Here is a 56,175-nt window from a genome sequence, read left to right on the forward strand (position 1 = left end):
CGAACGCCTCCCGGACGGTGCGCAGACCCGCGCGCTCGCCCGCGGCCAGCAGCGCCGACCCCGGCAGGCCGAGCAGCGGCAGCGCCCGGTCGTAGGCGACGACGGCGTCGACGACGGCCTGCGCCTGGCCCTCGTGGTGCACGGCGGTGTTGTAGAGCGCGCCGTGCGGCTTGACGTAGCGCACCGACGTGCCCGCCACCCTCGCCATCGCCTCGAGCGCGCCCAGCTGGTAGAGCACGTCGGCGGTGAGGTCGTCGGGGGCGACGTCGACGAAGCGACGCCCGAAGCCCGCGAGGTCGCGGTAGCCCACCTGGGCGCCGACGACGACGTCGTTCCGGGCCGCGGTCGCGCAGGTGCGACGCAGCGTCAGCGGGTCGCCGGCGTGGAAGCCGCACGCCACGTTGGCGCTGGAGACGATCCGCAGCATCGCGTCGTCGTCGCCCAGCTCCCAGCGGCCGAACGACTCGCCGACGTCGCTGTTCAGGTCCACCCGGCGGCTCACAGCGCCGCCAGCGGCTCGATCGAGCTGTACGCGAGGTACAGCGTGAGGAGCCAGGCGAGGACGCCCGCGGTGAGCAGCCAGACCGGGTACCGGTAGCCGTGCAGCAGGTCGCGCCGGCGCCACGCGATGTACAGCAGGATGCCGAACCCGAGCGGCAGGATGATGCCGTTGAAGGCGCCCGCGAACACGAGCAGCGTCTGGGGCGCCTGCTCGATCACGACGAACACCACCGTGGTCGCGACGATGAACCCGACCGTGAGCAGGTTGCGCACGCGCGGCGCGGTGCGCGACGTCGTCAGGAACGACACCGACGTGTACGACGCGCCGATCACCGAGGTGAGCGCGGCGGCCCACAGGATCAGGCCGAAGACGCGCAGGCCCGCCTCGCCCGCCGCGGCCTGGAAGGCGCTGGCGGCGACGTTGCCCTCGTCGAGGCCCGCACCCCCGGCAATGACGCCGAGGATCGCGAGGAACAGCAGGACGCGCATGATGCCCGTGACCACGATGCCGACCAGCGAGCCCCGGGTGATGTCGCGGACGTTCTCGGGGCCGCTCGTGCCGGAGTCGAGCAGGCGGTGCGCGCCCGCGTAGGTGATGTAGCCACCGACGGTGCCACCGATGATCGTGGTGACGGCGAGGACGTCGAACTCGCGCGGGGCGACGACGTTGACGAGCGCCTCGCCCACGGGCGGGCCGGACGTGACCGCGACGATCGCCGTCGCGACGATCATCACCACGCCGAGCACCAGGACGACGCGGTCCAGCGCGATGCCGGCGCGCTTGCTCAGGAAGATCCCGATCGCCACCAGTGCCGACAGCGCGCCGCCGATGCGCGGCTCGAGGCCGAGCAGGGCGTCCAGGCCCAGGCCGCTGCCCGCGACGTTGCCGATGTTGAACACGAACCCGCCGACGAGGACGAGCGCGGTCAGCACCCATCCGGCGCCCGGCAGCGCGTCGTTCGCGAGCTCGTGCGCGCGGCGACCGGCGACGCCGATCACGCGCCAGACGTTCATCTGCACCGCGACGTCCACGACGATCGACAGCACGATCGCGCACGCGAAGGCCGCGCCGAGCTGGAGGGTGAAGGTGGCGGTCTGGGTGATGAAGCCGGGGCCGATGGCGCTGGTGGCCATCAGGAAGATCGCGCCGATCAGCGCGGACCGCTTGCTGGCGGCGGCGACGGCGTCGGAGACCGCGGGCGTGCCCGGGTCGTCCCTGCCGGGTGCGGACGGGGTGCTCATGGGTCTCCTGCGGGTGGTCGGTCGGACGGGACGAGGCCAGTCCAGCGGTGACGTGTGTCACCGTCATGACGTCAACGTAAGGATTGTTGAACAATCCCGCAATACCCCACCGCCGCACTACAGTCCTCGCCATGACCTCTCGGACCGGCCTGGACGCCGCCCTCGCCACGCTCGAGGACGCCCGCCGGCGCCACCGGGCGGTGATGAGCACCTCGGGCGACCGGGCCGCCCGCGCCGTGCGTGACCAGGTCGTCGAGGGAAGGCTCCGCTCGGGCACCCGGCTGCCCGAGGAGCGGCTCGCCGCGGCCATCGGCGTCTCGCGCAACACCCTCCGCGAGGCGCTCAGCCAGCTCGTCGCCGAGCGCATCCTCGTGCGCGAGCCCCACCGCGGCGTCGTGGTCGCCACCCCGTCGGTCGAGGACGTGCGCGACGTCTACCGCGTCCGCCGCATCGTCGAGCCGGCCGCCCTGCGCGAGCCCCCGGCACCGGGCACGGACGTGACCGCACTCGCCCTGGCCGTCGACGAGGGGCGGACGGCCGACGCCGCGGGCGACGTCGACGGCGTGGCCAGCGCGAACCAGCACTTCCACCGCGCCGTCGTGGCGCTCGCGGGCAGCGCCCGGCTCGACGCGCAGATGGACCAGCTGCTGGCCGAGATGCGCCTGTTCTTCCACCAGATGTCCCGGCCCGACCAGTTCCACCGCCCCTACCTGGAGCAGAACTCCGACATCGCCGAGCTCGTGCTGGCCGGCGACCGGGCCGCCGCGGCCGACCTCCTCGAGGGCTACCTGGCCGGCGCCGAGGAGGAGCTGGTCGAGGCCCTGGGCCCGTGACGGCCTGCCCGTGGGCTCGGTCACACCTGACGGCCACGAAGGCTACTGGCTAGTAGCCTCCCTCCCACGCCCGCCGCGGAGCCTCGCGCCGACGGCCCGCGGGTTCGACGCCGAGACGCACCGGAGGACGCAGATGGACCAGATCAGGAAGGCCATCCTGGCCGGGGACACCGCACCGGAGGAGTTCGGGCACCTGCCCGTGCCGGAGTCGTACCGCGGCATCACCGTGCACAAGGACGAGGTCGACCTCTTCGAGGGCCAGGCCACCCGCGACAAGGACCCCCGCAAGAGCCTGCACCTCGACGACGTCCCGGTGCCCGAGCTCGCGCCGGGCGAGGCCCTGGTCGCCGTGATGGCGAGCGCGATCAACTACAACACCGTCTGGACCTCGATCTTCGAGCCCGTGTCGACGTTCTCGTTCCTCGAGCGCTACGGCCGCCTGTCCGACATCACCAAGCGTCACGACCTGCCGTACCACGTGGTGGGCTCCGACCTGGCCGGCGTCGTGCTGCGCGTCGGGTCGGGCGTCAACAAGTGGAAGCCCGGCCAGGAGGTCGTGGCGCACTGCCTCTCGGTGGAGCTCGAGAGCCCCGACGGCCACGACGACACGATGATGGACCCCGAGCAGCGCATCTGGGGCTTCGAGACCAACTTCGGCGGACTGGCCGAGCTGGCGGTCGTCAAGGCCAACCAGCTGATGCCCAAGCCCGACCACCTGACGTGGGAGGAGGCGGCCAGCCCCGGCCTGGTCAACTCGACGGCCTACCGCCAGCTGGTCTCGCGCAACGGCGCCGACATGAAGCAGGGCGACACCGTCCTGATCTGGGGCGCCTCCGGCGGCCTGGGGTCCTACGCCACGCAGTTCGCCCTCAACGGCGGCGCGACCCCGGTCTGCGTCGTCTCCTCGCCCGAGAAGGCCGAGATCGTCCGCTCGATGGGCGCCGAGCTGGTCATCGACCGCTCCGCCGAGGGCTACTCGTTCTGGAAGGACGAGCACACCCAGGACCCGCGGGAGTGGAAGCGTCTCGGGGCCAAGATCCGCGAGCTCACCGGCGGCGACGACCCCGACATCGTCTTCGAGCACCCCGGCCGCGAGACGTTCGGCGCCAGCGTCTTCGTCGCGCGCAAGGGCGGCACGATCGTCACCTGCGCGTCGACGTCCGGCTACATGCACGAGTACGACAACCGCTACCTGTGGATGAACCTCAAGAAGATCCTCAGCTCGCACTTCGCCAACTACCGCGAGGCCTGGGAGGCCAACCGCCTGGTCGACATGGGCAAGATCCACCCGACGGTCTCGCGGGTCTACCCCCTCGACCAGACCGGTCAGGCGGCGCTCGACGTCCACCACAACCTGCACCAGGGCAAGGTCGGCGTGCTGTGCCTGTCGCCCGAGGAGGGCCTCGGCGTGCGCGACCCCGAGAAGCGCGCCCTGCACGAGGACGCGATCAACCGCTTCCGCGGCGTCTGAGGCCTGGCGTGCGCGCCCGGAGAGCCCCGCGACGGGCCGTCGAGGGTCGCCGGGCGCACACGCCGACCCGCTAGTCTGGGAACACCCACCGACCCCTCCGCGATCTCGAGGCTGATGCATGTCTGACCACCACCAGGGACTCTCGATCTTCGACTCGACCGAGCAGATCCCGGTCAAGGGCGGCAGCTCGCAGGCGCCTGGATTCCCCGTGGTCCGGCGCGGCGGCTACGACCCCGCCGCCGTCGACGCGTTCAGGCGCAGCGCCGAGTCCGACGTGCAGCAGGCCCGGGCCGAGGCGCACCGCGTCCACACCCGCGTGCAGGAGCTCGAGCGCCAGGTCGCCAAGCTCCGCCAGGACCTCACCGAGCGCGACCAGCCCAGCTACGCCGGCCTCGGTGGGCGGGCCGCGGAGCTGCTGGGCCTGGCCGAGCAGCAGGCCGACGAGGTCGTCTCCCGCGCCCAGGACCAGGCCGAGGAGGAGCGCCGTCTGGCCGAGACCGACGCCGCGACGCTCCGCGCCAACGCCGCCAAGGAGGCCGACGACGTCCGGTCGGTGCAGCTGCGCGAGGTCGAGGACCAGCGCGACCGTCTCCTCGCCGACGCCGAGCGCGAGCGCGCCCTGGCTGTCGCCGAGGCCGAGGACGTGCGTGCCCGCGCCGCCCGCGAGGCCGAGCAGGTGACGCTCGCCGCCGCGTCCGAGGCCACCAGCACCCGCACCTCGGCCGTCCGCGAGGCCGAGAAGATCCGTGCCGCCGCCGACCGCGAGGTCACCGAGGCCCGCCGCGTCCTGGCACTGGAGAAGGAGCGGCTCACCCGTGAGGCGGCCGACGCCCACGCCGCCGCCGCCGACCAGACCGCCAAGATCGTCGCCGACGCCGAGTCGCGCGCCGGCGCGGCCGAGAGCCGGGCCGCCGAGGCCATCGCCGAGGCCACCAAGCACCGCGACCAGAGCCGCGCGGAGTCCGAGCGCGTCGTGTCGCGCGCCCGCCGCGAGGCCGAGCAGATCATCGCCAGCGCCCGCAGCCAGGCCGAGCAGTCGGTCGCGCAGCGCCGCGCCGACGCCGAGCGCCAGGTCGCCAAGGCCAAGGCCGAGCTCGACCATCTCCAGGCGCGGCGTGACGGCATCGTCGGCCAGCTGGCCCAGCTGCGCGACATCGTCGCCTCCTTCGCCGGGGCCGACCTGCAGCCCACGACGCCGGCCGACGAGACCCCGTCGAGCGCGCTGTCCGAGCCCACGCCGAGCGGCCCCGTCGCCCGCGAGGACGTCGACGTCACGGCTGAGCAGCCGCTGCCCGGCACCGGCGGTGACGACGCGACGAGCGAGCCGTCCGACGCCTCGGACATCGAGGTCACCGAGCAGATCGAGCTGCCCGGCACCGGGAGCACCGCCGCCGACCAGACCACCGAGCTGCAGCCGGTGGGCGAGGACCGCGCCCGTCGCGGCGCCAAGCGTCCGGCCGGCAAGCCCGCCAAGCGCGCCCCGCTCGGGGGCGGCAACGCCACCGCCGCCGACCTCGCCGGCGACGACTCCCCCACCACGAAGTAGGCGGGCGGTGACCCGCGCCCCCGGCGCGGGCACCGACCGCGACACCCTCCACGCCGACTGCTCGAGCTGCCTCGGCCTGTGCTGCGTGGCCCTGCCGTTCGCCCGGTCGGTGGACTTCGCGATCGACAAGGCGTCCGGTGAGCCCTGCCGCAACCTCGACGAGCACCTCGGCTGCGGCATCCACGACCGGCTGCGCGAGTCGGGGTTCCGCGGCTGCACCGTCTACGACTGCCTGGGTGCCGGCCAGAAGGTGACCCAGGTGGTGCTGGCGGGCCAGGACTGGCGGTCCTCCCCCGACACGGCGTCCCGGATGTTCGCGGTGTTCGGCGTCGTCCGGCAGCTGCACGAGCTGCTCTGGCTGCTGGCCGACGCACGCGGCCGCGACCTCCCGGCCGACCTGCACGCAGACCTGCGCCACGCCGACGACGCGATCGAGGCGCTCACCCGCGCCGACGCGGACGTCGTGCTCGCCGCCGACCTCGACGCCTGGCACCGCGACGTGGACGTGCTCCTCGCCCGCACCAGCCGGTCCGTCCGCGGTGACGACGGCGCCGACCACCGCCGGGCCGACCTCCTGGGGGCGAGGCTGCGGGGTGCCGACCTGCGTGACGCCGACCTGCGGGGCGCGCTGCTCATCGCCGCCGACCTGCGCGGCGCCGACCTGCGGCGGGCCGACCTCGTCGGCGCCGACCTCCGCGACACCGACCTGCGGGCCGCCGACCTCACCGACGCCCTGTTCCTCACCCAGCCGCAGCTGATCGCCGCCCGCGGCGACGCCTCCACCCGGCTGCCGGGGTGGCTGAGCACCCCGTCCCACTGGCCCACCTGACCCCGCACCCCGTGGTCGAGATACGGCTTGCGCACCACCGACGGCGCTCCGGTGGTGCAGAAGCCGTATCTCGGCGACTCGGGGCGGGTCAGTCGCGGGGCTCGAAGGCCGCGACGGTGCGATCGGCGTAGGCCGAGGAGTCCGCCTTCTCCATGGGGCCGTCCCAGGTGGTGGGGAGCGGGGTCGCGACGCCCGGCACCAGTCGCTGGACGACCTCGTCGAGCACGCGCTCGCTGTCGCCCACCCACAGGTGCTTGGCGCCGTCGACGGCCACCACCTCGGCCTGCGGCACCCGCGCGAACCGCTCGCGGGCCTCGGCGGGACGCAGGTAGTCGTCGAGCTCGGGCACCAGCGCGGTGAGGGGCTTGCCCGACCCGGCCCAGGCGTCGAGGTCGGCGTCGGTGCTGTAGCGCAGCGGCGGCGACAGCAGCACCGCACCGTGGACGACGGGGTCGAGACCGTACCGCAGGGCGAGGTCCGTCCCGAACGACCAGCCGACGAGCCACGGGTCGGGCAGGTCCTCGAAGTCGGCGTGCTCGATGGCGGCGGCCACGTCGAAGCGCTCGTCGCCGGCCTCGTCGAACGTGCCCTGGCTCGTGCCCTGGACGCTGGACGTGCCCCGCGTGTTGAAGCGCAGGACGGCGAGCCCGGCGAGCGCGGGCAGGCGGTAGGAGGCCTTGCGGAACAGGTGGCTGTCCATCATCCCGCCGTGGGTGGGCAGCGGGTGCAGGCAGATCATCGTGGCGACCGGGTCGCGGTCCAGCGGCACGGCGATCTCGCCGACGAGGTCGAGCCCGTCGGCCGTGTGCAGCGTCAACGGCTCCCGCCGGGCGGGCAGGATCGAGTTTCCGCGGATGACCTGGGCGTCCGTCACGGAGCCAGCGTAGAGGCGCTCACCCGAGGCGTTGCCAGCAGGCGCGGTGCCAGTGCCGGCGCTCGTCGAGGGCCGAGTCGCTGAGCAGGGCCTTCTCGACCGGCCACACCACGACGTGCGGCGTGGACGGGCCGATGGCCTGGCTGCACCCGGGGCAGCGGTACTGCTTGGACGACGCCGCGCCGGTGACGCTGCGCACGACCCACTCGGCCCCCGAGCGCCGCTCCACCTGCTGGTGGCCGCCGAGCCAGCTGCCGGAGCCGGCCTCGGCCGCACGCTCCGCGCGGTGCTGCTGGCGCGCCTGTCGTCGTCCCGCCCGGCTCGCCATGGGTCCAGCGTAGGTCGTGCCTCAGGCCGGCGTGTGGTCGCGGAAGCCGCGGCCGGTCTTGCGTCCGAGGTACCCGGCGGTGACGAGGTGCTCGAGCAGCGGCGCGGGCGCCCAGCCCGGCTCGCGGAACTCCGAGAACAGCGTGCGCTGGATCGCCAGCGACACGTCGTTGCCCACCACGTCGAGCAGCTCGAACGGCCCCATCGGCAGGCGGCACCCCTGCTTCATGGCGACGTCGATGTCGTCGGCCGTCGCGTAGTGCGCCTCGAGCATGCGCACCGCGTCGTTCAGGTACGGGAACAGCAGGGCGTTGACGATGAACCCGGCACGGTCGCCGCACGACACCGCCACCTTGCCGATGGCCGCGCAGAGCGCCTGCGTGGTCTCGGTGACGTCGGGCGTGGTGGCGACCGTCGAGACGACCTCGACCAGCTTCATCACCGGGGCGGGGTTGAAGAAGTGCATGCCGACCACGTCGCCCGGACGGGTGGTGGCGGCGGCGCACTCGATGACCGGCAGCGAGGACGTGGTGGTCGCGAGGATCGCGCCCTGCTTGCAGATCCGGTCCAGGTCGCCGAACAGGTCGAGCTTGACCTGCAGGTCCTCGGCGACCGCCTCGACGACGAGGTCGACGTCGGCCAGGTCCTCGCGGCTCGTCGACCCCGACAGCCGGGCCAGGACGGCGTCGCGACCGGTCTCGTCCAGGCGTCCCTTGGAGACGGCGCGGTCCAGGCTCGCGGTGATGCGGGCGCGCACGGCGTCGAGCTTGTCCTGCGAGCGGCCCACGTAGACGACGTCGTGACCGGCCTTGGCGAACACCTCGACGATGCCCGAGGCCATCGTGCCGGTGCCGACCACGCCGACGGTGCGGACGCCGCGGCGCAGCTGCGGCGCGTCGTCGGCCGAGGGCGTCTCGTCGTCGCCGACGACGGTGGGCGAGCCGGCCTCGTCGTAGGTGTAGAAGCCGCGGCCGCTCTTGCGACCGAGCAGGCCCGCGGTGACCATCTGCTTGAGCACCGGCGCCGGCGCGTGCAGGCGGTCGCGGCCCTGGCGGTACATCGTCTCCAGGATCTCGAACGCGGTGTCCAGGCCGATCAGGTCGAGCAGCGCGAGCGGGCCCATCGGGTAGCCGCAGCCGAAGCGCATGGCGGCGTCGATGTCCTCGCGGGAGGCGTAGCGGCTCTCGTACATGGACGCGGCGTGGTTGAGGTAGCCGAAGAGCAGGGAGTTGGCGATGAAGCCGGCCTTGTCGCCGGCCACCACGGGGTTCTTGCCCAGGTCACGGGCGAACGCGACGACGTCGTCGACGACGTCCGGCGCGCTGACGACGGTGCGCACCACCTCGGCGAACTGCTGCACGGGGGCGGGGTTGAAGAAGTGCAGGCCCACCACGCGCGACGGGTGCGCGGTGGCGGCCGAGATCTCGGTGACCGAGAGCGAGGAGGTGTTGGTGGCGAGGACGGCGTCGGCGGCCACCAGTGCGTCCAGCTCGGCGAAGAGGCCGCGCTTGAGGTCGAGGCTCTCCCCGACGGCCTCGACGACCAGCCCCGCGGGCGCGACGGCGGCGAGGTCGGTGGTGAAGGTGATCCGGCCGAGCAGCTCCTTCTGGGCCACCTCGTCGAGCTTGCCGCCGGCCACCGCGCGGGCCACGGAGTGCTCGACGGACTCGCGGCCGCGCTCGAGCGACGCGTCGTCGCGCTCGACGGCCACCACGTCGACGCCGTGCCGCGCCACGACCTCGGCGATGCCGGCACCCATGGTGCCCAGCCCGACCACTCCGACCGTCGTGAACTCTCGCGCCATGGACCGTGCCCTTCGTCGGTGCTGCAGGTGGTGACCCCCGCCGGTTACCGACGGGTAGCCACCCGGTGTCGGCAGTGTGCCACGTCGACCCGCCGACCGGCCGTGAGTCCGGTCACGTCACCGCGCGCTCACTATGCTGAGGCCATGAGCTCTCGTCACTCCGCGCCTCGGGGCCGCGGCCGCATCGTCGCCGTCGGCGCCGTGGTCGTGGTCGTGGTCCTCGTCGTCGTGGGCGCCGTCCTGCTGAACCGCGGGGGTGACGACACACCGGCCTCGTCCGGTGGCGGGTCCACCGCCACGCCGAGCACGAGCGCCCCCACCACGGCCACCCCGACGCCGTCGGCCGCGACGACCGTGCCCGACGAGCCCGACGTGACGCAGCCCACCGAGACCGCCGGACCGGGCGACGACGGCGCCAGCACCGGCACCGAGGACCCCGCCCTGGCCAAGATGGCCGGCACGTGGAAGACCGAGGACAACTTCTGGGTGCTGCGCCTCACCGCGCAGGGCACCTTCGAGGAGGACTTCGACGGCGTCGAGAACACCCGCTCGGGCGACTACGTCCTCAAGGGCACGAAGTTCACCCTCAAGGGCGGCGACGGCAACGACAACAGCGGCGTGCTGCGCGGCTCGGACAAGCTGGTCTTCGACGACCAGGTGCTCGTCAAGCAGTAGGCCCCTCGGCCGTCCGGCGCGCCCGTGAGAGGGTTGCGGCGTGCGTCTCGTCATCGCCCGCTGCCAGGTCGACTACGCCGGCCGGCTCACCGCCCACCTGCCCCTGGCGACGCGTCTGGTGCTGGTCAAGTCCGACGGATCGGTGTCGATCCACAGCGACGACCGCGCCTACAAGCCGCTGAACTGGATGAGCCCGCCGGCCACGCTGCGTGAGGGCGTCGGCGACGACGGCCGCACCGTGTGGACCGTGTCGGCGCACAAGACCGACGACACGCTGCGGATCACCATCGAGGAGATCCTGCACGACTCCCAGCACGACCTCGGCGTCGATCCCGGGCTGCAGAAGGACGGCGTCGAGAAGCACCTGCAGGCCCTGCTGGCCGACCACCCGGTCGCCCTGGGTGCCGGCATGAGCCTGGTGCGGCGTGAGTTCATGACCGCCATCGGCCCCGTCGACCTGCTCTGCAAGGACGCGGGCGGCGCGTCCGTCGCCGTCGAGATCAAGCGCCGCGGCGACATCGACGGCGTCGAGCAGCTCACCCGGTACCTCGAGCTGATGAACCGCGACCCCCTGCTCGCCCCGGTCCGCGGCATCTTCGCCGCGCAGGAGATCAAGCCCCAGGCCCGCACCCTCGCCAAGGACCGCGGCATCGACTGCGTCACCGTCGACTACGACGCCCTCCGCGGCGTCGACGACCCCTCCCTCCGCCTGTTCTAGGACCAGCAGACAGGCAAACAGCCCCAGCCACGGAGCCGATCCGTGGGTTCGGCGGTGCCCGTCCGCCCCGCGGCACCGCCCGCAGGTGCACGACCTCCGCGCGGACGGGTGCTGACGAACCGACGGATCGGCGCCGTCGCGCGAGCACCTCGGACCACCGCCCGCTGCCGCGCAGCGTCACCACCGGTCTGAACCGACGGACGGGTGGTGCGGAAACGACGGACGGGTGGTGCGGAAACGACGGATGGCGGAAGGATGGGGCCGTGCCCACCCTCCACGCCGTGCGCGGCGACATCACGACCCTCGACGTTGACGTCGTCGTGAACGCGGCCAACAGCGGCCTGCTGGGAGGCGGGGGCGTCGACGGCGCGATCCACCGGGCGGGCGGACCGGCGATCCTGGCCGAGTGCCGCGAGCTGCGCGCCACCACCTGGCCCGACGGCCTGCCCACCGGCGAGGCCGTGGCCACCACCGCCGGCGACCTCCCCGCCCGCTGGGTGGTGCACACCGTCGGACCGGTGTGGAGCCGCTCGAGCGACCTCTCGGGCCGCCTGCGCTCCTGCTACACGCGCAGCCTGGAGGTCGCCGACGGGCTCGGCGCCGCGTCGGTCGCCTTCCCGTTGATCTCCGCGGGCGTCTACGGCTGGCCGCTCGACGACGCCGTCGAGCAGGCCGTGACGGCGATCGAGGCCTCGGGATCGGCCGCCGACGTCACCCTGGTGGCGTTCTCGGACCCGATCCTCGACCTGATGACGGCCCGGCTGGCGTGAGCGACGCCGCGCGCCGGGCGCTCGCCGACGACCTCCGCGACGTGTGGGCGCCGCGGGCCGGCACCGGGCCCGTCACCGTGCTCGACGTCGGCGACGGGTCCGACGGCCTGCTGCTGGCCGGCGACGGTCACCAGGTGACGGTGCTCGCCCGCTCCCCCGACGACGTCCGGGGCCGCGTCGACCAGGCCCGCCTCGGCCACCGCTGCACCGTGGTCACCGAGCTCGCGCCGTCCGTCGCCTGGATCGACGTCGCCGTCGCCCACGACACCCCGCTGACCCACGACGCGGTCGCCGACCTGGCGTCGCGGGTGCGCCCCGGGGGGTTCGTGTCGCTCGCGGGCCGCGATCGCCCGACGGCGGACGACGCGGAGCGGTGGCTCGCCGACGCCGGCCTGCGCGTCGTCGTCCGCCGCGACGACCGGCTGTGGCACGTGCTCGCCGTGACCGGCCGCTGATCCCGCGGAGGCTCAGCCCAGGGCGGCGACGTGGGAGGCGACCTCGTCGGCGCAGCCCCACGACAGCGTGACGCCCGCGCCGCCGTGGCCGTAGCAGTGGACGACGGGGCTGGCGCCGTCGCGCACCTGGGTCTCGAGGCGCACCGACGGCCGCGACGGGCGCCACCCGACGCGGTGCCCCAGCACGGGTGTGTCGGCGATCTGGGGGACGATCCGGGCGGCCCGGGCGAGGATGTCGCGGGCGGTCTGGGGATCGGGGTCGGCACGCCAGTCGTCGGGCTCCTGCGTGCCGCCGACGACGACGTCCTCGCTGCGGGGCACGACGTAGGTGAGCGCGGATCCGGACGCGGCGGCGAGCCAGACGTCCTCGACGCCGCACGGCGCCACGCGCACGACCTGGCCGCGCACCGGGTGCACCGAGGCGTCGGACGCCAGCAGGCGGTTGCCCATCCCCGAGGCGTTGACGACGACGTCGCCGCCTGCGGGCAGGGCCGGGAGCGCCGTGCGCGACAGCGTGCCGCCCGCAGCCTCGAGCCGCTCGACCAGCCATGGCAGGTAGTGCCGCATCTCGACCACGGGGGCGGTGAACGTCCATGCCCCTGACCAGCCCTGGGGCGCGGAGTCGTCGCGCGTCAGGTCGGGGACGGCGCCGGCCCACCACGGCTCCGCCGGGCGACCGTCGAACAGCTCGTGGGAGCGCCGCATCCGCACGAACGGCAGCTCACCGGCCAGCTCGCCGAGCACCTCGTACGTGCGCGCGGACCACGTCGCGACGCGATCCTGCGGCTGCGCCAGGTAGGGGTACCACCAGGCCGCCGCGACGGCCGACACCGTCTCCAGCGGCAGGTCGCGCGCCATGACGTGGACGTCGTGGCCGTCCTCGCACAGGCGCACCGCGCAGGTGAGGCCGACGACGCCCGCGCCGACGACCAGCACCCGCACGGTGGAGCCTCAGGCCCCGGCGACGGCGGGCGCGGTCGGGTCCGTGCTCTCGCCGGCGTCCTCGCGGGCCACCCAGTCCTCGATCGCCTCGAGGTCGTGCTGCGAGCGGGTGACGATGTCGAGCAGGTCGCCCATCTTGGAGACCTCCTCGACCTGCTCCTTGATGAACCACTGCATGAACTGGTCGGACGCGAAGTCGGACTCGTCGCGGGCGATCTTGGTGAGGGCGAAGATCTGCTCGGTGACGCGCTTCTCCTGGTCGAGCGCGAGCTTGACCGGGGCGACGACGTCGGCGAACTCGTTGACGGGCGCCTCGACGCCGGGGATGCGCGCGGGGGCGTCGACGTCGAGCAGGTACTGCACCATCATCATCGCGTGGTCGCGCTCCTCGAGGGCCTGGGCGAAGAACGTGGCGGCCATGCGGGGCATGGTGAGGTCGTCGTAGTAGATCGCGATCGCCAGGTACTGCTGGTGCGCGGCGAACTCGTTGCCGATCTGCTCGTTCAGCTGGGCGACGAACTTCGGGCTGGCCATCGGGTGCTCCTTCGAGGTGGTGAGGTGAGGGATGCCTTACCTGTGCGGTACGGTACCGGCGTGGGTCACAAGGCGGGCAAGCTCCCCAAGAAGAAGTGCTGCGTCGACAAGCCACGCTGCAAGCGCTGCCCGATCCGGATGCTCGCCGAGGGCACGATGCCCGACGGCTACACGGTCAAGAAGCGCAGGCTCGTCAAGGTGAAGAAGGGCGACAAGCGCTCGCAGGTCACGAAGGCGGCCTGAGCCCGCACGGAGGCGTCCCGGTGTGCAGTTGTGACACCGAACCTAGTGCCGCGCGGCCGTTGCTTCCACGAAGGAACGGCTGCCCAAAGCAAGCCGTGCCTGGCCTGGGGTGCCGTCAGTCCAGCTCGTGGGCGGCGCGGATGACGTCGACGATCCGTCCCATGATCTCGGTGAGCCCGAAGTCCTTGGGCGTGAAGACGCCCGCGACCCCCTGCTCGACGAGCCGACGGGCGTCGGAGTCCGGGACGATCCCGCCGACGATCAGCGGCACGTCGTCCAGGCCCGCCTCGCGCATGCCCGCGATGACCTCGGGCACCAGCTCCATGTGCGACCCCGACAGGATCGACAGGCCGACGCAGTGCACGTCCTCGGCCACGGCGGCCGCGACGATCTCGGCCGGGGTGAGCCGGATGCCCTGGTAGACCACCTCGAACCCGGCGTCCCGGGCGCGGACGGCCACCTGCTCGGCGCCGTTGGAGTGCCCGTCGAGGCCGGGCTTGCCGACGAGCAGCCGCAGCCGCGAGCCGATCTGCTCGCCCGTCTGCCGGACGCGGGCACGCACGGCGGTGAGCTCGGCCCCGGCCTCGGCGGTGCCGACGCCGCCCGACACCCCGGTGGGGGCCCGGAACTCGCCGAACACCTCGCGCAGGGTGCCGGCCCACTCCCCCGTCGTCGCGCCCGCGCGCGCGGCCTCCAGGGTGGCGGACATCAGGTTGGTGTCGGTCTTGGCCTCCGAGCGCAGACGGTCCAGGGCGGCCTCGACGGCGCCCTCGTCCCGCTGGGCACGCCAGGCCTCCAGCGCGGCCACGGCGCTCGCCTCGGCCTCGGGGTCGGCGGCCTGGATCGCGGTGTCGGGGTCGGCGGTCAGGGGCGACGGCTCGGTCTCGGTGTACTTGTTCACACCGACGACGGTGATCTCGCCGGACTCGATCCGGGCCCGACGCTCCGAGTGCGACGCCACCAGCGCCGACTTCATGTACCCGGACTCCACGGCGGCGATCGCCCCACCCAGCGCCTGGACGCGGTCGATCTCGGCGGTAGCGCCCTCGACGAGCTCGGCGACCTTGGCCTCGATCACGTGCGAGCCGTCGAAGATGTCGTCGTGCTCGAGCAGGTCGGACTCGAAGGCCAGCACCTGCTGCAGCCGCAGCGACCACTGCTGGTCGAACGGTCGCGGCAGCCCGAGGGCCTCGTTCCAGGCCGGCAGCTGGACGGCGCGGGCGCGGGCGTCCTTGCTCAGCGTCACGCCCAGCATCTCCAGGACGATGCGCTGCACGTTGTTCTCGGGCTGCGCCTCGGTGAGCCCGAGCGAGTTGACCTGCACGCCGTAGCGCAGCCGACGCATCTTGGGGTCCTCGACGCCGTAGCGCTCGTGGGTGATCTGGTCCCACAGGCGCGAGAACGCGCGCATCTTGCACGTCTCCTCGATGAAGCGGACGCCGGAGTTGACGAAGAACGAGATCCGTCCGACGACCCTGCCGAAGTCGGCCTCGTCGACCTGGCCGGAGTCGCGCACGGCGTCCAGGACCGCGATCGCGGTGCACAGGGCGTAGGCGAGCTCCTGGACGGGCGTCGCGCCGGCCTCCTGCAGGTGGTAGCTGCAGATGTTGAGCGGGTTCCACCTCGGGATGGTCGCGACGGTGTACGCGATCATGTCGGTGGTCAGCCGCAGGGAGTGCTCGGGCGGGAAGACGTACGTCCCGCGCGACAGGTACTCCTTGATGATGTCGTTCTGCGTGGTGCCGGTGAGCTGCGCGCAGACCGCCGAGACGTCCTCGCCCGCGGCCTCGGCCTGCTCCTCGGCGGCCACCTGGTAGAGCGCGAGCAGCCACATCGCGGTGGCGTTGATCGTCATCGAGGTGTTCATGCCCGTCAACGGGATGCCCTCGAACAGGCGGCGCATCTCGCCCAGGTCCGGGACGGGCACGCCGACCTTGCCGACCTCGCCGCGGCTCAGGACGTGGTCGGGGTCGTACCCGGTCTGCGTCGGCAGGTCGAAGGCGACCGACAGACCGGTCTGCCCCTTGGCCAGGTTGCGGCGGTACAGCGCGTTGGACCCCGCCGCGGAGCTGTGCCCCGCGTAGGTGCGCATCACCCAGGGGCGGTCGCGGTCGGGCACGGGCGTCGGCTCGGACATGGCGACAGGTTAGACCTAAGTGACCGGTGGGTAACGTACGCGTGAGGCGCGTCACTCCCACCGCCGGCGCACGCCCGTCCTGACAGCACACGGTGGCCCGGTGCACACTGGGCCCATGGTGAGCTTCGGATCGGCCAGTCTCGGCTGGTGGTTCCTCCCCTTCGTCATCTTCGGCGTCCTGGGGGTCCTGATGCTCCTCACCCGCTGGACCTTCTCCCCCGCCAAGCGTGCGCCGGCCCAGCCGCCGCGCTTCGGGCTGCTCGAGACCCTCGCGGAGTACCCCACCGCCGAGAAGGCCGAGGTGACGGCCCACCGGCTGCGCGTCCAGGGGATCAAGGCCTCCACCGGGCACCACGGTGGCAAGCACTACCTGCTCGTGTGGCGCAACCAGTCCGAGCTGGGCAAGGTCGCGCTCGCGCGCATCGACGGGCCCGGCAAGGCCTGAGCGTCCCGTCGCCCTAGGGTGGCTGCATGGTCAACCTGACGCGCATCTACACCCGCACCGGTGACGACGGCACGACGTCGCTCGGCGACATGAGCCGCACCTCCAAGCAGGACACGCGCCTGCTCGCGTACGCCGACGTCGACGAGGCCAACTCGCACCTCGGCCACGCGATCGCGCTCGGCGCCCTCGACGACGACGTGGTGGCGGTGCTCCGACACGTGCAGAACGACCTGTTCGACGTCGGGGCCGACCTGTCGTGCCCGATCGTGGAGAACCCCGAGTTCCCGCCCCTGCGCGTGGAGCCGGACTACGTGGACCGCCTCGAGGGCTGGTGCGACACCTACAACGACCAGCTCGAGAAGCTGCGCTCGTTCATCCTCCCCGGGGGGACGCCGACGGCGGCCGTGCTGCACGTGGCCCGTACCGTCACGCGCCGCGCCGAGCGCTCGTCGTGGGCCGCGGTCGCCGACCACCCCGACACCACCAGCGTCCTGCCGGCCAAGTACCTCAACCGCCTCAGCGACCTGCTGTTCATCCTCGCCCGCTACGCCAACCTCGCCGACGGCGACATCCTCTGGGTCCCCGGCGGCGACCGGTGACGCCCCCGTCCGCGATCTGAAGCCTTGTGGTGCTCACAACCGCTCGATGAGCACCCGAAGGCATCAGATCGCGGACGGGAGAGATGCTCGGTGGTCCTCAGATGACGCGGCTGGAGTCTCGGCCGGGGGGCGCGGACTCGAGCCAGGCCAGCAGGCCGGTGAGGGCGCTGGGGCTGAGGGCGAACTGCACGGGTCCGTCGACGGTCGTGCACTCGACGATGACCGCACCCGCGTGCAGCGAGTAGGCCTCGTTCTGGTCGGGGTCGCGACGGCGCACCACCTCGACGCGTCCGCGCTCGAAGCGTCGGCGCGGGCGGGGCGAGAGCGAGAACACCCTGAACCACTCCAGGTGGGTGTCGTTGAAGCGACCCACGCCGAGCATCCACCCGCGCAGGCCGCCGCCCTCGCGCTCGTTGACGCTGAGGTCGAACGTGGGGTGGTGGCGCGACACCACGCGGCGTCGCACCACCAGCCCGAGGAGGAGCAGCAGGACCACTCCGACGATCACGCCGAACGAGTCGAGCAACCACAGCCAGAACGGCACCGCGCCTCCTCCTCGTCAGGGTCGGCCCCGCTGGTGCGGGGCCCCGGCGGCCGGCCGTCGGGGTGAGCTAGCCGGCCATCTCCACGGCCCGGACCTTGGCCTCGGCGCGGGCGAGGCGCTCCTGCGCCTCGGCCTCGTCCAGACCGTCGGCCTTGGCCTTCTCGACGTCGGCCTTGGCCTGCTCGACGTCGATCTCGTGCGACATCTGTGCATCCTCGGACAGGATCGAGACCCGGTCGTCGGCGATGGAGAGGAAGCCCCCCTCCACCGCCGCGAACCACGTCTCGCCGTCCTCGGTGTCGATCTCCACGACGCCGTCGACGAGCAGCGACAGCACGGGCGCGTGCCCGGGCAGGACGCCGATGTCGCCCTCGACGGTGCGCGCGACGATCGTCTTGGCCTCGCCGGACCACACGGTCCGGTCGGCCGCGACGAGCTCGACGTGCAGGGTGCTGTCAGCCATGCCGGTGCCTCAGGAGTTCTTCTGGATGTCGGCCCACTTCGCGTCGACGTCCTCGAGACCGCCGCACATGAAGAAGGCCTGCTCGGCCACGTGGTCGTAGTCGCCGTCGCAGATCTTGGTGAAGGCGTCGATGGTCTCGTCGAGCGGGACCGTGGAGCCCTCGATGCCGGTGAACTGCTTGGCCACGTACGTGTTCTGCGACAGGAAGCGCTGGATGCGGCGCGCCCGGTTGACGACGACCTTGTCCTCCTCGGACAGCTCGTCGACACCGAGGATCGCGATGATGTCCTGCAGCTCCTTGTTGCGCTGGAGGATCTGCTTGACGCGCGTCGCGGTGTTGTAGTGGTCCGCCGAGATGTACCGGGGGTCCAGGATCCGCGACGTCGAGGTCAGCGGGTCCACAGCCGGGTAGATGCCCATCGAGGCGATCTCACGGTTCAGCTCGGTCGTGGCGTCCAGGTGCGCGAACGTGGTGGCCGGCGCCGGGTCGGTGTAGTCGTCGGCGGGCACGTAGATCGCCTGCATCGAGGTGATCGAGTGGCCGCGCGTCGAGGTGATCCGCTCCTGCAGCGTGCCCATCTCGTCGGCCAGCGTGGGCTGGTAGCCCACCGCGGACGGCATGCGGCCGAGCAGCGTGGAGACCTCGGAGCCCGCCTGGGTGAACCGGAAGATGTTGTCGATGAACAGCAGCACGTCCTGGTTCTGGACGTCGCGGAAGTACTCGGCCATGGTCAGGGCCGAGAGGGCGACGCGCAGGCGCGCGCCCGGCGGCTCATCCATCTGACCGAAGACGAGCGCGGTCTGTCCGAGGACGCCCGACTCCTCCATCTCCTCGATGAGGTCGTTGCCCTCGCGGGTGCGCTCGCCGACACCGGCGAACACCGACACACCACCGTGGTCGCGGGCGACACGGGCGATCATCTCCTGGATGAGCACCGTCTTGCCGACGCCGGCGCCGCCGAACAGGCCGATCTTTCCGCCGAGGACGTAGGGCGTCAGCAGGTCGATGACCTTGATGCCGGTCTGGAACATCTCGGTCTTGGACTCGAGGGTGTCGAACGCCGGCGCCTTGCGGTGGATGCCCCACCGCTCCTCGACCTCGAAGGTCTCGCCCTCCTTGAGGTTCAGCACGTCGCCGGTGGTGTTGAACACCTTGCCGAGCGTGGCGTCGCCGACCGGGACGCTGATCGGGCCGCCGGTGTCGGTGACGGGCGCGCCGCGGACGATGCCGTCGGTGGGCTTCAGCGAGATGGCCTTGACCATGCCGTCGCCGATGTGCTGGGCGACCTCGAGGGTCAGCGTGGCCTTGACGCCACCGACCTCGGTGTCGACGGTCAGCGCGTTGTACATGTCGGGGATGGAATCGACGGGGAACTCGATGTCGAGGACCGGGCCGATGACCCGCGCGACGCGGCCGGTGGCCCCGCCCGCCTGGGTGGTGGACTCTTCGTTGATCGTGGCAGTCATCTCTCTCACTCACTCCCCGCAGTCGCGTCGGCGAGCGCGCTCGCGCCACCGACGATCTCGCTGATCTCCTGGGTGATGCCGGCCTGGCGGGCCTGGTTGGCGATTCGTGTGTACTTCTGGATGAGGTCCTCGGCGTTGTCCGTCGCGGACTTCATCGCCCGCTGGCGGGCGGCGAGCTCGGACGCGGCCGCCTGCAGCAGGCAGAAGTAGATCCGGCTGTTGACGTACTGCGGGAGCAGCGCGTCGAGGACCTCCGACGGCGACGGCTCGAACTCGTACAGCGGCAGGACCTCGCCCTCGTCGGGCTTCTCCTCCCCCTCGACGACCTCGAGCGGCAGCAGCCGGATGACGTCCGGCGTCTGCACCAGCATGGACTTGAAGCGGGTGAAGACGATGTGCAGCTCGTCGACCGCCCGCTCGGGGTGCTCGGCCTCGGAGTCCTCGGCGTCGGTGTTGAACGACGCGACGAGGGTGTTGCCGATCTCGCGGGCGTTCTCGTAGGCCGGCTTGTCCGAGAAGCCGGTCCACGACTCGATCAGCGGGCGCTGGCGGAAGTTGTAGTACTGCAGCGCCTTGCGGCCGGTGACGTAGAGGTCGACCTCCTTGCCCTCGCCGCGGAGCTTCTCGTTGAGGCGCTCGGCCTCCTTCAGCACCGCGGACGAGTAGGCCCCCGCCAGGCCGCGGTCACTGGTGACGACCAGGACCGCGGCACGCTTGGGGTTCTCGGCCTCGGTGGTCAGCGGGTGGTCGACGTTGGAGAACGTCGCCACCGCCGACACCGCGCGCGTCAGCTCACGGGCGTACGGCGCTGCCGCCGTGGCCTGCTGCTGCGCCTTGATGATCCGGGACGCAGCGATGAGCTCCATGGCGCGCGTGATCTTCTTGGTCGCCTGAGTCGACCTGATCCGTGCGCGGTACTCGCGGAGCGATGCTGCCATGGGTCAGCCTCGCTTCTGCTTGACGATCTGCTCCTGGTCGACGTCCTCGTCCTCGAGGGCCTCGTGCTCCTCCTTGCCGGCCTTGAGGGACTTGCCCTCGCCGGTCTCGAAGGTGTCGAGGAAGGTGTCGTAGGCGCTGACCAGGGACTCGGCCGTGTCGTCCTCGAACTTGCCCGTCTCGCGGATCGTGTCGAGGATGCCGCCCTCGGAGCGCTTCAGGTAGTCCAGGAACTCGGTCTCGAAGCGGCTGACGTCCTCCACCGGGACGACGTCGAGGCGGCCGGTGGTGCCGAGCCACAGCGAGGCGACCTGGTTCTCGACCGGGAACGGCGCGTACTGCCCCTGCTTGAACAGCTCCATCAGACGCTGGCCGCGGGCCAGCTGCTGACGCGACGCGGCGTCGAGGTCGGAGGCGAACATCGCGAACGCCTCCATCGCGCGGAACTGAGCGAGGTCGACCTTGAGCGAGCCGGTGACCTTCTTCATCGACTTCTGCATCGCGGCACCGCCGACGCGCGACACCGAGATGCCGACGTCGACCGCCGGACGCTGGTTGGCGTTGAACAGGTCGGACTGCAGGAAGATCTGGCCGTCGGTGATCGAGATGACGTTGGTCGGGATGAACGCCGACACGTCGTTGGCCTTGGTCTCGATGATCGGCAGGCCGGTCATCGAGCCGTGGCCGAGCTCGTCGGAGAGCTTGGCGCAGCGCTCGAGCAGGCGGCTGTGCAGGTAGAACACGTCGCCCGGGTAGGCCTCGCGGCCCGGCGGGCGGCGCAGCAGCAGCGAGACGGCGCGGTAGGCGTCGGCCTGCTTGGACAGGTCGTCGAACACGATGAGGACGTGCTTGCCCTCGTACATCCACTGCTGGCCGATGGCCGAGCCGGTGTAGGGCGCGAGGTACTTGAAGCCGGCCGAGTCCGACGCGGGCGCCGCGACGATGGTCGTGTACTCCAGGGCGCCGGCCTCCTCGAGGGCGCCACGCACCGAGGCGATCGTCGAGCCCTTCTGGCCGATGGCGACGTAGACGCAGCGGACCTGCTTGTCGGTGTCGCCGGACTCCCAGAACTGCTTCTGGTTGATGATCGTGTCGATCGCGATGGCCGTCTTGCCGGTCTGGCGGTCGCCGATGATCAGCTGACGCTGGCCGCGGCCGATGGGCGTCAGGGAGTCGATGGCCTTGAGGCCGGTCATCATCGGCTCGTGCACCGACTTGCGCTCGACCACCGAGGGCGCCTGGAGCTCGAGGGCGCGGCGGCCGCTCGTCTCGATGTCGCCGAGGCCGTCGATGGCGTTGCCGAGCGGGTCGACGACGCGGCCGAGGTAGCCGTCGCCGACGGGGACCGAGAGGACCTCGCCGGTGCGGCGGACCTGCTGGCCCTCCTCGATGCCGGCGAAGTCGCCGAGGACGACGACGCCGATCTCGCGGACGTCGAGGTTCAGGGCGAGGCCCAGCGTGCCGTCCTCGAACTCGAGGAGCTCGTTGGCCATGGCCGACGGCAGTCCCTCGACCCGGGCGATGCCGTCGCCGGCCTCGGAGACGATGCCGACCTCCTCGGTCTTGGTCGCCTCCGGGTTGTAGTCGGACACGAACTTCTGCAGCGCGTCGCGAATCTCGTCCGGACGGATCGTGAGCTCCGCCATGTCAGTGCCTGCCTTCTCTCGTCCTGCGTGTGGAATCAGATGTCGTGGGGGACGCTCAGCCGCCGATGCGGCGCCTGGCGTCCTCGAGCCGTCCGGCGACGGTGCCGTCGATGATCTCGTCACCGATCTCGACCGCGATGCCGCCGAGGACGGTGGGGTCGACGACGGTGTTGACGTGCACGTCTCGACCGTACTGCCGGCCCAGTGCCGCAGCCAGACGCTCCTTCTCCTCCTCGCCCAGCTCGTACGCGGTGCGCACGGTGGCGAGCAGGCGGGAGCGGCGGCCGGCGGCGATGTCGCCGAACTGCGCGACGGCCCGCTCGAAGGAGCCGCCGCGGGCCAGGACGGCCTGGCGCGCGAGCGCGACGGTGCCGGCCGAGGCCTTGCCGTCGAGCAGCGTGCCGACCAGCTGCAGCTTGGGTGCCGCCGGGATGGAGCGGTCGGTGAGCGAGCGGCGCAGCTCGGGGTCACCGGCGACCACCCGTCCGAAGCGGAATAGCTCGTCCTCGAGGTCGTCGAGGTGCCCGGCCTGGTCGGCGCCGACGACGTGCGCCGTGGCGCCCGCCTCCTCCAGCGCGTCGGGCAGGTCGCGCGACGAGCCCCAGCGACCGGTGACGGCCGCCGACAGCACGTCGGCCGCCGCCGAGGACACCTTGTCGCCGAAGACCTGGGCTGCGAGGCCCTGCTTGGCGGCGTCGTCGGTGGACGGGTCGGTGAGGACCCGTCGCAGCGGCGGGGCGCCGTCGAGGGCGCCCGCCACCGCGAACAGCTCGTCACCGAGCGCGGAGCTGTCCGCTCCCCCGTCGACGGCGGCGTCGACGGCGGACAGGACGGTGGCCAGCGAGCCGGCCGAGGCGCCACGCATCAGCGGTCAGCCCCGTTGCGCTGGGGCTGGCTCTCCAGGTCGGCGATGAAGCGCTCGACGGTGCGACGCTGACGCGCCTCGTCCTCGAGCGACTCGCCGACGATGCGTCCGGCGAGCTCGGTGGCGACGCCGCCGACCTCGGCCCGGAGCTGCTGGACGGCCTGCACGCGCTCGGCCTCGATCTGGGCGTGCGCGGTGGCGGTGATGCGCTCCGCCTCCTCGCGCGCCTGGTCGCGCATCTCCGAGACGATGGTGGCGCCCTGCTCGCGCGCCTCCTCGCGGATGCGCGCGGCCTCGTGCCGCGCCTCGGCCAGCTGCTCGGTGTACTTCTCGAGCGCCGCCTTGGCCTCGGCCTGGGCCTCGGCCGCCTCCTTCATGCCGCCCTCGATGGCCGCCGTGCGATCGGCGTAGGCCTTCTCGAAGGCGGGCACGACGAACTTGCGGATCAGGAAGAACAGGATGCCGAAGACGACGAGTGCGAGGACGACCTCGGACCACTCGACGGCCAGCGGCATCGGCTCCTCTGACGCGAGGACGATCTCATGCATGGGCGTGACCTTCTGGGTTGACGATCAGGGATCTGGTCAGAGCACGAAGGCGAGGGCGATGCCGATGATGGCGAGCGCCTCCGCGAGCGCGAAGCCCAGGATCGCGATGGCCTGCAGGCGGCTCTGCGCCTCGGGCTGACGGGCGACGCCGTTGATGTACGCGGCGAAGATGAGACCGATGCCGACGCCGGGGCCGATGGCGGCCAGGCCGTAGCCGATCATGTTGAGCGAGCCGTCCATTGCGGTTCCTTTCGGTTGGTGTTGCGGTGAAAGTCGTGGTGGGACAGGTGGTGCGGGGTGCCGACCGTCAGTGCTCGTCGGCCAGTGCGCCGCCGATGTACATGGCGGAGAGCAGGGTGAAGACGTAGGCCTGGAGGAACAGGATCAGCACCTCGAGGAAGCTGACCGCGATGCCCAGGACGAACGACAGGACGCCGACGGGGACGTACAGCGGGTTGCCCGCCTCGAAGATCAGGTACTCGGCGCCCACCGCGAACAGGATCAGCAGCAGGTGGCCGGCGAACATGTTGGCGAAGAGTCGAAGCGCCAGCGTGACCGGGCGGACGAGGATGTTGGACGCGAACTCGAGCGGGATGATCAGGACCAGGATCGGCCCCGTGACGCCGCTCGGGAGCGTCTGCAGCTTGAGGTAGCCCAGGGGGCCGTGCTTGGCGATGCCGACGCCGTTGTAGATGACCCAGGTGAGCCCGGCGAGGGCGTAGGCGAAGCTGGCCCGCGAGAACGACGGGAACTGCAGGAACGGGATGATGCCGTAGTAGTTGTTCAGCAGCACGAAGGTGAACAGGCTGAACAGGTACGGCACGAACTTCATGAAGTGCTCGGAGCCGATGGAGTCCCGCGCGATGCCGTTGCGCACGAAGCCGTAGACGTACTCGCCGGCGAACTGCAGCCGCCCGGGCACGATCGCGGACTTGCGGGCCATCGCGTACGTCACGCCGAAGATGATCACGACCGACAGGGTCAGCAGGATCATCGGCTTGGTGACGTCGCCGAAGACGGGGGGCAGCTCGAACGAGCCGGGGCCCGGCGGTGCGAACTCCTCCGACGCGCGGATCGTGGCGCCTGCGACGGTCACTTCATCACCTCGTGGGGGGCACGTCGCCGGGGCGCGGGGGCGCCGGCGGAGGGGTGGGCCGGGGTCAGGGTGTGGCGGGTGGTGCGGGGGGTGCTCAGGCGTTCATCTGCTCGTGCTGGGAGCGGAACACCGTGTAGGTGCCGAGCACCGCTCCGAGGATCACGCCGATGGCCACCAGGAACGAGGTGCCCCACCAGCGGTCGAGTCCGAACCCGATCGCACCGTAGACGAGCACACCGCCGGCGACCCGTCCGAAGGCGGCCCACGGGTCCGTGGAGCGCGAGGGGGGACGGGACTCGGTCATGTCGTTCCGAACCGTAGCAGCAGATCGTCATCGCTCCTCCCCCAGGTCGTAGAGGGGTTCGCGCTGTTTGACCGATGCAACGATCTCGCCGACGGTCCAGGCCAGGGTGGCGACGATCACCGTCACGCCGAGGCTCGTCCGGTCGAGCTGGTCGCCCAGCACCCCGGCCTGCGTGAGCGCGACGAAGGCCAGCAGCAGCGCCGCCACCTTGCCCACGTAGAGGCTCAGGGCGAGCACCAGGACCAGGGACGGCGCGACGCCGCGCGCGGCCCCCAGCACCACCAGGCTGACGGTGAAGAACACGACGACCAGGCCGGCGCCCAGCAGGGAGCCCCACAGGCCGCTCGCGCCCGCCGACAGGGTCGCCACGACGACGCAGACCGCCGACACGACGAGCGTGGGCACCAGCGACGCCACGAGCGTCGGAGCGACCGGGGACCCGCGCCGTGCCACCGGGGTGGCCGGGGGTCCTGCGGTCGTCATCATCGGCGGCCGTCCGTGTCGTCGCGAGGGGTCTCGCGGGCTGGCGTGGTGCGGATCTGGCGCCGTTCGGGGGCGCTTGTGAAAATTAGCACAAAGTCCTTCCGGGGAGCAATCGGCGGGCGACGCTCAGCGCACCGGCGCGCGGCGCCACCGCGGGAGCCAGAACACCACGAACGCGGTGGCCGCGGCCAGCACGCCGAACCCGAGGTAGGCGCGCCAGCCCGCGTACAGGCTCACCACGACGCTGCCGAAGGCCACCAGCGCGGCGATGGCGTACATGACCACGACGGCGCGACGGTGCGAGTGGCCGATCTCGAGCAGCCGGTGGTGCAGGTGCATCTTGTCGGGGCTGAACGGCGAGCGGCCGGCCCGGGTGCGTCTGACCACCGCCAGGAGCAGGTCGAGGAACGGGATCAGCAGGATGGTGAACGGCAGGACGAGCGGCAGCAGGGTGGGCAGCAGGCTCGCCTGCGCGTCCTGGGTGACGCTCGCGGCCGAGAACTGGCCGGTGAGGCTGATGGCCGAGCAGGCGAGGACGAAGCCGAGCAGCATCGACCCGGAGTCGCCGATGAACATCCGCGCCGGGAAGAAGTTGTGCGGCAGGATCCCGACGCACGCCCCCGCGAGCGCCGCGGTGAGGAAGGCCGTCGTCACCGCGCGGGTCTCGCCGCTCTCGACGGCCACCAGGAACGCGTAGAGGAACAACGCGAGCGCCCCGATGGCCACGACGCCCGACGCGAGACCGTCCAGGCCGTCGACGAAGTTCACCGCGTTGGCCGTCAGGACGATGAGGAACACCGAGAACAGCAGCGACTGGACGGGGTCGATGGCGACGTAGTTGCCCGGGAACGGCAGGTAGAGGAACTGCACGCCCATGGCCACGGCGATCACGCCCGCCAGCACCTGCCCGGCGAACTTGCTCAGCGCGTCCAGCTCGAACAGGTCGTCGACGACGCCCACCAGGCAGATCACCGTGCCGCCCACCATGACCGGCAGCGCGTCGCCCAGCACGGTGGCGTACGAGCGCGACAGGAAGGGCAGGTGGTTGGCCACCAGGAACGCCGCGAGCAGGCCGCCCAGCATCGCCACTCCCCCGAAGTACGGGATCGGCACCGCGTGGACGTCGCGCTCGCGCACCCGGGCGGTGGCGCCGTAGCGGATCGCCAGCTCGCGGGCCGCGACGGCGAGGACCCACGTCACCGCCACCGCGACCCCGAAGACCGCGAGATATTCACGCATGGATCAGGTGCTCACGCATGGGTCAGGAGCCGGCCGTCCGGCCGCGACGGTCGCCGCCCGGCTCGTCGAGGCCGGTGTAGTCCTCGTCGTCGTCGTCATCGTCGTCGTCGACCGGGTCGCGCTCGAGCTCGGCGGTCTCGAGGTCGTCGTCCGCCTCGTCGTCGTCGTCGTCGGTGTCGTCGTCGTGCACCCGGACCGGGCCCTCGCCGTCCGGCCCCTCGAGGTCGGGGTGGTAGGCGCGCAGGGTCTCCAGGTCGATGCCGCCGAGCCTCAGCACGCGCGGGGGCTCGCGGGTGACGTCGACGATGGTCGACGCCGGGCCCCCGGACGCGGGGCCGCCGTCGAGGTACACCGCCACCGCCTCGCCGAGCATGGCCTCGGCCAGGTCGACGTCCTCGGCCGGCGGCTGCCCGGTGAGGTTGGCGCTGCTGACGGCCAGCGGCCCGGTCTGCTTGAGCAGCGCGAGCGCGTGCGGGTGGTCGGGCATGCGCACCGCGACCGTCGAGCGGCTGTCGCCGAGGTCCCAGGTCAGGGACGGCTGCTGGCGGCAGACGATCGTCAACGGGCCGGGCCAGAGGTCCTCGACCATCTCGCGCACGTACAGCGGCACGGCGGTCGCGAGCGCGTCCAGGGTGGTCGGCGAGGCGACCAGCACCGGGGGCGGCATGTCGCGCCCGCGCCCCTTGGCCGCCCGCAGGCGGTCGACGGCGGTGGGCTCGAAGGCGTCGGCGGCGAGCCCGTAGACGGTGTCGGTGGGCAGCACCACCAGGTCGCCGCGGGCGAGGGCGTCGCGGGCGGCGTCGACACCGGCGTCGGCGTCGTCCTCGCTGGCCAGGCTGAAGCGTTCACTCACAGCGGCCCATGCTCTCACGCACGCGGCCGGGACCGACCACCGCCGAGCCGGTGCACGGCCCACGGATCGCGCGGGACGGCGACGGCGAGGTGCGGGTCACGTCGAGTCGGCCCAGAAGTGCCCGAACCTCTTGACTTGGAGATTACGGAAGCGTAAAACAAGAGCAATCTCACATCAGTTCCACATAAATCCACAGCATCACGCACCATCGCCTCACCCGGACGACGCACACCGCGCCGGCCGCCTCACCGCCAGCGCCCCGCGCGAACCCCGCGAAGGAACACTCCTCATGTCCCAGCTGCTCCTCCCCGACCTGGTGAGCCTCGACGCCGATCTCGGCGCGGACGCCCAGGCCGTCATCCCCGAGCTCGCCCGTCGGGTGAGCGAGGCCGGCCGCGCCACCGAGGGTGCGTCCCTCGCGGCCGACGCCCTCGCCCGCGAGTCGACGTCGGCCACCGGCCTGCCCGGCGGCATCGCGATCCCCCACTGCCGCTCCGCGTCGGTCACCGAGCCGACGGTGGCCTTCGCCCGGCTGTCGCCCAAGGCCGACTTCGGCGCCCCCGACGGCCCGGCCGACCTGGTCTTCATGATCGCGGCCCCCGAGGGGGGCGGCGCCGAGCACCTGACGCTGCTGTCGTCGCTCGCGCGCTCGCTCGTGCGCCCGGAGTTCACCGCCGCCCTCCGTGCCGCGACAACCCCCGACGAGGTCGTGCGCCTCGTCGAGGAGGCCGTCGCGCCCGCCGAGGCCCCCGCCGCGGCCGCGGCGCCGACCGCGCCCGCCGCGCAGGAGTCGGCCCCGGCCACGCAGCGCCGCATCGTCGCCGTCACCGCCTGCCCCACCGGCATCGCGCACACCTACATGGCGGCCGACTCGCTCGTGCAGGCCGGTGAGCGCGCCGGCGTCGACCTGGTGGTCGAGACGCAGGGCTCGTCGGGCTCCAAGCCGCTCTCCCCCGCCACGATCCAGGCGGCCGACGCGGTCATCTTCGCCACCGACGTGGGCGTGCGCGACAAGGGCCGCTTCGCCGGCAAGCCCGTCATCGAGTCGGGCGTCAAGCGCGCCATCAACGAGCCCGACGTGATGGTCACCGAGGCGCTCGCCGCCGCCGACGACCCCTCGTCGGCCAAAGTCGCCGCCGGCGGTCAGGGCTCGGGCTCCGGCTCGTCGGCCGCCGCCGCGAGCGGTGGCTTCGGCGGCCGCCTCAAGCGCTACCTGCTCACCGGCGTCAGCTACATGATCCCGTTCGTCGCCGCGGGCGGCCTGCTCATCGCGCTCGGCTTCCTGCTGGGCGGCTACGAGATGGCGCTGGCCCCGGCCGCCGGCGACGCCGCCAACCAGGCGACGGCCATCCTCAACGGCAACTCGCTGACCAACCTCCCTGACCCGACGGCGCACGCGCTGTTCGGCAGCGGGTTCCTCACCTACATCGGCGCGATGCTCTTCCTGCTCGGCGCCTGGGCCTTCGGCTTCCTGGTGCCCGCGCTCGCCGGCTACATCGCCTACGCGATCGCCGACCGTCCCGGCATCGCGCCCGGCTTCGTCATGGGCTTCCTGGCCAACCAGATCGGTGCGGGCTTCCTCGGCGGCATCGTCGGCGGACTCCTCGCCGGCGCCGTGGCGCTGTACATCTCCAAGCCGGCGGTCCCCCGCTGGCTGGCCGGCCTGATGCCGGTGGTGATCATCCCGCTCGGCGCGACCCTGATCTCCGGCCTGGTCATGCTGCTCGTCCTCGGCAAGCCGATCGCCAGCATCCAGACCAACCTCACCGACTGGCTCAACGGCCTGTCGGGCTCCTCGGTCCTGATCCTCGGCCTGATCCTCGGCGCGATGATGGCCTTCGACATGGGCGGACCGGTCAACAAGGCGGCCTACGTCTTCGCCACCACCGGTCTCACCGCCTCCGCCATCGCCTCCGGCGACGCCACCCAGCTCAAGATCATGGCCGCCGTGATGGCCGCCGGCATGACGCCGCCGCTCGCGATGGCGCTCTCGACGGTCCTGCGGCCGAAGCTCTACACCGAGGAGGAGCGCGAGAACGGCAAGGCCGCGTGGCTCCTCGGGGCCTCGTTCATCACCGAGGGTGCGATCCCGTTCGCCGCGGCCGACCCGCTGCGGGTCATCCCGGCCAACATGGTCGGCTCGGCGGTCACCGGCGCCATCGTGATGACCACCGGCGTCACGCTCACCGCGCCCCACGGCGGCATCTTCGTGTTCTTCGCGATGGGCAAGGTCGCGTTCTTCCTGCTCGCGATCGTCGTCGGCACGGTCATCAGCGCCCTGGGCGTCACCGCGCTGAAGCAGTTCACGCGCACCAAGGCCGAGGACGCGGTCCTCGCCGACGCCGAGCGCACCCCGGTCGCCGCCTGACGCACCGCACGACGACGGGCCCGTCACGCTCCCCTCGGGGGCGCGGCGGGCCCGCTGTGCGTCTCAGCGCCGGACGGCGGTGGTGAAGCGGGAGCGACCGGCGAGGTCGGGGTGGTCGCGGACGTCGCGCCAGCGTCCCGTCGCCGCGAAGACCTGCGGCACGCTCTGGCCCTGGACGTCGGCGTGCTCGCTGCCGACCTGGCCGCCGGGGCGCAGCAGACGAGCGGCCACGCCCTCGAGCACGTGGGTGGCGTCGAGGCCGTCCTGGCCCGACCACAGCGCGAGGGACGGGTCGTGGTCGCGGACCTCGGCCTCGACGCTCTCCCACGCCTCGAGCGGGATGTAGGGCGGGTTCGCCACGACGACGTCGACGCGGCCGTCGAGGTCGCCGAAGGCGTCGGCCATGTCGCCCAGCCGCAGGTCGACGCCGGAGCCGCGCAGGTTGCGCTCGGCGTACGCGTGCGCGTCGGGGTCGAGCTCGACGGCGTGCACCACGGCGTGCTCGACCTCGTGGGCCAGGGAGGCCGCGATCGCGCCCGACCCCGTGCAGAGGTCGACGACCACCGGCGCCCGCAGGTCGGAGGCCATCAGCAGGTCGATGGCCCACCCGGCCAGCGCCTCGGTCTCGGGTCGGGGCACGAAGACGCCGGGGCCGACCTCGAGCTCGAGGTAGCGGAACGGCGCCGAGCCGGTGAGGTGCTGCAGCGGCTCGCGCTCGGCCCGTCGCGCGACGAGGCCGGCGAAGCGCTCGGCGGCGGCCGGGTCGACCTCGTCGGCGACGGGCTCGAGGCGTCCGCGACCCGTGACGTGGGCCAGCAGCGTCTCGGCGTCGTGACGCGGCGAGGCGACGCCCGCCCGCTCGAGCGTGTCGGCGGCACCGGCGAGCAGCACGCGGCGCGAGGCCGGTGCCTCTGCGCTCACGCGGTGCCCGCCTCGACCGCCGCCAGACGGTGCTCGAGGTCGGCGTCGACGCACGACCCGACGACGGGGCCCAGCGCCCCGTCCATCACGGCGTCGAGGTTGTAGGCCTTGTAGCCGGTGCGGTGGTCCGAGATGCGGTTCTCGGGGTAGTTGTAGGTGCGGATGCGCTCGGAGCGGTCGACGGTGCGCACCTGGGAGCGGCGGGCGTCGGACGCCTCGGCGTCGGCGGCCTCCTGCGCGGCGGTGAGCAGCCGTGCGCGCAGGATGCGCATCGCCTGCTCCTTGTTCTGCAGCTGGCTCTTCTCGTTCTGGCAGCTGGCCACGATGCCCGTGGGCACGTGCGTGATGCGCACGGCGGAGTCGGTGGTGTTGACGCTCTGCCCACCGGGGCCCGACGAGCGGTAGACGTCGATGCGCAGGTCCTTGTCGTGGACCTCGACGTCGACCGACTCGGCCTCGGGCATGACCAGCACACCGGCCGCGGAGGTGTGGATCCGTCCCTGCGACTCGGTGACGGGCACCCGCTGGACGCGGTGGACGCCGCCCTCGAAGCGCAGCTGCGCGTACGGGGCCTCCCCCGGCTCGGGGGTGCCCTTGGCCTTCACCGCGACCGTGACGGACTTGTACCCGCCGAGGTCGGACTCGGTGGCGTCGAGCACCTCGGTGCGCCACGCGTGCTGCTCGGCGAAGCGCAGGTACATGCGGAGCAGGTCGCCGGCGAACAGCGCGGACTCCTCGCCGCCCTCGCCCGCCTTGATCTCGAGCAGGGCGTCCTTGGAGTCGACGGCGTCGCGGGGCACCAGCAGGCGGCGCAGGCGCTCGGTGACCTCGGTCTCGCGGGCGGCCAGCGTGACGGCCTCCTCGGCGAAGGCCTCGTCCTCGCCGGCGAGCTCGCGGGCGGCGGCGAGGTCGCCCTGGACCTGCTGCCAGTCGCGGTAGGTGCGCACGACGGCGGTGAGCTCGGCGTACCGCTGGCCCAGGCGCTTGGCCAGCGCCTGGTCGGTGTGCGTGGCGGGGTCGCCCATGCGCGCCTCGAGATCGCCGTGCTCGGCGATCAGCGTCTCGACTGCCTCGAACACCACACCCTCCTCGACTGCTTGCTGGTCCCGGACGTGCGACGACGCCGGCCCGTCAGGCAAGGCCTGCGGACCGGCGTCGTGGGACTGCTACTTGGCAGCCTTGGCGTAGCGCTTCTCGAAGCGGGCGACGCGGCCGCCGGTGTCGAGGATCTTCTGCTTGCCCGTGTAGAACGGGTGGCAGGCCGAGCAGACGTCCGAGCGGATGGAGCCGCTGGTCGAGGTGCTGCGGGTGGTGAACGTGTTGCCGCAGGTGCAGGTGACCTGGGTGTCCACGTACGTGGGGTGGATGCCGTTCTTCATGCGGGTGTCCTCTCGGTGACGGCCGCTGGGTCGTCCCACCGACGGTGGGCCGTGAACCAGAGCCTCGAACATTCTGCCATCTACGGTGATCACAACGCGAACCCGCCGTCCCCCATTCCCGAGGGCGCTGACCGCTCGCGCCCGGCTGGCAAGGCCGACGAGCGACGCTGGGCGTCGTTTGCCCTGCGAGCGAGGAGAACGCCGCCAGGCGGGATGCGAGCGGTCAGCGGGGAAGGAGGGCCTCGATGTCGCCGGAAATCTTCTCGGGCTTGGTGGTGGAGCCGTAGCGCTTGACGACCTTGCCGTCGGTGTCGACGAGGAACTTGGTGAAGTTCCACTTGATCTTGCCGCCGAGCAGGCCCGACTTCTCGTTGCGCAGCCACGCGAACAGCGGGTGCGCGTCGTCGCCGTTGACGTCGACCTTGGAGAACATCGGGAAGGTGACGTCGTAGGTGGTGGAGCAGAACGTCTTGATCTCCTCCTCGTCACCGGGCTCCTGGTTGCCGAACTGGTCGCTCGGGAAGCCGAGCACGACCAGACCGCGGCCGGCGAAGCGGCGGTACAGCTCCTCCAGGCCCTCGTACTGCGGCGTGAAGCCGCACTGGGAGGCCGTGTTGACGACGAGCAGCACGCTGCCCTTGTAGTCGGCGAGCGCCTGGGGCGTGCCGTCGATGGTGGTGGCCTCGAAGTCGAAGGCGGTGGTCATGCGAGCTCCTCGCGTGGTGTGCGGTCGGTGGCGCGAACGGCGCGCTCACCGGTGGTTCGTCGCCGGACGGGGCCCGGATGGCCGGGCCCGTCCGGGCGACGTCACTCCGTGCCGGCGCCGGTGCCGCCGCTGTGCGGGGTGGTCTTCTGGACCTGCATGAGGAACTCGCCGTTGCTCGACGACTTCTTCAGCCGCTCGATCATCAGCTCGAGCCCCTGCTGGCCCTCGAGCCCGGACAGCACGCGGCGCAGCTTCCACACCACCGCGAGCTCGTCCTTGCCCATGATGAGCTCCTCGCGGCGGGTGCCGGAGCCGACGACGTCGATGGCCGGGAAGATCCGCTTGTCGGCGAACTCGCGACGCAGGCGCAGCTCCATGTTGCCCGTGCCCTTGAACTCCTCGAAGATCACCTCGTCCATCCGCGAGCCGGTCTCGATCAGCGCGGTGGCGAGGATCGTCAGCGAGCCGCCGTCCTCGATGTTGCGGGCCGCGCCGAAGAACTTCTTGGGCGGGTACAGCGCCGCGGAGTCGACGCCGCCGGACAGGATGCGTCCGCTCGCCGGTGCGGAGAGGTTGTAGGCGCGTCCGAGGCGGGTGATGCCGTCGAGCAGCACGACCACGTCGTGACCGAGCTCGACCAGGCGCTTGGCGCGCTCGATGGCGAGCTCGGCGACGGTGGTGTGGTCGCTGGCCGGGCGGTCGAAGGTGGAGGCGATGACCTCGCCCTTGACGGTCCGCTGGAAGTCGGTGACCTCCTCGGGACGCTCGTCGACCAGGACGATCATCAGGTGGCACTCGGGGTTGTTGACCGAGATCGCGTTGGCGATCGCCTGCATGACCATCGTCTTGCCGGCCTTGGGCGGCGAGACGATCAGGCCGCGCTGGCCCTTGCCGATGGGCGAGACGATGTCGATGATCCGGCCGGTGAGCCCGGTCTGCTCGGTCTCGAGGCGCAGGCGCTCCGAGGCGTACAGCGGGGTGAGCTTGGAGAACTCGACGCGCTTCCTCGCCTCGTCGATGCTCATGCCGTTGACCGACTCGATCTTGACGAGCGGGTTGAACTTCTCCTTGCGCTCGCCCTCGCGGGTCTGGCGCACCTGGCCCACGACGGCGTCACCACGACGGAGTCCCCACTTGCGGACCATCGACAGCGACACGTACACGTCGTTGGGGCCGGGCAGGTAGCCGCTCGTGCGCACGAAGGCGTAGTTGTCGAGCACGTCGAGGATGCCCGCCGCGGGGATCAGGACGTCGTCCTCGGTGACGGTGGGCTCGGCGTCGGGCCCGCGGTCGCGGGTGCTGCCGCCGCCGCCCTGGTTGCCACCGCGGTCGCGGTCGCGGTTCCGGTTGCGGTTGCGGTTGCGGTTGCGACGTCGTCCGCCGCCCTCGTCGTCCCAGCCGTCGTCGTTGCCCGCGCGGTTGTCGTTCTGCTTGCCGTCGTTCTGCTTGGCGTCGTTCGACCGGTCCTGGCCACCGCGGTCGTCGTGGCCTCCGCGGTCGTTCTGCTTGTCGTTCTGCCGGCCGTCGTTCTGCCTGGCGTCGTTCTGCCGACCGTCGCCCTGCTTGGCGCCGTTCTGCTTGGCGCCGCCGGACCGGTCCTGGCCGCCGCGGTCGTCGCCCTGCTTGGCGTCGTTCTGCTTCGCGTCGTTCTGCTTGGCGTCGTTCTGCTTGGCGTCGTTCTGCTTCGCGTCGTTCTGCTTGGCGCCGTTCGCGCGCTCCTGGCCGCCGCGCTGGTCGTTCCGCCGGGGCTCGTCGCCCTGCGTGCGGGCCTGGTCGGCCTGCTGCTCGGGAGCCGACTCGCGCGCCTGGTCGTCGCGACGGGCGCCGGCGGCGCGCGTGGCGCGCCGGGCCGGGGCCTGCTCGTCGCCCGCGGGCGGGGCGTCGGTGCCGGGCAGCGTCTGCGCGGCGGTGGTCTCCTGGTCCGGGGCGGAGGCCGTCGGGGCCGAGGTGCCGCCGGACTGGGCCTGCTTGATCGCCTCGATCAGCGCGCCCTTGCGCATCTTGGCGGTGCCGGAGATGCCGAGCTCGCCGGCGATCTGCTGCAGCTCGGCGAGCACCTTGCCGCTGAGGCCGGCGGCGCGTCGCTTCGGCGCGGCGGCGGGCTGCGCCGGGGCGCCGTCGTCGGCGGCGAGGGTGGTCTGTTCTGTCACGTGAGGTCCTTCCCACGTCGGGCGACGATCAGACGTCGCTCCTCTTCGGTGGTGGCGCTCCCGGAATCCGGGTGCGCACGGCCCCGCCTGCATCGGGCAGGCGGGAAGCACTGAGGGTTTCTCTGGCAACGTCGCCGGACCTCGAGGCCCCGCCGATGGGATCGGCCGGGGTGGGGCGCGAGGCACCCGGAGGACCCGGCGATGTTGAGGAGACGGACGGGCTGTGCGCGACCGGGGACCGGTCCAGCGCGTCCGCGGCAAGCCTAGCACCGGCGGTGTCCGCCGTGGCTCACCTGGGCGGATCGGTGCGCGCGGTCAGGTCCGGACGACGTGCGCGCCGCGGGCCGCGACGTCGAGAGGTCGGGCCAGCCACCCGTGGGGCGCGGCGGCGAGGACGGCGTCGGCCTGCCCGGCGTGCGGGGCGAACGCGAGCACGGTGGGACCGGCACCGGAGATCACCGCGGGGATGCCCTGGCGGCGCAGGTGCCCGACGAGGGCGTACGACTCCGGCATCGCGGCGGCGCGGTAGTGCTGGTGCAGGCGGTCGTCGGTGGCTGCGAGCAGGAGCTCGGGGTGGCCCGTCAGGGCCGGGACGACCAGCGCGGTGCGGCCGGCGTTGCGCGCCGCGTCGGCGTGCGGGACCGAGGCCGGCAGCAGGCCGCGGGCGACGCTCGTCTCCACGGGGGTCGGCGGCACCGCCACCACGAGGGGGACGTCCACCGGCACGGCGTGCACGTGGGGACCGTGCTCGTCGGTCCAGGCGAGCGTCAGGCCTCCGTGGAGGGCGGCGGCGACGTTGTCGGGGTGGCCCTCCAGCCGGTCGGCGATGCGCAGGCGGGCGTCGGCGTCGAGCCGGTCGCCCTCGGTGACGAGCGCCGCGGCGAGCACCACTCCCCCGACGATCGCCGCCGAGGACGAGCCGAGGCCGCGTGCGTGCGGCACCTCGTTGCGGCAGCGCAGGCGCAGGCCGGGCGGGCTGACGCCGAGCGCGTCGAACGTGGCCCGCATCGCGGTGACCACGAGGTGGGTCTCGTCGAGCGGGACGGCACCGGCGCCGGCGCCGTCGACGTGCACCTCGAGGCCGCCGCCGTCGAGCACCTCGCCCTCGAGGTCGTCGTGCAGGTCGAGGGCGAGCCCGAGCGAGTCGAACCCCGGGCCGAGGTTGGCCGAGCTCGCCGGCACCCGGACCCGGACGGGCCCGGTGACGAAGGTCCCGCTCATCGCAGGCCGGCCACCTGGGCGGCCTGGTGCACGTCGGCGTCGACCACCTGGTCGACGACCGGCCCGCGGCCGGACAGCGCGGTGGCGGTGTCCTTGAGCCCGTGCCCGGTGACGGTGACGACGACCGTCTGGCCGGGGTCGACGAGGCCGGCCTCGACCGACTGGACCAGCCCGGCGACGCCCGCCGCCGAGGCGGGCTCGACGAACACCCCGTCGCGGGAGGCGAGCAGCGCCTGCGCCTTCATGATCGCCTCGTCGCTCACGGCGTCGATGCGACCGGACGACTCGTCGCGGGCGGCCTCGGCGAGCGTCCAGGACGCGGGGTTGCCGACGCGGATCGCGGTGGCCAGCGTCTCGGGGTCGGGGACCGGGTGCCCGAGGACGAGGGGCGCGGAGCCCTCGGCCTGGAACCCCCACATGCGCGGGGTGGCGGTGGCGTGGCCTGCGGCGACGTACTCGCGGTAGCCGAGCCAGTAGGCCGAGATGTTGCCGGCGTTGCCCACGGGCAGCAGGTGCAGGTCGGGGGCGACGCCGAGCGCGTCGACGATCTCGAACGACGCGGTCTTCTGGCCCTGCAGGCGCACCGGGTTGACCGAGTTGACCAGGGCCACGGGGTACTCGTCGGCCAGGCCGCGGGCGACCTCCAGGCACTGGTCGAAGCCGCCGCGCAGCTGGATGACCTGCGCGCCGTGCATGACGGCCTGGGCCATCTTGCCGGCGGCGATCTTGCCGTGGGGCACGAGCACGACCGGCGTCAGCCCGGCGCGCGCGGCGTAGGCCGTCATCGACGCCGAGGTGTTGCCGGTGGACGCGCAGACGACCGCCTTGGCGCCCTGCTGCACCGCCACCGAGATCGCGACGGTCATGCCGCGGTCCTTGAACGAGCCCGTGGGGTTGTCGCCCTCGACCTTGAGCCAGACGGTGCCGCGCACGAGGTCGGACAGCCAGGCCGAGGCCACGAGCGGGGTGCCGCCCTCGCGGAGGGTGACCACGGGCGTCGCGTCGTCGACCGGCAGCCAGTCGCGGTACTCCTCGATCACGCCGCGCCAGAGCTTGGCTCGGGCCGGTGCCTGCTGGACGTTCACCTTAGGACTCCCCCTCGACCCTCATCACGGACGTGACGTCGTTGACCGTCGGGAGGCGGGTCAGGGCCTCGACGGTGGCGCTCAGGGCGGAGTCCGGAGCCTCGTGGGTGACGATGACCAGCTGCGCGTCGGCGCCGCGGCCCTCCTGGCGCATGGTGCGGATGGAGACGCCGTACTCGGCGAACGCGGTGGCGACCGAGGCGAGCACGCCCGCCTTGTCGTCGACGTCGACCGCGATGTGGTACCGGGTGCGGGTGTCGCCCATCGGCAGGATCGCGGAGTCGGCGTGCACCGACTCGCCCGCGCCGCGGACGTCGACCAGGCGGTTGCGCGCAGCGGTGACGACGTCGCCCAGGACGGCGCTGGCCGTGGGGGCGCCACCGGCGCCGGGCCCGTAGAACATCAGGCGTCCGGCGGACTGGCTCTCGACGAACACCGCGTTGTAGGCCTCGCGGACGCTGGCCAGCGGGTGGTCGAGCGGGATCATCGCCGGGTGCACGCGGGCCGAGACCGCCGAGCCCTCGGGGGTGTCGTGGCGCTCGCAGATCGCCAGCAGCTTGACGACGCAGCCCATCTCGCGGGCCGAGCGGACGTCGGCGGCGGTGACGTCGCTGATGCCCTCGCGGTGCACGTCGGAGATGGTGACGCGGGTGTGGAACGCGAGCGTGGCCAGGATCGCGGCCTTGGACGCGGCGTCGAACCCCTCGACGTCGGCGGTGGGGTCGGCCTCGGCGTACCCGAGCTCCTGCGCGCGGCCGATTGCCTCGTCGAAGCCCTGGCCGGTGGTGGTCATCGCGTCGAGCACGTAGTTCGTGGTGCCGTTGACGATGCCGAGGACCCGGCGCACGCGGTCGCCGGCGAGCGACTCCTGCAGCGGCCGGACGATCGGGATGGCGCCGGCGACGGCGGCCTCGAGGTACAGGTCGCGGTCGGCCTTGGCGGCCGCCTCGAACAGGGTGGCTCCGTCCTCGGCGAGCAGCGTCTTGTTGGCGGTGACCACCGAGGCGCCCGACTCGAGCGCCGCGAGGATCAGCTCGCGCGCGGGCTCGATGCCGCCGATGACCTCGACGACGACGTCGACGTCGCCGCGCGTGACGAGCCCGAGGGCGTCGGTGGTGACCAGCGACGGGTCGAGGTCGACGTCCCGGTGCCGGTCGAGGCGGCGGACGGCCACCCCGACGAGCTCGAGACGGGCGCCGACGCGGCGCGCGAGCTCGTCGGCGTCACCGGTGAGGAGCCGGGCGACCTCGGTCCCGACCACGCCGCACCCGAGCAGCGCGACCCGCAGGGTGCGCGCGCTCATCGTCTCGTCCTGTCGTCCACCGGCACAGGGTATCGGCGCGGTCCGTCGAGCCGGGCAGGGCCTGCCTGCCGTCTCGCGGGCCGAGCACTCAGTCCGGGACCGTCTCGTTGCGTCCCCACATGACGACCCACATGCCGCCGGTCAGCAGACCGAGGCCGAGGAGCAGGAACGGCAGGTCCAGGGTGCCGGCGCCGGTGTTGGGCAGGTTGGGACCGCCCTGCGGGTTGCCGACCGGCGTGACGGGCACGGCCGCGTCCTCACCGAGGGTGTTGGCGCCCACCTGCGCCTGGGCGAGGTTGAGCACGATGCCGGGCTCGTCGGTGGCCGCGGCGCCGCCGGGCACCGGGAGGGCCGCGCCGCCGGCTGCCTTGAGCAACGTCGCCTTGAGCGCGGTCTCGCGGAAGACGCCGTCGGCCGGCGAGTCCTGCACGTTGAGCTGCAGCGACACGACCTGGTCGAGCGCGGCGAGCTGGTCGGTGAGCGGCGCCAGGCTGGTGGTGAGCTGCTTGGCGCCCGCCGAGATGGCCTCGGAGAGCGGGTCGGTGATCAGCTTGAGCGAGCCCGCGGCCTGCGCACCGGTGAGGGTGATGGGCGCGGCGTTGCCGATCGTCACCTCGACGCCGGCCTGGCCGAGCTGCGTGGTGATCTGGTCCAGCGCCTCGTCGAGCGAGTCGCTCAGCAGGGTGGGCAGGTCGGCCAGGGCCTGGGCCAGGATCGGCACGAGGTCGGTGTTGGGCGGCTGGTCGTTGATCGCCTTGCCGGTGGCCTTCTCGACCAGGGCGGCGAGGTCGACGGTGACGGTGCCCTTGCGCAGGTCGATCGCGACACCGTTGCCGGTGGCGGTCGTGGTGATCGAGTCGAGGGTCGTGGCGAGGTCGAAGCCGACCGGACGGACCTTGACGGGCGACTGGCCCTGCAGCCCGGCGAGCGTGGTGCACAGGTCCTTGGCCGGGCCGGCCGGGACCGCGTCGCAGCTGGTGGTCGAGAACTCACCGGTGGCGACGGTGTCGAGGATCGTGCGGAGCAGGTCGCCCAGCGCGGGGACGCCGATGGTGGCCTTGGCGGTGGCGAGGTCGTAGTCGCGGCACTGGGCGGGGTCGCCGAGCGTCGTGCAGGTCTCGGCGAGCTCCTGACCCTTCGTGGCGTCCAGCTGGGCGACGGCGGCGAGCCCCCGCAGCTCGAGGTCGACCTGCAGCTGGTCGGCGAGCTCGTCGGGCACGCCGTTGGTGCTGAACAGCTTCTCCAGGGACAGCTCCAGCGAGGCCGGGTACTCGTCGCTCTTGGCGGTGTTGACCGCGCCGCTGTCGGCGACGGCACCGGACGCCGCCCGCGAGGAGGCGCGGGAGGTGGCCTCGGCGTACTGGTTGGCCGCACCGAGCGTGACGAGCTGGTCGAGCGGGATGGTGAGGCCGCCGGCCTGCGACGGGAGCGCCTGGCCCAGCACGGAGCCGGACAGGTCGTTGGCCGAGACGTCGCGGGCGGTGTCGCCCGAGCGCTCGGCGGTAGCGCCGTCGAGCTTGGCGACGGTGTCGAAGCTGTTGCCGAACGCGCTGCCGGACAGGAACCGCCCCTCGGCGCGGGACGTGTCGCCGGTCGCGGCGGCCGCCATGGGGCCGAACGCCGTGACGGACACGGCGGCCAGGCCCACGACGGTGGAACAGGTCAGGACGGCGCGGCGCACACGCATGCTCGGGTCTCCCTCTCCCCGCACGGTGCCCGATGCGCCATGCGGTGTAACTGCATGTTACGCACGAGTATCCCCGGCGTCGAGAGGGTGGACCTCAAGATTTCGCCGCGGGGAGGGGCGACCTCGTGGTAGTGGACCTCAGATCACGTCGAGCCGCATCAGGTCGTCCTCGGTCTCGCGCCGGACGATGAGGCGCGCCTCGCCGTCGCGCACGGCCACGACCGCGGCGCGGGGCACGTGGTTGTAGGTGCTCGCGAGCGAGCGGCAGTAGGCGCCGGTGCCCGGCACGGCGATCAGGTCGCCGGCCGCGACGTCGCCGGGCAGGTACTCGTCCTTGACCACGATGTCGCCCGACTCGCAGTGCTTGCCCACCACGCGGCTGAGCACGGGGGGCGCGTCGGAGCGGCGGGAGGCCAGCGTGCAGGAGAAGTCGGCGTCGTAGAGCGCGGTGCGGACGTTGTCGCTCATGCCGCCGTCGACGGCGACGTAGCGACGCGAGGCGCCGCCGTCGAGCGCGACGGTCTTGGTGGTGCCCACCTCGTAGAGCGTGAACGTGGACGGCCCGGCGATCGCGCGCCCGGGCTCGATCGACAGGTGGGGCACGTCGACGCCGAGGGACGCGCACTCGCGTCGGACGATGCCGAGGATGCCCTCGGCCAGCACCGCGGGCGTGGAGGGGTCGTCCTGGGTGGTGTAGGCGATGCCGTAGCCGCCGCCGAGGTCCATCTCGGGGCAGACGTGGCCGAGCTCGTCGGCGATCCGGGCGTGCAGCGCGAGGACGCGACGGGCCGCCACCTCGAAGCCCGCGGTGTCGAAGATCTGCGAGCCGATGTGCGAGTGCAGGCCGCGCACCTCCACCTGCGGCGCCGCGTGCAGGCGCCTGACGGCCTCCATCGCGTCGCCACCGGTGATGGAGAAGCCGAACTTCTGGTCCTCGTGCGCGGTGGCGATGTACTCGTGGGTGTGGGCCTCGACGCCGGCCGTGACGCGCACGAGCACGCGGGCAGTCACGCCGAGCTCGGTGGCGACGGCGACGATGCGGTCGATCTCGTCGAAGGAGTCGACGATGATGCGGCCCACCCCGACGTCGAGCGCGCGGGAGATCTCGGCGAGCGACTTGTTGTTGCCGTGCAGGGCGATGCGCGACGGCGGCACCTCGGCACGCAGCGCGACCGCCAGCTCGCCGCCGGTGCACACGTCGATCGACAGCCCCTCCTCGGCGACCCAGCGGGCGGTGGCGACGCAGAGGAACGCCTTGCTCGCGTAGTAGACGTCGACCCCCGCGAACGCGTCGCGGAACGCGCGGGCGCGCTGGCGGAAGTCGTCCTCGTCGACGACGTAGGCGGGCGTGCCGAACTCGTGGGCGATCTTCTCGACCGGCACGCCGGCGACCTCGAGGGACTCCCCCGTCCGCACGACGTGGGCGGGCCACAGCTGCTCGACGAGCGTGTTGGGGTCCGACGGCGGCTGCAGCCAGGCCGGTCCGCGTCCGGACTGCCCGTGCAGGGCGCCGGCCTCGTGGGCGCGCACCCCTACATCCGCTCCGGCGCCGAGACGCCGAGGAGGTCGAGGCCGTTGGCCAGGACGGTGCGGGTGGCCGAGACCAGGACGAGCCGCGCCCGGTGCAGGTCGCCGGGCTCCTCGTCGCCCTGCGGCAGCACCCGACAGGCGTCGTAGAACTTGTGGAACAGCGACGCGGTGTCCTCGAGGTACCGCGCGACGCGGTGCGGCTCGCGCAGCTCGGCGGCCCGGGCGACGACGCGCGGGAACTCCGCGAGCGAGCGCAGCAGCGCACCCTCCTGCTCGGTGGAGAGCGCACCGGGGTCGAACGCGTCGAGGTCGACGACGACGCCGAGGTCGGCGGCGTTGCGCCCGATCGAGGCCATCCGCGCGTGGGCGTACTGGACGTAGAACACCGGGTTGTCGCTCGCCTGGCGCGTGATCTCCTCGACGTCGAGCGTCAGCGGGGAGTCGGCCGGGTACCGGGCGAGGGTGTAGCGCAGCGAGTCGACGCCGATGAGGTCGACGAGCTCGGTGAGCGTGACGATGGTGCCGGCCCGCTTGGACAGCTTGAGCTCGACGCCGCCCTGCATGATCTTGACCAGCTGGCCGATGAGGACCTCGAGGTTGCGGCCGGGCTCGTCGCCGGCGCAGGCCGCCATCGACGACAGCCGTCCGACGTAGCCGTGGTGGTCGGCGCCCAGAAGGTAGATGCAGCGGTCGAAGCCGCGCTCGCGCTTGTCGACGTAGTAGGCGGCGTCCGACGCGAAGTACGTGAGCTCGCCGTTGCTGCGGCGCAGCACGCGGTCCTTGTCGTCGCCGAACGTCGTGGTGCGCATCCACAGGGCACCGTCGTCGGTGTAGAGGTGACCCTGCTTCTCCAGCACCTCCAGCGCGTGGTCGACGGCGCCGGAGTCGTGCAGGCTCCGCTCGGAGAACCAGACGTCGAAGTGGGTGCGGAACGTGGCGAGCGCCTCCTGCTGCGACGCGAGCTGCAGCGCGTAGCCCGCCTCGCGGAACGCCACCTGCTGCTCGTCGTCGGGCAGGTCGGTGATCGACGGGTCGTCGCGGACGACCTGCGCGGCGAGGTCGTCGACGTAGCCGCCCCGATAGCCGTCCTCGGGCACCTCGCGCCCGTGCGCACGCGCCATCAGGGAGGCACCGAACTTGTCCATCTGGTTGCCGCGGTCGTTGATGTAGAACTCGCGGCTGACGTCGGCCCCGGCCGCCTGGAGCACCCGGGCGATGGCGTCGCCGACGACGGCCCAGCGGGTGTGGCCCAGGTGCAGGGGACCGGTGGGGTTGGCGGAGATGAACTCGACGTCCACCTTCTCCTCGGCCAGGGTGTCGCCGCGGCCGTAGGCCTCGGCGGCGCGGACGACCTGCGCGGCGACCTCGCCCTGCGCCCCGGCCTCGACCCGGATGTTGAGGAAGCCGGGACCGGCGATCTCCGCGCTCGCGACGCCCTCGACCTCGGCCAGGCGGGTGGCGATGCGCTGGGCCAGCTCGCGCGGGTCGGCACCGGCCTTCTTGCCCAGCTGGAGCGCCACGTTGGTGGCGTAGTCGCCGTGCTCGCGCACCTTGGGGCGCTCGACGACGACCCGCGTCGGCACACCGTCGGGAAGGGTCAACGAACCGTCGGCCACGAGGGCGTCGAGGACCGCGACGACGGCCTCGGAGAGCTGCTGGGGAGTCACCCGTCCAGCGTATCGGTCGGCCCGGACGCCGCGACGCGCCGGACGGTCTCCACCAGCTCGTCGGGGTCGAAGGGCTTGACGACGTATGCGTCGACCCCCGCGTCCCAGCCGCGCTTGATGTCGGCGGCCTGCGCCTGCGTGGAGACCATGACGATCGGCGTGCGACCGACCTCGGGGTCGGCCCGCAGCGCCGCCACGGTCGCGAACCCGTCCAGGCGCGGCATCACGACGTCGATGGTGATGACGTCGGGACGCACGCGGTGGACGACGTCGAGGCAGTCCTGCCCGTCGACGGCCTCGACGACCTCGAAGCCCTCGAGCTCGAGGTTCGTGCGGATCAGCATCCGGATCGAGGCGGTGTCGTCGACGACGAGGACGAGAGGTCCGTCGGGGGGTGCGGTGGCCACCCCGTGAAGATAGTGCCCGTCGGGAGCAGCGCGCCCGCCGTGGGATACGGTTGGCGACGCCCCACCGAGCCCCCGTAGCTCAGGGGATAGAGCACCGCCCTCCGGAGGCGGGAGCGTAGGTTCGAATCCTACCGGGGGCACCACCTGTCCTTCTCGGGACGCGCTGTCCGGAGTGTCCACTCCGCGGGTTCCATCCCGGTCGGAGCGGTATCGGGTGATGCGCCTCACCTGCTGCGATGCGGAATGGAATGGTCGCGGCGCGGGGTCTAGTCTTGTTCCACACCCCACCCACCCGCGTGCCGGCGGAGTCGGCCACGCGGAGAATGATCGAACCGGAAGAGGCGATCGACGCCGTGCCCGAGTCCTCGCACGACAGCTCCCACCCAGACTTCGGCCCCAACGCGTGGCTGGTCGAAGAGAAGCGCGAGCAGTACGAGTCCGACCCTCGTCAGCTCGACGCGAGCTGGATCGCCTACTTCGAGGGTGACGGTGCCGCCGCGACGACCGCTCCCTCGGGCAACGGCACCTCCGCGCCCGCCGCCTCGAACGGCGCGTCCGCGAAGTCGGCGCCGTCCACCGCTGAGTCGACGCCCGCCCCCGCCCAGGCGTCGGCCCCGGTCGCCAAGGCCACCCCGGCCGAGCACCTGCCCGACAGCGCCGGGTCGCCCGAGACGACCTCCACCGACGCCCCGCGCGCGTCGGCCGAGCGCGCCGTCGCCGAGAGCGCGGCACAGGGCGGCAAGACACCGTCCGCCGCCAAGCCGTCGCCCGTCGAGCAGCCGGCCGCCAAGAGCGACAAGCCCGCCCCGGCGGCGCCCAAGAAGGCCGCCGCCACCAAGGCACCCGCCGAGGAGGAGGACGACCCCAACGCGGTCGAGAAGGTCAAGCTCCGCGGCGCCTCGGCGCGCACCGCGCAGAACATGGACGTCAGCCTCACGGTGCCCACCGCCACGAGCGTCCGCTCGGTGCCGGTCAAGCTGCTGATCGACAACCGCATCGTCATCAACAACCACCTCGCCCGCGCCCGCGGCGGCAAGGTCTCGTTCACCCACATCATCGGGTTCGCGATCGTCCGCGCGCTGCGCGAGCTGCCCGAGATGAACATCGGGTACGAGGAGGTCGACGGCAAGCCCACGATGCTGCGCCCGGCGCACGTCAACCTCGGGCTCGCGATCGACCTGCCCAAGCCCGACGGCACCCGCCAGCTGCTCGTGCCGTCGATCAAGCGCGCCGAGACGATGGACTTCGCCGGCTTCTGGAGCGCCTACGAGCAGATGGTCGTCAAGGCGCGCGAGGGCAAGCTCGGCGTCACCGACTTCCAGGGCACCACCGTCAGCCTCACCAACCCCGGCACCATCGGCACCAACCACTCGGTGCCGCGCCTGATGTCGGGCCAGGGCGCGATCGTCGGCGTCGGCTCGATGGACTACCCCTCGGAGTTCCAGGGCGCCTCGGAGCACACCATCGCGCAGATGGCCGTGTCGAAGATGATGACGCTGACCTCCACCTACGACCACCGCGTCATCCAGGGCGCGCTGTCGGGCGAGTTCCTCAAGCGCGTCCACGGGCTGCTGCTCGGCGAGGACGGCTTCTACGACGAGATCTTCGAGTCGCTGAAGATCCCCTACGGCCCCATCCGCTGGGCCCGCGACATCGCCGTCAACCACGACGACGAGGTGCACAAGCAGTCGCGCGTGCTCGAGCTGATCCACGCCTTCCGCGTGCGCGGCCACCTGATGGCCGACACCAACCCGCTCGACCACTCCCCCCGCACCCACCCCGACCTCGAGACCTCCAGCCACGACCTCACGCTGTGGGACCTCGAGCGCGAGTTCGCCACGGGCTCCTTCGGCGGCGGTCGCCGGTTCATGAAGCTGCGCGAGATCCTCGGGATCCTGCGCGACTCGTACTCGCGCACCATCGGCGTCGAGTACATGCACATGCAGGACCCCGCCGAGCGCGAGTGGCTGCAGGAGCGCGTCGAGCAGAAGCACACCAAGCCGCCCCGCGAGGAGCAGCTGCGCATCCTGCACAAGCTGAACCAGGCCGAGGCGTTCGAGTCGTTCCTGCAGACCAAGTTCGTCGGGCAGAAGCGCTTCAGCCTCGAGGGCGGCGAGACCACCATCCCGCTGCTCGACGAGATCTGCGAGGCCGCCGCGTCCGCCGGGCTCGACGAGGTCTGCATCGGCATGGCCCACCGCGGCCGCCTGAACGTCCTGGTCAACATCGCCGGCAAGAACCCCGGCCAGGTGTTCCGCGAGTTCGAGGGCAACATCGACCCCCGCACCATCCAGGGCTCGGGCGACGTCAAGTACCACCTGGGCGTCGAGGGCGAGTTCACCTCGGGCAGCGGCGACAAGCTCAAGGTGTCGGTGGCGGCCAACCCGTCGCACCTCGAGACCGTCGACCCCGTGCTCGAGGGCATCGCCCGCGCCAAGCAGGACATCCTCGACCGCGGCGACGAGTTCCCCGTCCTCCCCGTGCTCGTGCACGGTGACGCGGCCTTCGCCGGGCAGGGCGTCGTGGCCGAGACGCTCAACCTCTCGCAGCTGCGCGGCTACCGCACCGGCGGCACCATCCACGTCATCGTCAACAACCAGGTCGGGTTCACCACGTCGCCGTCGGCCTCGCGGTCGTCCACGTACTGCACCGACGTCGCGCGGATGATCCAGGCGCCGATCTTCCACGTCAACGGCGACGACCCCGAGGCTTGCATCCGCATCGCGCGCCTCGCCTACGAGTACCGCGAGCAGTTCAACAAGGACGTCGTCATCGACCTCGTCTGCTACCGCCGCCGCGGCCACAACGAGGGCGACGACCCCAGCTTCACCCAGCCGCTGATGTACGACGTCATCGAGACCAAGCGCTCGGTGCGCAAGCTGTACACCGAGGCGCTCGTCGGTCGTGGCGACATCACGATGGAGGAGGCCGAGGGCGCGCTCAAGGACTACCAGGCGCAGCTGCAGCGGGTCTTCGAGGACGCCGACACCGCCAAGCAGCCGGTGTACCAGACCATCCCGGACTACCCCGAGAAGCCGCACGACGAGCTGTCGACGGCGATCACGCCCGAGGTGCTCAAGGCCGTCTCGGACTCGTACACGAACATCCCCGACGGGTTCGCGGTGCACCCCAAGGTGCTGCCGCAGCTGCAGCGTCGCGCGCAGTCCATCACCGCCGGCCCGATCGACTGGGGCACCGGCGAGATCCTCGCGCTGGGCTCGCTCGTGCTAGACGGCCGCCCGGTGCGGTTCGCCGGCCAGGACTCGCGTCGCGGCACGTTCTCGCAGCGGTTCGCCACCGTCATCGACCGGCACGACGGCAAGGAGTGGACGCCGCTGACCAACGTCAGCCAGGACCAGGCGCCGTTCCACATCTACGACTCGCTGCTCAGCGAGTACGCCGCGCTCGGCTTCGAGTACGGGTACTCGGTGGCCCGCCCCGAGGCGCTCGTGCTCTGGGAGGCCCAGTTCGGCGACTTCGTCAACGGTGCCCAGTCGATCATCGACGAGTACATCTCGGCCGGTGAGGGCAAGTGGAACCAGAAGTCCGGCGTCGTGCTGCTGCTGCCGCACGGCTACGAGGGTCAGGGCCCCGACCACTCGTCGGCCCGCATCGAGCGCTTCCTGACCCTCGCCGCGGACGACCAGATGACGATCGCCCAGCCGTCGACGCCCGCGTCGCACTTCCACCTGCTGCGCCGTCAGGCCCTGCAGACCGAGCACCGTCCGCTGATCGTGTTCACGCCCAAGCAGCTGCTGCGCCTCAAGGCGGCGGTCTCGCAGCCCGACGACTTCACCCACGGCGAGTTCCGTCCGGTGATCGGCGACGACACGGTCGATCCCACCGAGGTCGAGCGCGTGCTGCTGTGCAGCGGCCGGATCACCTACGACCTGCTCGCCGAGCGCGCCAAGGTCGAGGAGGGCTCCTCGCGCACCGCGATCGTGCGGCTCGAGCAGCTCTACCCGCACCCGGTGGAGGAGCTCAAGGCCGAGCTGGGGCGCTACACCAACGCCCGCGAGGTCCGCTGGGTTCAGGACGAGCCGGCGAACCAGGGCCCCTGGCCCCACCTGGCGCTGAACGTGCTCCCGGTGGTCGGCGACCTGCCGTTCTCGCGCGTCTCGCGCGACGCCTCGGCCGCCCCGTCGGTCGGGCAGCACAAGCGTCACGTGGAGGAGAACAAGTCGTTGATGCAGCAGGCGTTCGACTGACGTGTACTTCACCGACCGCGGCATCGAGGAGCTGGCCGCCAGGCGGGGCGAGGAGGACGTCAGCCTCGCCTGGGTGGCCGAGCGGCTCACCGAGTTCGTCGACCTGAACCCCGAGTTCGAGGTGCCCGTCGAGCGGCTGGCCACCTGGCTCGCGCGGCTCGACGACGACCTCGACGACGACTGACCCTGCGCGCATGAGGTGGGACCAGCCGCCGGTGCTGCGGGTGGAACCCGACCCCGATCCCGAGCCGGGGAACGACCTCGGCCACGACGAGTGGCCGCGCACCGTGCCGGCCGTGGCCCAGCTGCTCGAGGACGGGCTCGACCTGCCGCCGGGCGTCACGTTCCTGGTGGGCGAGAACGGCTCGGGCAAGTCGACGATCGTCGAGGCCGTCGCCGAGCTGTACGGGCTGTCACCCGAGGGCGGCACGACGTTCGGGCGCCACACCACCCGGCGGTCCGAGTCGCGGCTGCCGGGTGCGCTGCGGATGCGCCGGGGCCTCGGAGCCGGGAGGTGGGGATTCTTCCTGCGCGCCGAGACGATGCACGGCTGGTACACCTTCCTCGAGGAGAACCCGGGACGAGGCGACCCGGTGTTCCACGAGATGAGCCACGGCGAGTCGTTCCTGGCGGTGCTGGAGCACCGCTTCGACTCCCCGGGCTTCTACTGCCTCGACGAGCCCGAGGCGGCACTGTCGTTCTCCTCCACGCTGCGGCTGATGAGCACGCTTGACCGGCTCGTCGGAGACGGCGGCCAGGTGCTGTGCGCGACGCACTCCCCCGTCCTCGCCTCGCTCCCCGGTGCCCGGGTCGTGGAGGTCGGGCCGTGGGGCCTGCGCGAGTCGACCTGGGAGGACCTCGACCTCGTCGCCCACTGGCGCGCGTTCCTCGACTCCCCCGACCGCTACCTCCGTCACCTCCTCGCCGACGACTGACGGCGGGTGAGCCGCACCTCGTCGACACCGAAGTCGGGGTCGTGCTTGCGGGTGCCGTCGGGGACGAAGCGGTGGCGCGCGTAGAACGACGCGGCGCGGGCGTTGCCGTCGAACATCCAGAGATACGCGGGCGCGTCGCCGATCGCGCGGTGGAGCAGACGTGTCGCGACGCCGGCGCCGTGCCAGGCGGCGCGGACGTAGATCGCGTACAGCTCGAGCGCGACCTCGACGTCGTCGTCACGCCCCGGACCGGCGGCCGCGAAGCCGACCACCTCGTCGCCCCAGGTGGCGAGCCACCGCGGCGGGTCCTGCGTGGCGAACGCACGCCAGCGCTCGATCCGCGTCGCGAGGTCACCGGTGCGGCGGGCCAGCACGTCGGCGTCGACGAGTCCCGCGTACGCCTCGCGCCAGCACGCGACGTGGCAGGCGGCCGCCGCCTCCGCGTCGTCCGCCGTCGCCGTCCTGATCACCGGCTCGCTCACCCCCCGAGCATCGCCGAGATACGGGTTCTGCACCACGATCGACGCTTCGGTGGTGCAGAACCCGTATCTCGACCACGGGTGGCGGGGCGGTCAGCGGGTGAGGACGACCTTGCCGAAGACGTCACCGGCGGCGACGGCGGCGAAGCCGTCGCGGGCGTCGTCCATCGCGATGGTGCGGTCGATGAGCGGACGGACGCCGGAGACGTCGAGCAGCTGGACCAGCTCGGCGAGCTCGGTGCGGGTGCCCATGGTGGAGCCCTGGATCCGCAGCTGGAGGAAGAAGATCCGGGTCAGCTCGGCGTGCGACGGCGCGTCGCCCGAGGTCGCGCCGACGATGACGACGGTGCCGCCGGGCTTGAGCGACTTGATCGAGTGCGACCAGGTGGCCGCGCCGACCGTCTCCATCACGGCGTCGACGCGGTACGGCATGCGCGCACCGGCCTCGAAGACCTCGTGCGCCCCGATCTCCAGCGCCTTGGCCCGCTTGGCCTCGTCACGGCTGGTGGCGAAGACCCGGATTCCCGCGGCCCGCGCGAGCATGATGCAGGCGGTGGCCACGCCGCCGCCCGCACCCTGCACGAGCACGGTGTCGCCGGGCTTGAGGCCCGACTGGGTGAACAGCATCCGGTAGGCGGTGAGCCACGCCGTCGGCAGGCACGCGGCCTCCTCGAAGGACAGACCCGCCGGCTTGGGGACGACGTTCCCCCGGGGCACCGCGACCTTGTCGGCCATCGTGCCCTGGTAGCGCTCGGAGAGCAGCGACCGCTTGGGGTCGTGCGTCTCGTCACCGGACCAGGACGGGTCGCTGATCACCGCGTGCACGACGACCTCGTTGCCGTCCTCGTCGATGCCCGCGGCGTCGCAGCCGAGGATCATCGGGAGCGACTCGTCGCGCAGGCCCACGCCACGCAGCGACCAGACGTCGTGGTGGTTGATCGAGGCGGCCCTGACCTGGACGGTGGTCCAGCCCGGGGGCACCTCGGGGTCGGGACGATCGCCCAGCACGAGGCCGGACAGCGGGTCGTCGGTGGAGAAGGACTCGGCGTAGACGGCGAACATGGCCCGACCCTACCGACGGGTCACGTCGCGCACCCGTCGGGCACGGCCGCTCACATCCTGCTCGCGGCCGACTTGATCGCGTCGCGGATGCGCGCGTACGTGCCGCAGCGGCAGACGTTCTCGATCGCGTCGATGTCCTCGTCGGTGGGGTCCGACGTGCGTCGCAGCAGGTCGACGGCGGCCATGATCTGGCCGGGCTGGCAGTAGCCGCACTGCGCCACGTCCATCTCCAGCCACGCCTCCTGGACGGGGTGCAGGTCGTCGCCGTCGGCGAGTCCCTCGATGGTGGTGACCTCGCGGCCCTCCACCTCCGAGACCGGCGTGACGCACGGGTTGAACTTCTTGCCGTCGAGGTGGCTCGTGCAGGCCTTGCAGACGTCGATGCCGCAGCCGTACTTGGGGCCCTTGACGCCCAGCTTGTCGCGCAGCACCCAGAGGGTCGACAGGTCGTCGGGGGCCTCGACGGTGACCTGCTCGCCGTTGACGGTGAAGGTGTGGTTCGGCATGTCAGTGCTCCTCACTGGGCCGGGAACGGCTCGAAGTCGACCGGGAAGTTGATCGGGAAGGTGCGCGGGACGGTGCCCGTCGCACGCGCGTAGGCGTTGGCGATCGCCCCGACGGCGGCGGGCAGGCCGAGCTCGCCGGCTCCCCCGGGTTCCTCGGAGGAGTCCATGACGAAGACCTTCACGTCGTTCGGGTAGTCGGCCTGACGCGTGTAGTGGAACTGCGAGTACGAGCCCTCGAGCGGCAGCCCGTCCTCGATGTGGAGCCCGGCGCGCAGCGTGGTGCCGACGGCGTCCGACAGCCCGCCGAGCAGCTGGGCCTCGAGGCCGCGGGGGTTCAGGGCGAAGCCGACGTCGGCCGCGATCGTCGCCCGGGTGACCTTGGGCGCCTTCGGGTCGCGCGCGTCGATCTCGACCAGGCACGCCGTGCACGACTTGTACTCGTCGTGGAACGCGATGCCCTGGGCGAACCCGGCGGGCATCGTCCTGCCCCACTCGCCCTCCTTGGCCACCTTGTCGAGGACGGCCACCTGGTTCGGCTTGCTCAGGAAGCTGCGACGGAACTGGTACGGGTCCTTGCCCATGGCCTTGGCGAGCTCGTCGACGACGATCTCCTCCGAGCCGCGGGTGTTGGCCGAGTACACCGACCGGAACGACCCGGTGTGCATCCGCAGCGGCACCTCGTTGAGCAGGTTCGTCACGGCGCCGAACTTGTACGGGGTGTGCACGGTCGTCAGGAACACCGTCTGCGCGAAGCTGACGTTGCCACCGACGGGCAGCTGCGACGCGACCCCGGTGAGGATCTCGCCGAGCCCGTGACGGAAGTCGGTCTCGACCGACGCGACGCGCTGCTCCCACGTCAGCACCTTGCCCAGGCCGTAGGTGGCGCGGACCTTGTGGTGCGACGCCGCGCGCGCACGTCCGTGGCGCATGTCGTCGATGCGCGTCCACATCAGGCGGACGGGGCGGCCGAACGCCTTGGAGGCGCGAGCGGCCTCCAGTGCGGCGTCGAAGAACAGCCGGCGCCCGAACGAGCCCCCGCCCTGCAGGACGTGGACGGTCACCTCGTCCTGCGGCAGCCCGAGCTCGGACGCGATGGTCTGCTGCGCGATCACGGGCGACTTCAGGCCGGCCCAGATCGTCGCGCGGTCCTTGCGGACGTCGGCGATGGCCGAGTTGGGCTCGAGCGGGGCGTGGCTGGCGAAGTGGAAGTCGAACTCGCCGCCCACGTTCTTGACGCCGATGGGGAGCCTGGGCACGGTGAACGGCAGCGTGGCCTTGTGCAGCTTGGCGAAGATGTCGGCGTCCGACAGGTCGTCGACGGTGCCCTTGCCCCACTGCCCCTTCAGGGCCTGCTTGGCGTCGAGCGCCTGGCCGAAGGTCTCGGCCATGATGGCGACGCCGGTCTCGATGATCTTCGCGTCGATCACGCCGGGCATCGCCTTGATCTCGGCCTCGTTGAACGACTGCGGGGTGCCGTTGATCGTCGGCGGACGCGCCACCATCACCGGCATCGCGCCCTCGACCGCCAGGTCGGTCGCGTACTCCAGCGTCCCCGTGACGGCCTTGCGGGCGTCCACGCGGTTGGTGGCCTTGCCGACCAGGGCGTAGTCCTTGACGTCCTTGGGCGCGGCCTTGAGGTTGGGCAGGCCGAGCGCCGCGGCGGCGTTGGTCAGCGTGCCGATGCCGGCCTCGAGCCCACGCGGGCCGATCAGGCTGCCGTCCTTGGTCGACACGTCCTCGACGGCGACCTTCCACTGCTGCGCCGCCGCGGTGCGCAGGCGCGCACGGGCCGAGGCGCAGGCGTTGCGGACGGGGTCGAACAGGCTCCGCACGGTGTTCGAGCCGCCGGTCAGCTGGTTCATCAGCAGCTCGGGGCGGGCGTCGGACAGCTCCACGACGACGTCCGACATCGGGACGTCCATCTCCTCGGCCACGAGCATGCTGAACGTGGTCGTGATGCCCTGCCCGACCTCCGAGCGCGGCAGCTCCAGGCGGACGGTGCCGTCCTCGCGCACCTCCAGCAGCAGCAGGCCCGACGTGGGCAGGCCGGCCAGGATCAGGGCGTCCCCGAGGTCGAGGATCTCCGCGGGCTGCGGGACGACGGCGGCGGAGGCCGGGGCGGACCCCGGCGAGCTCGGGCCGGCGGCGGCGTCGGCACCGAGGACGGTGACGGTGAGCGTGGGTGCGGCGACCAGGTAGGCCAGGAAGCGCCGGCGGCCGAGGCCGTCCGGTGCGTCCTCCAGCCGGTCGACGCCGTGCTCGGACGTGGCGGTCATGGGTCTCCTCTCGTCTCGCCCCGAGGCGGGCGACGGTGGTCCCTCGACCTATTGACTACCCGTCAACGACGCGTGACGAAACCTGTATTTCCGTGACGTTAACGTTCGTTAATTGGGTGCAGACGCACCTGCGCCCCTCGACCGGGGTCGAGGGGCGCAGGTGCGTGAGGTACCGCGGAGCCGTCGGCTACCGGCGGGCGACGCCGTCCGCACGGGCCGCGGCGGACACGGCGGCCGAGACCGCCGCCGCGACCCGGTCGTCGAACGGGGAGGGGATGACGTAGGCGGCCTCGAGGTCGTCGCCCACCAGGTCGGCGAGCGCCAGGGCGGCGGCGACCTTCATGCCCTCGGTGATCCGCGACGCGCGGACGTCGATGGCCCCCCGGAAGATGCCGGGGAAGGCGAGCACGTTGTTGATCTGGTTGGGGTAGTCCGAGCGTCCGGTGGCGACGACGGCCGCGTGCTGGCGGGCGACGTCGGGGTGCACCTCGGGGGTGGGGTTGGCGAGCGCGAAGATCATCGCCCGGTCGGCCATCTGCGCCACGGCCTCGCCGGGCACCGAGCCGCCGGAGACGCCGATGAAGGCGTCCGCGCCGACGAGCGCGTCGGCCAGCTGGCCGGTCGCCGCGGCGTGGGTGGTGTCGGCGGCGATGCCGGCCTTGACGGAGGTCAGGTCATCCCGGCCACCGTGGATGACGCCCTTGGAGTCGCACACCGCGACGTGCCTCACGCCGGCCTGCAGCAGGATCCTGGTGACCGCGACGCCCGCCGCGCCCGCGCCCGAGATCACCACCTTGGTGTCCTCCATCGTCCGGCCGGTGAGGCGGACGGCGTTGATCAACGCGGCGAGCACCACGACGGCGGTGCCGTGCTGGTCGTCGTGGAACACCGGGACGTCGAGCAGCTCCTGCAACCGCTGCTCGATCTCGAAGCAGCGGGGTGCGGAGATGTCCTCGAGGTTGACGCCGCCGAAGCTCGGCGCCATCCGCACGACCGTCTCGATGATCTCCTCGGTGTCGGTGGTGGCCAGGCAGATCGGGATGGCGTCGACGCCGCCGAACTGCTTGAACAGCACGGCCTTGCCCTCCATCACGGGCATGGCCGCGGTCGGCCCGATGTCGCCGAGCCCCAGCACCGCGGTGCCGTCGGTGACCACCGCGACCGTGTTGGGGATCCAGGTGTACTCCTGGGCGAGCTCGGGGTCGGCGGCGATCGCCTCGCACACCCGGGCGACGCCGGGCGTGTAGGCCAGCGAGAGGTCGTCGGCACCGGTCAGCGGCACGGTGCTCGCGACCTCCATCTTGCCGCCCACGTGCAGCGCGAAGGCGGGGTCGTCGACCAGGGGACGAGTGTCGTCGGCGAGGGACATGGGTGGGACCTCCGGTCGTCGCGACGAGGACGACGCCTCGGCGACTGTCGTGTGACCGCGGTGGACGCGGCGAGGGGCGGGATCCGGCGACGCGAGCGCGTGCGGACCGTGCGGGGCTGCCGATCAGGCCGCCGGACGCAGGACGTGGGGGTCTCCCGCGGTCAGTGTGGCACAGCCGACGAGCCCCGCGACCGGCCGGATCCCTGCCGTGACGGGCGTCACGACCGGCGTGGCCCGACGTGGTCGAACGCGCCTCCCGCACGGCGGGGCACGTCGTTAGAGTGTGCGAGCACGACCGGACCGGACCCCGCCGAAGGGACCCAGTGACCCAGCACGACGACCACGCCCGAGGGCGTCCCGAGGTCGAGCTGAGCGTGCCCGCGGACGGCGTCCACCTCTCGCTCCTGCGCACCGCCGCCGCCGCCCTCGCCGCGCGTCTGGACTTCACCCTCGACGACATCGAGGACCTGCGGATGGCCGTCGACGAGGCCGGCGCCCTCCTGCTGCAGCAGGCCACCGCCGACGCGATGCTGACGTTCGCGTTCTTCCTCGACGGCCGCCGGCTGGTGCTGCGGTGCGAGGTGCCCACCGAGACGCCGCGCCCGCCGCGCCCGGAGGGCTTCGCCTGGATGGTCCTCACCGCGCTCGCCAGCTCGGTCGACGTCGCGCTCACCACCGCCGACGGCCGGAGCGGCCTGTCGCTGGTGCTCACCCACCCACGCGAGCAGGACGAGCGGTCGTGACCGGGCCGTCCCACGAGCCGGCGCACCGCGCCGATCCCGAGGAGGGGCTCGGCGACGACGTCAAGGTGCGCACCCAGGCCGCGTTCGCCGAGCTCGCCGGCGACGACGACGACGCCCGCGTCGAGGCGCGCTCCCGTCTGGTGTCCCTGCACCTGCCGCTCGTCGAGCACCTGGCCAAGCGGTTCCGCAACCGCGGCGAGCCCCTCGACGACCTCGTGCAGGTGGGCACCATCGGCCTGCTCAAGGCCATCGACCGGTTCGAGTCCGACCGCGGGGTCGAGTTCTCCACCTACGCCACCCCGACGGTCGTGGGCGAGATCAAGCGGCACTTCCGCGACAAGGGCTGGAGCATCCGGGTGCCCCGGCGGCTGCAGGAGATGCGCATCTCGCTCGCCGGGGCCACCGCCGAGCTGAACCAGCAGCTCGGCCGCTCCCCCACGGTCACCGAGATCGCCGAGCGCCTCGGGGTGAGCGAGGAGACCGTCCTCGAGGGCCTGGAGTCGGCCAACGCCTACTCCACGCTCTCCCTCGACGCGCCCGACGCCCGCTCGGGCGAGGGCGGCTCCATGGCCGACGTGCTCGGCGAGGACGACGCGGCGCTGCAGCACGTGGAGTACCGCGAGTCGCTCAAGCCCCTGCTGGCGGCCCTGGAGCCGCGCGACCGGCAGATCCTCATGCTGCGGTTCTTCGGGCAGATGACGCAGTCGCAGATCGCGCAGGAGATCGGGATGTCGCAGATGCACGTCTCGCGGCTGCTGTCGCGGACGCTCGCGAAGCTGCGCGA

At 72.2% G+C, this 56,175-nt stretch carries 55 protein-coding genes and 1 tRNA gene (1 of these 56 only partly in view); 18 read left to right on the top strand and 38 right to left on the bottom strand.

Annotated elements, in window-relative coordinates; all coding sequences use genetic code 11:
- Together pxpA and ACI6PP_RS04635 are read right to left on the bottom strand one after the other, a co-directional pair.
- The coding region (pxpA, locus tag ACI6PP_RS04630; RefSeq protein WP_421109520.1) for a 5-oxoprolinase subunit PxpA at positions 1 to 502 on the bottom strand (502 nt) is incomplete at its 3' end.
- Positions 499 to 1,743: an NRAMP family divalent metal transporter gene (locus tag ACI6PP_RS04635; protein ID WP_421109521.1), complete on the bottom strand. Its 1,245-nt coding sequence runs from the start codon at positions 1,741 to 1,743 to the stop codon at positions 499 to 501. The genes ACI6PP_RS04635 and pxpA, both read right to left, overlap by 4 nt.
- Before the next feature lie 131 nt (positions 1,744 to 1,874).
- Between ACI6PP_RS04635 and ACI6PP_RS04640 the strand changes: the two genes are divergently transcribed.
- The 4 genes from ACI6PP_RS04640 to ACI6PP_RS04655 all read left to right on the top strand — a co-directional run bounded on the left by ACI6PP_RS04640 (position 1,875) and on the right by ACI6PP_RS04655 (position 6,422).
- On the top strand, positions 1,875 to 2,576 hold the full coding sequence (locus ACI6PP_RS04640) for a GntR family transcriptional regulator (RefSeq protein WP_421109523.1): 702 nt from the start codon (positions 1,875 to 1,877) through the stop codon (positions 2,574 to 2,576).
- A gap of 133 nt (positions 2,577 to 2,709) precedes the next feature.
- On the top strand, positions 2,710 to 4,047 hold the full coding sequence (gene ccrA, locus ACI6PP_RS04645; protein WP_421109525.1) for a crotonyl-CoA carboxylase/reductase: 1,338 nt from the start codon (positions 2,710 to 2,712) through the stop codon (positions 4,045 to 4,047).
- Between the two features lie 118 nt (positions 4,048 to 4,165).
- Complete coding sequence (locus tag ACI6PP_RS04650; protein ID WP_421109527.1) at positions 4,166 to 5,593, top strand: hypothetical protein; 1,428 nt, start codon at positions 4,166 to 4,168, stop codon at positions 5,591 to 5,593.
- A gap of 7 nt (positions 5,594 to 5,600) precedes the next feature.
- Positions 5,601 to 6,422 carry a pentapeptide repeat-containing protein gene (locus ACI6PP_RS04655; RefSeq protein ID WP_421109529.1) on the top strand — a complete coding sequence of 274 codons (822 nt, stop codon included), beginning with the start codon at positions 5,601 to 5,603 and terminating at the stop codon, positions 6,420 to 6,422.
- A gap of 88 nt (positions 6,423 to 6,510) precedes the next feature.
- On the opposite strand, the gene ACI6PP_RS04660 is transcribed toward ACI6PP_RS04655, so the two are convergent.
- The 3 genes from ACI6PP_RS04660 to ACI6PP_RS04670 are packed head-to-tail and all read right to left on the bottom strand — an operon-like array spanning position 6,511 to position 9,427.
- Entirely contained in the window at positions 6,511 to 7,296 is a 786-nt protein-coding gene (locus ACI6PP_RS04660) for an alpha/beta hydrolase (protein ID WP_421109531.1), read from the bottom strand.
- 19 nt (positions 7,297 to 7,315) lie between these two features.
- The gene (locus ACI6PP_RS04665; RefSeq protein WP_421109533.1) at positions 7,316 to 7,624 is read right to left on the bottom strand and encodes a hypothetical protein; all 309 of its coding nucleotides are present in this window, start codon (positions 7,622 to 7,624) and stop codon (positions 7,316 to 7,318) included.
- 21 nt (positions 7,625 to 7,645) lie between these two features.
- Complete coding sequence (locus ACI6PP_RS04670; protein ID WP_421109535.1) at positions 7,646 to 9,427, bottom strand: 3-hydroxyacyl-CoA dehydrogenase family protein; 1,782 nt, start codon at positions 9,425 to 9,427, stop codon at positions 7,646 to 7,648.
- Between the two features lie 144 nt (positions 9,428 to 9,571).
- On the opposite strand from ACI6PP_RS04670, the gene ACI6PP_RS04675 reads away from it, so the two are divergent.
- From ACI6PP_RS04675 to ACI6PP_RS04690, 4 genes are all read left to right on the top strand, one after another.
- Positions 9,572 to 10,102 (top strand): hypothetical protein, encoded by a 531-nt coding sequence (locus ACI6PP_RS04675; RefSeq protein WP_421109536.1) that lies wholly within the window; start codon positions 9,572 to 9,574, stop codon positions 10,100 to 10,102.
- Between the two features lie 40 nt (positions 10,103 to 10,142).
- Entirely contained in the window at positions 10,143 to 10,820 is a 678-nt protein-coding gene (gene nucS / locus ACI6PP_RS04680) for an endonuclease NucS (RefSeq protein WP_421109537.1), read from the top strand.
- Positions 10,821 to 11,083: 263 nt separating this feature from the next.
- A complete protein-coding gene (locus ACI6PP_RS04685; protein ID WP_421109539.1) occupies positions 11,084 to 11,590 on the top strand; it encodes an O-acetyl-ADP-ribose deacetylase in 507 nt (168 codons plus the stop codon).
- Positions 11,587 to 12,045, top strand: a complete 459-nt coding sequence (locus ACI6PP_RS04690; protein ID WP_421109540.1) for a class I SAM-dependent methyltransferase — start codon at positions 11,587 to 11,589, stop codon at positions 12,043 to 12,045. Before ACI6PP_RS04685 ends, ACI6PP_RS04690 begins: the two co-directional genes overlap by 4 nt.
- Positions 12,046 to 12,057: 12 nt before the next feature.
- Here the strand turns inward: ACI6PP_RS04690 and ACI6PP_RS04695 are convergent, their stop codons facing one another.
- Together ACI6PP_RS04695 and ACI6PP_RS04700 are read right to left on the bottom strand one after the other, a co-directional pair.
- Entirely contained in the window at positions 12,058 to 12,987 is a 930-nt protein-coding gene (locus ACI6PP_RS04695; protein WP_421109542.1) for an FAD-dependent oxidoreductase, read from the bottom strand.
- Between the two features lie 9 nt (positions 12,988 to 12,996).
- Positions 12,997 to 13,521 carry a ferritin gene (locus ACI6PP_RS04700; protein ID WP_421109544.1) on the bottom strand — a complete coding sequence of 175 codons (525 nt, stop codon included), beginning with the start codon at positions 13,519 to 13,521 and terminating at the stop codon, positions 12,997 to 12,999.
- A 60-nt stretch (positions 13,522 to 13,581) separates the two neighbouring features.
- Between ACI6PP_RS04700 and ACI6PP_RS04705 the strand changes: the two genes are divergently transcribed.
- Positions 13,582 to 13,764, top strand: a complete 183-nt coding sequence (locus tag ACI6PP_RS04705; protein ID WP_421109546.1) for a hypothetical protein — start codon at positions 13,582 to 13,584, stop codon at positions 13,762 to 13,764.
- A gap of 115 nt (positions 13,765 to 13,879) precedes the next feature.
- Here ACI6PP_RS04705 and ACI6PP_RS04710 read toward each other — a convergent pair whose 3' ends face one another.
- Entirely contained in the window at positions 13,880 to 15,901 is a 2,022-nt protein-coding gene (locus ACI6PP_RS04710) for a protein meaA (protein WP_421109547.1), read from the bottom strand.
- A gap of 115 nt (positions 15,902 to 16,016) precedes the next feature.
- Here ACI6PP_RS04710 and ACI6PP_RS04715 point away from each other — a divergent pair, with 115 nt between their 5' ends.
- The gene (locus ACI6PP_RS04715; RefSeq protein ID WP_421109548.1) at positions 16,017 to 16,346 is read left to right on the top strand and encodes a hypothetical protein; all 330 of its coding nucleotides are present in this window, start codon (positions 16,017 to 16,019) and stop codon (positions 16,344 to 16,346) included.
- 26 nt (positions 16,347 to 16,372) lie between these two features.
- Positions 16,373 to 16,945 carry a cob(I)yrinic acid a,c-diamide adenosyltransferase gene (locus ACI6PP_RS04720; RefSeq protein WP_421109550.1) on the top strand — a complete coding sequence of 191 codons (573 nt, stop codon included), beginning with the start codon at positions 16,373 to 16,375 and terminating at the stop codon, positions 16,943 to 16,945.
- Positions 16,946 to 17,042: 97 nt separating this feature from the next.
- Here ACI6PP_RS04720 and ACI6PP_RS04725 read toward each other — a convergent pair whose 3' ends face one another.
- The 13 genes from ACI6PP_RS04725 to ACI6PP_RS04785 form a co-directional block, all read right to left on the bottom strand.
- Positions 17,043 to 17,489, bottom strand: a complete 447-nt coding sequence (locus ACI6PP_RS04725; protein ID WP_421109551.1) for a DUF2550 domain-containing protein — start codon at positions 17,487 to 17,489, stop codon at positions 17,043 to 17,045.
- A 67-nt stretch (positions 17,490 to 17,556) separates the two neighbouring features.
- Positions 17,557 to 17,952 (bottom strand): F0F1 ATP synthase subunit epsilon, encoded by a 396-nt coding sequence (locus ACI6PP_RS04730; RefSeq protein WP_421109552.1) that lies wholly within the window; start codon positions 17,950 to 17,952, stop codon positions 17,557 to 17,559.
- A gap of 9 nt (positions 17,953 to 17,961) precedes the next feature.
- Positions 17,962 to 19,419: a F0F1 ATP synthase subunit beta gene (atpD, locus tag ACI6PP_RS04735; RefSeq protein ID WP_476712921.1), complete on the bottom strand. Its 1,458-nt coding sequence runs from the start codon at positions 19,417 to 19,419 to the stop codon at positions 17,962 to 17,964.
- A 5-nt stretch (positions 19,420 to 19,424) separates the two neighbouring features.
- The gene (locus ACI6PP_RS04740) at positions 19,425 to 20,357 is read right to left on the bottom strand and encodes a F0F1 ATP synthase subunit gamma (protein WP_421109555.1); all 933 of its coding nucleotides are present in this window, start codon (positions 20,355 to 20,357) and stop codon (positions 19,425 to 19,427) included.
- A 3-nt stretch (positions 20,358 to 20,360) separates the two neighbouring features.
- Positions 20,361 to 22,001, bottom strand: a complete 1,641-nt coding sequence (gene atpA, locus ACI6PP_RS04745) for a F0F1 ATP synthase subunit alpha (RefSeq protein WP_421109557.1) — start codon at positions 21,999 to 22,001, stop codon at positions 20,361 to 20,363.
- A gap of 55 nt (positions 22,002 to 22,056) precedes the next feature.
- Positions 22,057 to 22,866 carry a F0F1 ATP synthase subunit delta gene (locus ACI6PP_RS04750; protein WP_421109558.1) on the bottom strand — a complete coding sequence of 270 codons (810 nt, stop codon included), beginning with the start codon at positions 22,864 to 22,866 and terminating at the stop codon, positions 22,057 to 22,059.
- A complete protein-coding gene (locus ACI6PP_RS04755; RefSeq protein WP_421109560.1) occupies positions 22,866 to 23,414 on the bottom strand; it encodes a F0F1 ATP synthase subunit B in 549 nt (182 codons plus the stop codon). The genes ACI6PP_RS04750 and ACI6PP_RS04755 overlap by 1 nt, the downstream gene beginning before the upstream one ends.
- Positions 23,415 to 23,450: 36 nt before the next feature.
- Complete coding sequence (gene atpE, locus ACI6PP_RS04760; protein WP_421109562.1) at positions 23,451 to 23,654, bottom strand: ATP synthase F0 subunit C; 204 nt, start codon at positions 23,652 to 23,654, stop codon at positions 23,451 to 23,453.
- 67 nt (positions 23,655 to 23,721) lie between these two features.
- Entirely contained in the window at positions 23,722 to 24,510 is a 789-nt protein-coding gene (atpB, locus tag ACI6PP_RS04765) for a F0F1 ATP synthase subunit A (protein ID WP_421109563.1), read from the bottom strand.
- Positions 24,511 to 24,604: 94 nt separating this feature from the next.
- Positions 24,605 to 24,814, bottom strand: a complete 210-nt coding sequence (locus tag ACI6PP_RS04770) for an AtpZ/AtpI family protein (protein ID WP_421109564.1) — start codon at positions 24,812 to 24,814, stop codon at positions 24,605 to 24,607.
- Between the two features lie 27 nt (positions 24,815 to 24,841).
- Positions 24,842 to 25,219 carry a Cg1360 family ATP-synthase-associated protein gene (locus tag ACI6PP_RS04775; RefSeq protein ID WP_421109565.1) on the bottom strand — a complete coding sequence of 126 codons (378 nt, stop codon included), beginning with the start codon at positions 25,217 to 25,219 and terminating at the stop codon, positions 24,842 to 24,844.
- 204 nt (positions 25,220 to 25,423) lie between these two features.
- Positions 25,424 to 26,536, bottom strand: a complete 1,113-nt coding sequence (locus tag ACI6PP_RS04780) for an MraY family glycosyltransferase (protein ID WP_421109566.1) — start codon at positions 26,534 to 26,536, stop codon at positions 25,424 to 25,426.
- 22 nt (positions 26,537 to 26,558) lie between these two features.
- A complete protein-coding gene (locus tag ACI6PP_RS04785) occupies positions 26,559 to 27,389 on the bottom strand; it encodes an L-threonylcarbamoyladenylate synthase (protein WP_421109568.1) in 831 nt (276 codons plus the stop codon).
- Positions 27,390 to 27,678: 289 nt separating this feature from the next.
- On the opposite strand from ACI6PP_RS04785, the gene ACI6PP_RS04790 reads away from it, so the two are divergent.
- Entirely contained in the window at positions 27,679 to 29,757 is a 2,079-nt protein-coding gene (locus ACI6PP_RS04790; protein ID WP_421109569.1) for a PTS fructose transporter subunit IIABC, read from the top strand.
- A 63-nt stretch (positions 29,758 to 29,820) separates the two neighbouring features.
- On the opposite strand, the gene prmC is transcribed toward ACI6PP_RS04790, so the two are convergent.
- The 12 genes from prmC to ACI6PP_RS04850 form a co-directional block, all read right to left on the bottom strand.
- On the bottom strand, positions 29,821 to 30,678 hold the full coding sequence (gene prmC, locus ACI6PP_RS04795; protein WP_421109570.1) for a peptide chain release factor N(5)-glutamine methyltransferase: 858 nt from the start codon (positions 30,676 to 30,678) through the stop codon (positions 29,821 to 29,823).
- Complete coding sequence (gene prfA / locus ACI6PP_RS04800) at positions 30,675 to 31,757, bottom strand: peptide chain release factor 1 (RefSeq protein WP_421109572.1); 1,083 nt, start codon at positions 31,755 to 31,757, stop codon at positions 30,675 to 30,677. The genes prmC and prfA overlap by 4 nt, the downstream gene beginning before the upstream one ends.
- Before the next feature lie 87 nt (positions 31,758 to 31,844).
- Positions 31,845 to 32,057 (bottom strand): 50S ribosomal protein L31, encoded by a 213-nt coding sequence (gene rpmE / locus ACI6PP_RS04805; RefSeq protein WP_421109574.1) that lies wholly within the window; start codon positions 32,055 to 32,057, stop codon positions 31,845 to 31,847.
- 223 nt (positions 32,058 to 32,280) lie between these two features.
- A complete protein-coding gene (locus ACI6PP_RS04810) occupies positions 32,281 to 32,763 on the bottom strand; it encodes a glutathione peroxidase (RefSeq protein ID WP_421109576.1) in 483 nt (160 codons plus the stop codon).
- A gap of 101 nt (positions 32,764 to 32,864) precedes the next feature.
- Positions 32,865 to 34,913, bottom strand: a complete 2,049-nt coding sequence (gene rho / locus ACI6PP_RS04815; RefSeq protein WP_421109577.1) for a transcription termination factor Rho — start codon at positions 34,911 to 34,913, stop codon at positions 32,865 to 32,867.
- A 315-nt stretch (positions 34,914 to 35,228) separates the two neighbouring features.
- The gene (thrB, locus tag ACI6PP_RS04820) at positions 35,229 to 36,134 is read right to left on the bottom strand and encodes a homoserine kinase (protein WP_421109579.1); all 906 of its coding nucleotides are present in this window, start codon (positions 36,132 to 36,134) and stop codon (positions 35,229 to 35,231) included.
- Entirely contained in the window at positions 36,131 to 37,219 is a 1,089-nt protein-coding gene (thrC, locus tag ACI6PP_RS04825; protein WP_421109581.1) for a threonine synthase, read from the bottom strand. The genes thrB and thrC overlap by 4 nt, the downstream gene beginning before the upstream one ends.
- 1 nt (position 37,220) lies before the next feature.
- A complete protein-coding gene (locus ACI6PP_RS04830) occupies positions 37,221 to 38,522 on the bottom strand; it encodes a homoserine dehydrogenase (RefSeq protein WP_421109583.1) in 1,302 nt (433 codons plus the stop codon).
- Positions 38,523 to 38,610: 88 nt separating this feature from the next.
- A complete protein-coding gene (locus ACI6PP_RS04835) occupies positions 38,611 to 40,209 on the bottom strand; it encodes a choice-of-anchor G family protein (RefSeq protein WP_421109584.1) in 1,599 nt (532 codons plus the stop codon).
- 138 nt (positions 40,210 to 40,347) lie between these two features.
- Complete coding sequence (gene lysA / locus ACI6PP_RS04840) at positions 40,348 to 41,739, bottom strand: diaminopimelate decarboxylase (protein ID WP_421109586.1); 1,392 nt, start codon at positions 41,737 to 41,739, stop codon at positions 40,348 to 40,350.
- A gap of 2 nt (positions 41,740 to 41,741) precedes the next feature.
- Complete coding sequence (gene argS / locus ACI6PP_RS04845) at positions 41,742 to 43,406, bottom strand: arginine--tRNA ligase (RefSeq protein WP_421109587.1); 1,665 nt, start codon at positions 43,404 to 43,406, stop codon at positions 41,742 to 41,744.
- The gene (locus ACI6PP_RS04850; protein WP_421109589.1) at positions 43,403 to 43,813 is read right to left on the bottom strand and encodes a response regulator; all 411 of its coding nucleotides are present in this window, start codon (positions 43,811 to 43,813) and stop codon (positions 43,403 to 43,405) included. Before ACI6PP_RS04850 ends, argS begins: the two co-directional genes overlap by 4 nt.
- A gap of 68 nt (positions 43,814 to 43,881) precedes the next feature.
- Here ACI6PP_RS04850 and ACI6PP_RS04855 point away from each other — a divergent pair.
- The 4 genes from ACI6PP_RS04855 (at position 43,882) to ACI6PP_RS04870 (ending at position 48,956) form a co-directional block, all read left to right on the top strand.
- Positions 43,882 to 43,956 (top strand) — tRNA-Arg (locus ACI6PP_RS04855).
- Positions 43,957 to 44,136: 180 nt separating this feature from the next.
- Entirely contained in the window at positions 44,137 to 48,021 is a 3,885-nt protein-coding gene (locus ACI6PP_RS04860) for a multifunctional oxoglutarate decarboxylase/oxoglutarate dehydrogenase thiamine pyrophosphate-binding subunit/dihydrolipoyllysine-residue succinyltransferase subunit (protein ID WP_421109590.1), read from the top strand.
- A gap of 1 nt (position 48,022) precedes the next feature.
- A complete protein-coding gene (locus ACI6PP_RS04865) occupies positions 48,023 to 48,205 on the top strand; it encodes a DUF6104 family protein (RefSeq protein WP_421109592.1) in 183 nt (60 codons plus the stop codon).
- Positions 48,206 to 48,215: 10 nt separating this feature from the next.
- Positions 48,216 to 48,956: an AAA family ATPase gene (locus tag ACI6PP_RS04870; RefSeq protein WP_421109594.1), complete on the top strand. Its 741-nt coding sequence runs from the start codon at positions 48,216 to 48,218 to the stop codon at positions 48,954 to 48,956.
- On the opposite strand, the gene ACI6PP_RS04875 is transcribed toward ACI6PP_RS04870, so the two are convergent.
- The 5 genes from ACI6PP_RS04875 to ACI6PP_RS04895 all read right to left on the bottom strand — a co-directional run bounded on the left by ACI6PP_RS04875 (position 48,935) and on the right by ACI6PP_RS04895 (position 54,648).
- Complete coding sequence (locus tag ACI6PP_RS04875) at positions 48,935 to 49,438, bottom strand: GNAT family N-acetyltransferase (RefSeq protein ID WP_421109595.1); 504 nt, start codon at positions 49,436 to 49,438, stop codon at positions 48,935 to 48,937. The genes ACI6PP_RS04870 and ACI6PP_RS04875 overlap by 22 nt on opposite strands.
- Before the next feature lie 90 nt (positions 49,439 to 49,528).
- Complete coding sequence (locus ACI6PP_RS04880) at positions 49,529 to 50,497, bottom strand: zinc-binding dehydrogenase (protein WP_421109597.1); 969 nt, start codon at positions 50,495 to 50,497, stop codon at positions 49,529 to 49,531.
- A gap of 50 nt (positions 50,498 to 50,547) precedes the next feature.
- Complete coding sequence (locus tag ACI6PP_RS04885) at positions 50,548 to 51,003, bottom strand: (2Fe-2S)-binding protein (RefSeq protein WP_421109599.1); 456 nt, start codon at positions 51,001 to 51,003, stop codon at positions 50,548 to 50,550.
- Between the two features lie 11 nt (positions 51,004 to 51,014).
- Positions 51,015 to 53,279 carry a xanthine dehydrogenase family protein molybdopterin-binding subunit gene (locus ACI6PP_RS04890; protein WP_421109601.1) on the bottom strand — a complete coding sequence of 755 codons (2,265 nt, stop codon included), beginning with the start codon at positions 53,277 to 53,279 and terminating at the stop codon, positions 51,015 to 51,017.
- A gap of 187 nt (positions 53,280 to 53,466) precedes the next feature.
- Positions 53,467 to 54,648 (bottom strand): NAD(P)-dependent malic enzyme, encoded by a 1,182-nt coding sequence (locus ACI6PP_RS04895; RefSeq protein WP_421109603.1) that lies wholly within the window; start codon positions 54,646 to 54,648, stop codon positions 53,467 to 53,469.
- A 323-nt stretch (positions 54,649 to 54,971) separates the two neighbouring features.
- On the opposite strand from ACI6PP_RS04895, the gene ACI6PP_RS04900 reads away from it, so the two are divergent.
- Both ACI6PP_RS04900 and ACI6PP_RS04905 read left to right on the top strand, forming a co-directional pair.
- Positions 54,972 to 55,391 (top strand): hypothetical protein, encoded by a 420-nt coding sequence (locus ACI6PP_RS04900; RefSeq protein WP_421109605.1) that lies wholly within the window; start codon positions 54,972 to 54,974, stop codon positions 55,389 to 55,391.
- Positions 55,388 to 56,175 carry the 5' portion of an RNA polymerase sigma factor SigF gene (locus ACI6PP_RS04905; protein WP_421109607.1) on the top strand. It continues 22 nt past the right edge of the window, so the window shows 788 of its 810 coding nt (coding positions 1–788); the start codon lies at positions 55,388 to 55,390; the stop codon falls past the right edge of the window. Before ACI6PP_RS04900 ends, ACI6PP_RS04905 begins: the two co-directional genes overlap by 4 nt.

This window comes from Solicola agrisoli (assembly GCF_049059935.1).
In the GTDB taxonomy this organism is placed as follows: domain Bacteria; phylum Actinomycetota; class Actinomycetes; order Propionibacteriales; family Nocardioidaceae; genus JAURVT01.

What these genes read in the sequence shown, in the direction of transcription:
- thrB (WP_421109579.1), bottom strand. Translation starts at nt 36,134, where the DNA reads ATGAGCGGGACCTTCGTCACCGGGCCCGTCCGGGTCCGGGTGCCGGCG.
- ACI6PP_RS04640 (WP_421109523.1), top strand. Translation starts at nt 1,875, where the DNA reads ATGACCTCTCGGACCGGCCTGGACGCCGCCCTCGCCACGCTCGAGGAC.
- ACI6PP_RS04715 (WP_421109548.1), top strand. Translation starts at nt 16,017, where the DNA reads ATGGTGAGCTTCGGATCGGCCAGTCTCGGCTGGTGGTTCCTCCCCTTC.
- ACI6PP_RS04730 (WP_421109552.1), bottom strand. Translation starts at nt 17,952, where the DNA reads ATGGCTGACAGCACCCTGCACGTCGAGCTCGTCGCGGCCGACCGGACC.
- ACI6PP_RS04885 (WP_421109599.1), bottom strand. Translation starts at nt 51,003, where the DNA reads ATGCCGAACCACACCTTCACCGTCAACGGCGAGCAGGTCACCGTCGAG.
- rpmE (WP_421109574.1), bottom strand. Translation starts at nt 32,057, where the DNA reads ATGAAGAACGGCATCCACCCCACGTACGTGGACACCCAGGTCACCTGC.
- ACI6PP_RS04755 (WP_421109560.1), bottom strand. Translation starts at nt 23,414, where the DNA reads ATGCATGAGATCGTCCTCGCGTCAGAGGAGCCGATGCCGCTGGCCGTC.
- ACI6PP_RS04870 (WP_421109594.1), top strand. Translation starts at nt 48,216, where the DNA reads ATGAGGTGGGACCAGCCGCCGGTGCTGCGGGTGGAACCCGACCCCGAT.
- atpD (WP_476712921.1), bottom strand. Translation starts at nt 19,419, where the DNA reads ATGACTGCCACGATCAACGAAGAGTCCACCACCCAGGCGGGCGGGGCC.
- ACI6PP_RS04740 (WP_421109555.1), bottom strand. Translation starts at nt 20,357, where the DNA reads ATGGCAGCATCGCTCCGCGAGTACCGCGCACGGATCAGGTCGACTCAG.
- ACI6PP_RS04835 (WP_421109584.1), bottom strand. Translation starts at nt 40,209, where the DNA reads ATGCGTGTGCGCCGCGCCGTCCTGACCTGTTCCACCGTCGTGGGCCTG.
- ACI6PP_RS04750 (WP_421109558.1), bottom strand. Translation starts at nt 22,866, where the DNA reads ATGCGTGGCGCCTCGGCCGGCTCGCTGGCCACCGTCCTGTCCGCCGTC.
- ACI6PP_RS04780 (WP_421109566.1), bottom strand. Translation starts at nt 26,536, where the DNA reads ATGCGTGAATATCTCGCGGTCTTCGGGGTCGCGGTGGCGGTGACGTGG.
- ccrA (WP_421109525.1), top strand. Translation starts at nt 2,710, where the DNA reads ATGGACCAGATCAGGAAGGCCATCCTGGCCGGGGACACCGCACCGGAG.
- ACI6PP_RS04830 (WP_421109583.1), bottom strand. Translation starts at nt 38,522, where the DNA reads ATGAGCGCGCGCACCCTGCGGGTCGCGCTGCTCGGGTGCGGCGTGGTC.
- ACI6PP_RS04635 (WP_421109521.1), bottom strand. Translation starts at nt 1,743, where the DNA reads ATGAGCACCCCGTCCGCACCCGGCAGGGACGACCCGGGCACGCCCGCG.
- ACI6PP_RS04675 (WP_421109536.1), top strand. Translation starts at nt 9,572, where the DNA reads ATGAGCTCTCGTCACTCCGCGCCTCGGGGCCGCGGCCGCATCGTCGCC.
- ACI6PP_RS04810 (WP_421109576.1), bottom strand. Translation starts at nt 32,763, where the DNA reads ATGACCACCGCCTTCGACTTCGAGGCCACCACCATCGACGGCACGCCC.
- ACI6PP_RS04720 (WP_421109550.1), top strand. Translation starts at nt 16,373, where the DNA reads ATGGTCAACCTGACGCGCATCTACACCCGCACCGGTGACGACGGCACG.
- ACI6PP_RS04890 (WP_421109601.1), bottom strand. Translation starts at nt 53,279, where the DNA reads ATGACCGCCACGTCCGAGCACGGCGTCGACCGGCTGGAGGACGCACCG.
- ACI6PP_RS04650 (WP_421109527.1), top strand. Translation starts at nt 4,166, where the DNA reads ATGTCTGACCACCACCAGGGACTCTCGATCTTCGACTCGACCGAGCAG.
- atpA (WP_421109557.1), bottom strand. Translation starts at nt 22,001, where the DNA reads ATGGCGGAGCTCACGATCCGTCCGGACGAGATTCGCGACGCGCTGCAG.
- ACI6PP_RS04670 (WP_421109535.1), bottom strand. Translation starts at nt 9,427, where the DNA reads ATGGCGCGAGAGTTCACGACGGTCGGAGTGGTCGGGCTGGGCACCATG.
- ACI6PP_RS04860 (WP_421109590.1), top strand. Translation starts at nt 44,137, where the DNA reads ATGATCGAACCGGAAGAGGCGATCGACGCCGTGCCCGAGTCCTCGCAC.
- ACI6PP_RS04790 (WP_421109569.1), top strand. Translation starts at nt 27,679, where the DNA reads ATGTCCCAGCTGCTCCTCCCCGACCTGGTGAGCCTCGACGCCGATCTC.
- ACI6PP_RS04895 (WP_421109603.1), bottom strand. Translation starts at nt 54,648, where the DNA reads ATGTCCCTCGCCGACGACACTCGTCCCCTGGTCGACGACCCCGCCTTC.
- ACI6PP_RS04770 (WP_421109564.1), bottom strand. Translation starts at nt 24,814, where the DNA reads ATGACCGAGTCCCGTCCCCCCTCGCGCTCCACGGACCCGTGGGCCGCC.
- ACI6PP_RS04700 (WP_421109544.1), bottom strand. Translation starts at nt 13,521, where the DNA reads ATGGCCAGCCCGAAGTTCGTCGCCCAGCTGAACGAGCAGATCGGCAAC.
- atpE (WP_421109562.1), bottom strand. Translation starts at nt 23,654, where the DNA reads ATGGACGGCTCGCTCAACATGATCGGCTACGGCCTGGCCGCCATCGGC.
- ACI6PP_RS04880 (WP_421109597.1), bottom strand. Translation starts at nt 50,497, where the DNA reads ATGTTCGCCGTCTACGCCGAGTCCTTCTCCACCGACGACCCGCTGTCC.
- ACI6PP_RS04710 (WP_421109547.1), bottom strand. Translation starts at nt 15,901, where the DNA reads ATGTCCGAGCCGACGCCCGTGCCCGACCGCGACCGCCCCTGGGTGATG.
- ACI6PP_RS04665 (WP_421109533.1), bottom strand. Translation starts at nt 7,624, where the DNA reads ATGGCGAGCCGGGCGGGACGACGACAGGCGCGCCAGCAGCACCGCGCG.